This is a genomic window from Proteus vulgaris (genome assembly GCF_023100685.1).
In the GTDB taxonomy this organism is placed as follows: domain Bacteria; phylum Pseudomonadota; class Gammaproteobacteria; order Enterobacterales; family Enterobacteriaceae; genus Proteus.
Genome location: NZ_CP090064.1, coordinates 980,415 through 1,038,085, shown reverse-complemented (window position 1 = coordinate 1,038,085; position 57,671 = coordinate 980,415). Strand labels below are relative to the sequence as shown.

Sequence of the window (57,671 nt, the reverse complement as noted above, 5' to 3'; positions counted from 1 at the left end):
GTAATAAACGGTCAAGCATAGCAGCATTAATATTGGCTTCACGAGCCACTTGCATATCTTTTTCATTGGCTGCAAGAATTGAAGCTTCTTGTTGCTCTAATAAATCAGCCATAACCAGTAATGCCTGATTTTTTTGCTCTGTCGATAATTGAGCTAAATGCCAAGATGCTTCTCTTGCTGATTTACCCATTTGTTCTAACATCGAAGGCTCCTTAGCTAACAATCATATCGTCACGGTGCACAGCAACACTGCCATACTCGTAACCTAAAATTTGACTAATTTCTTGTGAATGGTGTCCTGCAATTAAACGCAGTGCATCACTATTATAATGGGCAACACCATGAGCGAGATCTTTACCCTGTAAACTTTGAATGCGAATAACACATCCACGAGAAAAATCGCCTTTTATCTCTTTAATGCCTTTAGGTAAGAGGGAGCTACCTTTTTCTTTAATTGCTTTTTCAGCCCCTTCATCAACAATAATCACACCCGCAATTGGTGCACCAAAAATCCATCTTTTACGTGCTTCAAGTGGGCTTTCTAATCCGTGGAATAACGTTCCTACAGGTTCATTATTGATAACTTTAGCAATAACTTCAGGTTGTACACCGGCGGCAATGACAACATCAATACCTGCGCGCCCAGCAACAGTAGCTGCTTGTAATTTTGTTGCCATGCCCCCCGTACCTAAGCCAGATACGCTATCGCCCGCCATTTCACGTAATTCATCATTGATATCAAAGACTTCCGGGATCAGTTTTGCTTCAGGATTACTACGAGGATCAGCCGTATACAGTCCTTCAATATCAGTCAATAATAACAGTTTGTCAGCACTTCCTAAAATAGCGGCTAATGCAGACAGGTTATCGTTATCGCCTACTTTAATTTCTGCGGTTGCAACAGCATCGTTTTCATTAATAACGGGAATAATGCGATTATCTAATAAAGCATGTAATGTATCGCGTGCATTCAGGAAGCGTTCTCTATCTTCAATATCCGCTCGAGTTAACAACATCTGACCAATATGAATACCATAGATGGCAAATAATTGTTTCCATACTTGAATTAATGCGCTTTGGCCTACCGCGGCAAGCAACTGCTTAGAAGCAATAGTTGCGGGTAAATCAGGATAATTCAAATATTCACGCCCTGCTGCAATTGCACCAGAAGTAACAATAATAATCCGGTGACCTTTTTCGTGTTGTTTAGCGCATTGGCGAACCAGCTCAACAATATGAGACTGATCCAGACGTCGTGAACCACCAGTAAGTACACTTGTCCCTAATTTAACAACCAGTGTTTGGCTGCTACTCATAACATTTACCATTCTTGTTGATTATTTAAAAAGATAATACACAGTTTTATCAGGAGAGAAGCGTTATGCCAACCGACATAACGCAAAATCTATGAAAAGTTGCCCTAACACAAAATTAGGGCTGAATGGGAAGCGGAAATTTGTTCATTTTTTCATCTGGCATAAGTGTCATATCTAATTCACTCGCTGCCGTTTTAAGAAATTGATGAAAACGGATCAGTGTTTCATTGATTGATTCAGTAACATCATTTTTACTTATATTCTGATGTATCCAATCACCATTTTTATCGAATAGCCCAATCTGATAATGATAAATGAGCTGTTCATTGTTGCGTTCTAATTCCATCCACCAGCCCCAAAACTCACGTTTTTCTGGTACGACTTTCTTATTTACACAAACAGCTAAACAGTCAAAAAAGAACTGGTTCTCTTGGCATTGTTGCTCTCGGATATAAGGGCCGATTTGAGCAAAACGCTTTAATAACTTACCTCGGGTAGGGTTCAAAGATGAAGTCATAAATTCAGTCTCCTTAGAAACTCTACTGTTATATAATCTAATGTAATTAGCAAGTTATTGTTCATGATTAATTATATTAATTTGTCATAGATCCAATCAGCACTTTTTTGTAACGCTAGCTCTAAGCCTTCATAAAGCGGTTTTTCATTGATTGCTAAGATATCGCCATCCATAGAAGAACGAGCAATTAACTGAGAATCCTCTTTAGGGCTCATTTCATCACCTTTCCAGTAAACCCCCATCATAGGAACTGGAATTCGTCGTCCAATCAGCCCCTGGTTTTTCAGTGAATAACTGCTTAATGATAATCGAAGATTATTTTCATCAATATTCCATAAACCTAAGCGACTCGCTAATACATCAAGATACATCACAGGAATTTTTTTCTGTAGCTCAGATTGCGTGAAGAATGTATGAATTAAAGGCCCTAAGGCAACAACACCTTTAATTAATTTAGGGTAAATATAAGCTAAACGTACAGCAATATTTCCCCCAAAACGAAAGCCCATTACGCCCACACGAGTATGATCAACCCAAGGCACTTCAGAAAGTTGCTTGAGGACTTCGCCTTGTAACTGGCAGGTATCTTCAGTCAATTTTTGTTTTACTGAATAACCGATTGAAGGCATATCTAGCGTTAACATTGCAATGCCTTTCGGTGATAAATAATCCCTGAAGAAGCTGACATAATCGCTTTGAAGCCCATCTAACCCACCGCAAAATAATACTGTGGGATATGGGCCTCTACAATCTTTAGGTAAATGCAGAAAACCAGTTGTAGTTCCCTTTCCTTCTAATTTAAATGTGAGTTTTTTCACCTCAAAAGAGGAAAATTTTGTCGCATTCTCAAATGCTTTCATCGACAAAGTAACGGCTTGATCTGCTAAAAAATCACCATTAATAAAAGGATAGGCAGCAATACTATATAGATGTGCAGCCCGCAGCCAACAATCAGCGGCCGCATCTCCTGACTCATTTCTCAATGCTTTTTGTTGCCAAATCATAGCTTGATGTGACCATTCATATGACCAGCCACCTTTACGGTAACCCACAACGGTATCAATAAATTTATCATCACTACGAGGGGCATCATGTACAGCAATTCGGCTCAAAACTTCTTCTATCTCGATAGGTGAAATACCACGCCAAATCCACAGTAAACGCTGAATAGTACGATACCAATTTTGCTGACTTGTACCATTAAGCACAGTATATGTATTAATATTCGATTTTGGATGAGTGTACTGAATTAGTGTTGAGGTTTCAGCGTGTTTTGCTCTAGGTTTAAATAGAGTTTCAGAAAGGTTTGTATTATTTGCCATATCACTCTTCAAATCAGTCGATATCGAATAAAAGGGGCTAAAAAGTCTGGCTTTATCATAGCATGAAATCAACATGAACGGTGTGTATCACCACAAGTGATAGCACGAAGGTATAACGCAAAGGAAGAATAAAAGCATAAAAACAAAAATCCCCGCCAAGGCGAGGATCTCAATTAAAACAGCCAAATAAATGCTATCAAATTATTTTTGATCGCAAACTGGCGGAATAAAGGCAACACCCATATCCCAAGGCTGTTCAATCCAAGTATTTTGTGGAATATCAACTACAAAATCATCCACTAATGGGCGCCCTTCTGGTTTTGCGAAAATAGTCACAAAGTGAGCTTTTGGATACATGTCACGGATAACTTTAGCAGTACCACCAGTATCAACTAAATCGTCAACAACGATAAAGCCTTCACCATCACCTTCTGCTTTTTTTAAGATTTTGAGGTCACGCTGATGATCATGGTCATAGCTAGAAATGCAGACTGTATCCACATGACGGATACCTAATTCACGAGCAAGTAATGCAGCGGGAACTAATCCCCCACGGCTGACAGCAATAATGCCTGTCCATTGTTCGACTGGTAGTAAACGTTGCGCCAATTGACGGGCATGTATTTGCAACATATCCCACGTTACAACATATTTTTCGCTCATAATATTGTGATCCTAGCTACTTGAATGCGAGAGAAGCTTTTTTGCGGAAAAAAAGGTTGCGCGAGATTATAGTGATTTGAGCACCTAAAAACCAGAGAAAACATGCAAAGAGATGAGATTATCCTCATTTTTTTCTGTATTTTCTTTTTATGATTAAAAAATGAACCATATAAAAAATGAATACAAATAGAGATCTACTTTCTTAGATAGAGATGTGAATAGAATGACGCATTCATCAGAAGAAAGTGATATTCTCAATTATATTGGCGTATAACGCTCAGAATAATAAAGCTAACCCTTAAAAAAGCGGTAGGCTATTAATAACACAGATGCTGTTAGAGGAGATCCATCGTGTCTGAACTATCTACTCTATCCCCACAACCACTATGGGATATTTTCGCAAAAATTTGTTCGATTCCACATCCATCACATCATGAAGAAGCCTTAGCTTCCCACATTCTTTCATGGGCAAGTGAAAAAGGTCTTTTCGCGCAACGCGATGCTGTCGGCAATATTTTAATTCGCAAGCCAGCAACTAAAGGCATGGAAGATCGTAAAACAGTTGTTTTACAAGCACACTTAGATATGGTGCCACAAAAAAATAACGACACGGTTCACGATTTCACTAAAGATCCTATCCAACCTTATGTTGACGGAGAATGGATCAAAGCAAAAGGCACAACATTAGGTGCTGATAACGGTGTTGGTATGGCGTCTGCATTAGCGGTTTTAGCTGATGACACCGTAAAACATGGCCCATTAGAAGTTCTATTAACCATGACTGAAGAAACAGGCATGGACGGTGCTTTTGGTTTACAACCAGGTTGGTTACAAGCTGATATTCTTATCAACACAGACTCTGAAGAAGAAGGTGAAATCTACATGGGTTGTGCGGGTGGTATTGATGTTAAAACCACAGTAAGCCTATCCTATGAAGCAATTCCTACAGGTCATGTTGTTAAGCAACTAGTACTAAAAGGATTAAATGGTGGTCACTCAGGTGGTGATATCCATTTAGGTTTAGGTAATGCAAATAAATTATTAGCACGTTTCTTAGCTGGTCATGCAAAAGAATTATCACTGAAATTAATTGATTTCCATGGTGGTACACTGCGTAATGCAATTCCTCGTGAAGCAAATATCGTATTTGCAATTCCAGCAGATAAAGTAAGCCAACTAGAAACAGTAAAAGCGAAATTTGAAGCATTATTAAAAAGCGAATTAGCCATTGCTGAAAAAAATCTGAAAATTGAGTTACTTGATACAACAACAGATAAGAAAGTATTTGAGGCAGACTGCCAAGAACGCTTAATAAACCTACTTAATGCAATGCCAAATGGCGTTATTCGTATGAGTGATGATGTTGAAGGTGTTGTTGAAACATCATTAAACGTTGGTGTTGTTAGCATTGTTGACGATAAAGTGGAAATACTTTGCCTAATCCGCTCTCTGATTGATAGCGGAAAAACTTATGTTGTCAGTATGCTGACTGCATTAGCAAAACTAGCTAAAGCTGATATCGAAACAAAAGGCGGTTACCCTGGTTGGAAACCTGATGCTGACTCACCTGTTATGCATTTAGTTCGTGATACCTATCAACAACTGTTTGATAAAGTGCCAAACATCATGGTAATCCACGCAGGTCTTGAATGTGGTCTGTTCAAAAAACCTTATCCAGATATGGATATGGTTTCTATTGGACCAACAATCCGTGGTGCTCACTCACCAGATGAACGTGTTCATATTAAAAGTGTTGGTCAATACTGGCAGTTATTAACAGCAATTTTAAAAGCTATCCCTGCTAAATAATCTTGCTTTAAACATCATAATGAAACCCGCTTAATTGGCGGGTTTTTTGTTACTAACGCTACCATAAAGAAATAATTTATCCCTCTATATACGCTCTATTTCTCTTAAGTATCATAATTTATTCCTTACAGAACAAATACCAACCCACCTTATTCCATTTTGGAATAAACAAATAATCTTAATAAAAATAATTTATAGAATGCTAATTATTATCATTAGCATTAATATTTATTGGGTGATATTTTCATGCTTTCCGCATTTAAAGTTAAAAAATAAAAATTCAAAGGGTCCTATTGTGTCTAACAAAAATTGCGTTGCTAGCGTCATTCTCGCCTTACCTTTAAGTTTACTCTCTATTCAAATTCATGCGGCAGTTAATCAAAATACATCTGAAAAGATAATTGTCACCGCGGCTCCATCACAAGATCCACAATCTCCTGTTTCAGGCTTTATTGCCACAAAAACACTATCAACAAATAAAACACCAACTGAAATTGAAAAAACACCACAATCTATTACGGTAATTACTCGTGATCAGATGGATGCTCAAGATGTCAGTTCCGTTTCTCAAGCGCTACGTTATACACCCGGCGTTTTCACCGAATATCGAGGAAGTTCTAATCGTAATGACGAGGTTTTTATTCGTGGATACAGTTATGCACCTCGTTTTTTAGATGGTTTAAGCTATGGTATGGGAGCTTCATCATCAACAGGGGCACTTGACCCATGGTTATTAGAGCGCGTTGAAGTTGTTAGAGGACCAGCATCTGTGCTTTATGGCCAAGTAAATCCAGGTGGCCTTGTTGCAATGACAAGTAAAAGACCCACTGCAACGCCTATTCGCCACATTCAAGTGCGAGCTGGTAATGATAAATTGGCAGAAACTGCATTCGACTTTTCAGGTGTATTAAGTGATGACAATCGTATTCTTTATCGCCTAAATGGTATTGCCAAAACACAACATACTCAAATAAAAAACTATAAAGAAGAGCGTTTTGCCCTCGCTCCCGCTATTACTTTTTTACCTAATGAACAAACACGTTTAACGTTATTAAGCTTTATTCAGCAAGAGCCTGAGGCTGGTTATCGTAACTTTTTACCCGCTTATGGTACGGTGAAAAAAACACCTGAAGGCACTATTCCTTTTGATTTTGACGTAAACAACCCTGATTATCACCAATCGTGGCGTCAACAATATGGCGTAGGCTATGAATTTGAACATGAATTTAGTGACTCACTCAAAATAGTACAAAATGCTCGTTATAGTCATATTAATCAAAAATATAAATACCTTGTTTTCGGCTCATTAAGAAAAGACAATCCTTATGTGCTTGAACGTAGAGCCCAGCAAGAACAACGTGAAACAGATACTTTAGGAATAGATACACGTTTACAAGCTGATTTTACTACTGCAAAACTTAATCATACAGTGATTGCAGGTATTGATTATCAGTGGAGCAAAGATCAAGACAATTTACGTCGGGCTACGGGCTCAGAGTACGATCTGGATTGGCGTGATCCTAATTATAATCATCCGATTAATATGAGCTTACAAAAACCTGCAACAGACCAGTTGCAAAAACGCGATCAAATCGGGTTGTATCTACAAGATCAGATCCAATGGAAAAATTGGATATTACTTGCAGGTTTACGCCAAGACTGGGCGCAAGTACGAACTCATGATTTCTTAGCAACCACATATGATCAGCAAGATGATAATAAACTAACGGGTCGTGCTGGTCTTTTATATGCTTTTGATAATGGTATTTCACCTTATATAAGTTACAGCACCTCTTTTGAGCCTAATTTACAAACCCGTAGAGCACCAGGTAGTGCGCCATTTGAGCCAAGCGAAGGACGTCAATTAGAAGCGGGTATTAAATACCTCACACCAAATCAGCAAACATTAGCAACGCTCTCTATTTATCAGTTACAACAACGTAATGTTACTAACTATAATGCCGAGAAAGCCTATTTTGAGCCTGTTGGTGAGATTAGAAGCCGTGGTATTGAAGCACAAATTAATAGCCAATTAACTGAAAATATTTCCTTCATTAGTAGCTATGCTTACACCGATACAGAGGTCAGAAAAACCATTATTGCAGGAACACAAGGAAAAGAGTTACCTAGAGTTCCTAAGCATATGGCATCATTTTGGGGTCAATATGATGAAACCTCAGGGCTATTTAATGGGGCTAAAGCGGGCTTTGGTGTGAGATATGTAGGTGTATCTCAAGGTGATACTAAAAATACAATCAGTGTTCCTGCGGTAACCTTATATGATGCAATGATTGGTTATTCATTAGGTGAGTTATCACCTTCTTTAAAAGGTGCTGAAATTCAGCTTAATATGAATAATATTGCGAACAAACATTATGTTGCATCTTGTGCTGGTGATACCGCATGCTTTTATGGGATAGGTAGAACAATGACAGCAACGATGAATTATCGCTGGTAAGATCATATAGAATAAATTAACTACATTGACCATAGCCAATCTATTGATCGGCTATGGTTTTTAATTCTTATAGCGCCAAAAGAAGTTGCCGTTCTATTTGTGGATCTTGCAAGGTGACATGAAATCCGATTAATCGGACACCTCGGCCATTTCGACGTTCATGCCATGCTTGATAAGCGATATTTATTAAATCAGCTTTTTCTAAAATAGGATGAGTATGCTCTTGCGTCGTTAACTGAAAATCATCAAATTTTAGCTTAACGCCTTGCCTTGCGATCCTTAGATCGGGTTTAACCTTTGCGAGTCGTTTTTCTAATTCGTTATACAATCCATCTAGTAATGCTAAGCAGTCATCCCATGAATTAATATCGTAGGCAAACGTCCGTTCAACACCTACCGATTTTCTAAGTCTATCAGGGTTAATTTCTCGCTCATCAATACCATGGCTACGCTCCCAAAGGTTTTGTCCAAATTTTCCTAATGCTTTTACTAAAGAAATAACATCTGTACGACGAATATCAGCACAAGTTTCTAGCCCCATTTCTTGCAAACGAGCAAATGTTACCTTACCTACTCCTGGTATTTTATTAAGCGGTAATTTCAGAATAAAATCATCAACTTGCTCAGGAGTAATAACAAATTGCCCGTTAGGCTTATTAATATCAGAAGCAATTTTTGCCAGAAATTTTATTGGTGCAATGCCTGCGGATGCAGTGAGATTTAATTCATCAAAAATTTGTTGGCGAATTTCTTGAGCCATCAGCGTTGCAGAGCCATGGCAATGCTTACTTTCAGAGACATCAAGATAAGCTTCATCAAGTGAAAGAGGTTCAATAAGGTGAGTATATCGAGAAAATATCTGCCTGATCTTCGCTGAAGTTTCTTTATACAGAGCCATTCTGCCAGGCAATACTTTTAAATGAGGACACAGCTTCAATGCTGTCGCGGTTGACATTGCACTACGGACACCAAAACGACGTGCAGGATAATTTGCAGTACAGACAACACCTCGGCTAGAGGCATTTCCACCAACCGCAATTGGGATCTCTTTTAGTGCTGGATTATCACGCATTTCAATCGCAGCATAAAAACAATCCATATCAACATGAATAATTTTACGCATACAATTTCCTCATTTACATTACTGTTTAAATATACAGTAAATAAATATTAACTACAATTTTTATTCACTCTTAGCTCCCTCTAACGAGGTGTATTTCTCATAAAAATCTGAATTAGTCTGTTTATTTATAGAATTGTCACAAAGTGATGTTAGATTATTTTTGCTTGTTGATTAATTACATTCACCTTAATAATTGTTTTGTAACTACATATAAAACAAGGAAATAATTTTTCATGATCAAATTATTCATTGCTATTTCTCTCTTTTTTTATTCTGTAATTCTTATGGCATCCCCTAAAATTATCGCACATCGTGGTGGCACAGCTGATGCCCCAGAAAATACTGAAATTGCTATAAAAACAGCACTCTCTAATCAAGCTGATGCAATTTGGATCACTATTCAATTATCAAAAGATAACATTCCTGTACTTTACCGCCCTAGTGACTTAAAAAACCTAACTAATGGGCAAGGCATGATTTCTGAGTTTACTGCACAGGAACTTAAACAATGGGATGCTGGCTATAAATTCGCAGAAGCACAGCAATACCCTTACCGAAATAAAGGGATCACTATTCCTACCTTAGATGAAATCTTAACTCAATTTCCCACTACTCAATTTTATCTTGATTTAAAATCACCTGATGCTGATCCCATTATTCAAGGTGAAGCATTAGCTACAGTTCTCAGTAAGCATAATGCACTTGATAGAACCCGTATTTATTCCACTAATACCGCCTTTCTTGATGCACTCCCGACTAATGTAGAGCGTTTTGAAAGTCGTGATATTACCCGCGATATCCTCGCCAATATTACTATGAGCCACGTTTGCTTATTGCCTGAAAACTTAGATATTACTCGTTGGTATGGGCTTGAATTACATCGAAAAGTAGAAGTTGTTGAAAAATATACTTTAGGTGAAGCGCGATCAGTTTCCGTTCTGAGTTGGGATAAGGATGCAATGTCCTGTTTTCGTGCTGGTGGCAATGCCCATATTGTTCTTTTTGGTATCAACACCGAAAAAGATTATATTCAAGCTACAGAATTAGGTGCTGATGCCGTCATGGTTGACTCTCCAGCCAAAATGAAAGTATTTAGGAAAGAGTAAATAATTCTATTTAGGTTTTCACTTTTATATTCACTTTATTCTCTTCTACACTTAATAGTGTTATCCGATAGAAATAAGTAAGGAGGAATAAAATGTTAAACAATAAAATTTCTGGTGATTGGAATTTATTCAAAGGAAAAGTAAAAGAAAAATGGGGAAAGATCACCCATGATGAACTTGATATTATCGAAGGTACACGAGAGCAACTCATTGGTAAACTTCAAGAACATTATGACTATTCCTATGAAGAAGCCAAAAAAGAAGTTTTAGAATGGGAGGGGCAAAACCCTTATCCATGGAAGTGAATTTTTAACACAAGGATTCGCTTTTTATTATCCTACTTCTATTCTATTAAAAACTTTTTTTAGAATGCTTATATTTTTAGAATGAATGAAATAAAAAAGAGTGATGGTAATTAAAGCCATCACTCTTTTTTTATCTAAATATCTTTTTTACTATTAAAGAATTCGATTCTTTTTCAGTAACTCTTCTCGTGCGGACTCTTTTGCCATACGTTTTTTACGTGCGTCACAAGGTTCAGGGCAATCACACTCTTTTTCTATCCCCATAGCCCCTAAACCACCGCAACTGCCTTGAAGGCTTTTACGTTTTACAATATATCCTAACGCCATTCCAAAGAAGGCAATCAAGAATAAGATGAAGGCAAAAAGAAATATTTTTAACATAACCTTCTCTCCTTAAATTCTATTTTTTCAAGAACGGGGCGAACGCTTTACTATAACGCTCTTCAAACCCATTTTCAGTTTTCACTATCATAAAGACAGGAATATTTAGTTTATTTGCTACTTCTAACCCCTTTTCAGGCCCTAAAACATTCAATCCAGTAGAAAGGCCATCAGCACTCATGCAAGTGGGGACAATCACAGTAATAGAAACGAGGTTATGTTTAATAGGATGACCTGTAGTTGGATCAATAGTATGGGAATAGCGGATACCGTCTTCTTCAAAGTAGTTACGGTAATCACCAGAGGTTGCAATTGAATTATCACCTGGTTCAATAATTAACTGAACGCTCTGTTTTGTACCATCATTAGCTGGTTTCTCAATTGCTATACGCCAAAGCTTGTCATTACCATTTACACCTTGTGTTCTTACTTCACCACCAATATCAACCATATAGTTAGTGATATTCTGTGATATTAAATACTCAGCAACAGCATCAACACCATAGCCTTTAGCAATAGAAGAGAGATCGACATAAAGCTCAGGGATCTTCTTGATCAGTGTATTCCCTTCAATAGCTAAGTAATCAATGCCAATCCACTGTTTACGTTTTGCTAATTCATCTTCAGAAGGCTGGTGAGTAAATCGACCTTCTGGACCAAATCCCCATAAATTTACTAAAGGTCCAACAGTCACATCTAAAGCACCATCCGTGATTTTATTAATACGAATGGCTTCACTCACTACTTTAGCGGTAGCAGGTGAAACAGGGAATGGTGTATTAATTTCACGACTTTGATTGAAACGACTCAATTCAGAATGAGGACGATATGTTGACATTTGATCGTTCACTTCTTCAAGAATACGATCGATCTCTGTTTGTAAGACGTTTTGTGGAGGTGAATTACTATCAGGAACATATTTAATCGAGTAATAAGTTCCCATTGTTTCGCCTTCTAATACCTGCTGTTTTTCACCACATGCAGACAATAGAACTAAAGCAGACAGCATCACTATCCAATTTATCATCTTTCTTTTTAACATAACTCTCTCTTCTGATCATGAGCGCCCACATAAGTGGGCGCTTGTCATTTCATTCATTTATGCTTAATGGGAGGTTAGGATCAACCGCCAAAGTCATCCAGCATAATGTTTTCATCTTCAACGCCTAAGTCTTTGAGCATTTTAATAACAGCTGCGTTCATTACTGGCGGTCCACACATATAGAATTCACAATCTTCTGGTGCTGGATGATTTTTGAGGTAATTCTCAAACAACACATTGTGAATAAATCCTGTATATCCTGTCCAGTTATCTTCAGGTAAGGCGTCTGAAAGTGCGACATTCCATGTGAAGTTTTCGTTTTCTTTTGCAAGCATATCGAAGTCTTCAGTGTAGAACATTTCACGTACAGAACGAGCACCATACCAGAAGCTGATTTTACGTTTAGAATGTAAGCGTTTTAACTGATCAAAAATATGTGAGCGCATTGGTGCCATACCTGCACCACCACCAATGAAGATCATCTCTGCATCAGTTTCTTTAGCGAAGAATTCACCAAATGGCCCTGAAATTGTCACTTTATCACCTGATTTTAATGACCAAATGTACGATGACATTATGCCTGGTGGCACATCAGGATTACGTGGTGGTGGTGTTGCAATACGCACGTTTAACATGATGATGCCATGCTCTTCAGGATAGTTTGCCATTGAGTAAGCACGTACTGTGGTTTCTTTTACATCAGAAACGTAGCGGAATAAGTTAAATTTATCCCAGTCTTCACGATACTCTTCAGGCACATCAAAATCTTCATAACGCACGGTATGAGGTGGGCATTCGATCTGAATAAATCCACCAGCACGGAAAGGTACAACTTCACCTTCAGGAATTTTTAATACTAATTCTTTAATGAAAGTTGCTTTGTTATCGTTTGAGATAACTTCACATTCCCATTTTTTAACACCAAAGATTTCTTCTGGTAATTCTAATTTCAGGTTGTTTTTTACGTTGACCTGACAGGCTAAACGACAACCCTCTTTAGCTTCACGCTTGTTAATATGCGAAAGTTCTGTTGGCAGAATATCACCGCCACCCTCTAGCACTTTAACGCGACACTGACCACAAGAGCCACCGCCACCACAAGCCGATGAAATAAAAATACCTTCGTTTGATAATACGTTTAGTAATTTATCACCTGCTGGTGCATTAAAGCTTTTGTCTGGGTCTCCATTGACCTCAACTGAAATATCCCCTGTATTGACCAGTTTTGATTTTGCGAACAAAATCAACGCTGTTAATACCAATACAATCAGGGTAAACATCACGACACCTAGAATAATTATATCCATGAGTTCTTCTCACCCTTTATAGCTGAACACCAGAGAAGGACATGAAACCTAATGCCATCAACCCTGTGGTGACAAAAGTAACGCCTAATCCTTTCATACCTGCCGGTACATCCGCGTACTTCATTTTCTCACGGATAGAAGCCAACAATACGATGGCTAACATCCAACCAATTCCAGAGCCGAAACCATAAACAATAGACTCACTAAAGTTATAGTCACGTTGTGCCATAAATGACACACCACCGAAAATGGCGCAGTTAACGGTAATAAGAGGCAAGAAGATCCCTAATGCGTTATACAGCGCAGGGAAATAACGGTCTAAAATCATCTCTAGGATTTGTACCAGTGCCGCTATCACGCCAATGAAAGTGATAAAGTTTAAGAAACTTAAATCGACACCTTCCATTAACGCATTATCACGTAACACATAGTTGTAAACCAAGTTATTCAATGGCACAGAAAGACCTAGAACAACGGTAACAGCGATACCTAATCCAAATGCCGTTTTTACGTTTTTAGATACAGCGAGGAATGTACACATCCCTAAGAAGAACGCGAGCGCCATATTCTCAATAAAAACAGCACGAACAAATAGGCTTATATAATGTTCCATGGCGATTAGTCCTCTTCAACCTGTGCAGGTTTTAATGTACGTAATCCCCAAATTAGCAAGCCAATGATAAAGAATGCACTTGGTGCTAACAGGAATAAACCGTTAGGCTGATACCAGCCACCATTCTGGATAGATTCCATCACGGTAATGCCAAATAATTTACCAGAACCGAAAAGTTCACGTAAAAATCCGACAAGGATCAAGATAGCGCCATACCCTAAGCCATTACCAATACCATCCATAAAACTTTCAATCGGTGGTGATTTCATTGCATAGGCTTCTGCTCGCCCCATAACAATACAGTTAGTAATGATAAGGCCAACGAAAACAGAAAGTTGCTTAGAGATTTCATACGCATAAGCTTGCAAAATTTGGTCAACAACGATAACTAATGAAGCAATAATCGCCATTTGAACAATAATACGAACGCTACTTGGTATGTAATTACGAATTAGTGAAATAAAGAAACTTGAGAATGCAGTAACCAGTGTTACAGCAATTGTCATCACGAATGCAGTTTCAAGTTTTGTTGTTACAGCCAGTGCAGAACACACACCCAATACCTGTAAAGCAATAGGGTTGTTATCTAACAATGGCCCAAGTAAAACGCGTTTAATTTCTTTTGTATCAGCCATTGATTTCTCCTTCACGTACTTTTTTCAGGAATGGGCCGAAACCTTTTTCACCTAACCAGAAGTCGAACATATGCTGGATGCCATTTGAGGTCAGTGTCGCACCAGAAAGTCCATCAATGCCATAAGGATTGCCAGAAGCAGCACCACTACGCACAATCTTGATAGCAGGTACGCCTTCTTCATTGATTAGACGCTTACCTTTCCATTGAGCTTTCCACTGAGGATTGTCAACCTCACCACCTAAGCCTGGTGTTTCACCATGAGCATAATAAGTAATACCTTTGGAGGTTACGCCATCAATATCAACCGCAATAAACGCATACATCACAGACCATAAGCCAGAACCATAAACAGGTAGAACGACTTCTGTAGTTTTGCCTTGTTCATCAAGCACAAAATACACTTCTGCAGTATTTGCACGTCGGCGAATTTTAGCTGCATCGTCTGCTGGTGATAATGCAATTGAAGTATCATCACTACGTAATGCAGCGTTTAAATCAAAATTGCCTTTGCTATCAGTCAGTTCACCTGTCTGGAAATTAACAATTTTTGCTTTAATACGAGTGTTGTATACTTTCAGTACATCTGTCGCACTCATTTTAGGTACGAGCAGACCCGCAACATCAAGAATATTACGTTGTTTATCAAGAAGCTTTTGTTCTTCTTGTTTAGACTTCAGTCCAACAGCCGCTCCAGCTACTACCACGGAACACACTAGACATAGAATAAATACAACGAGGAACGTTCTTGCGACGCTATCTTTGTTTTTCTCTTTAGCCACGAGCTATTCTCCGCTTAATATTCGCCTGAACAACCACGTAATCGAACAGTGGTGCAAATAAGTTTGCGAATAAGATTGCCAGCATCATACCTTCTGGGTAAGCCGGATTGACGACACGAATAAGCACAGCCATTACGCCAATCAAAATACCGTAAGCCCATTTACCTTTATCAGTAAACGATGCGGATACTGGATCTGTTGCCATAAACATCATACCGAAAGCAAAACCACCTAATACTAAGTGCCAGTGCCAAGGCATTGAGAAGAGAGGATTGGTGTCTGAACCGATAAAATTAAACAGGTATGACATTGCAATCATGCCCACCATTACCCCAGCAACAATACGCCATGAAGCAATGCGAGCAAAAAGAATGACAGCACCACCGATTAAAATCATCAGCGTTGAAACTTCACCGATAGACCCTGGAATATATCCAAGAAAAGCATCCATCCAAGAGATAGGTTGTTGAGTGGCGGTATTTAATAATGCACTTTCACCCGATACAGACCATTGTGACAATGGTGTTGCACCAGAAAAGCCGTCAGCCGCAGTCCAAACCAGATCACCTGAAATTTGAGCCGGATAAGCAAAAAACAGGAATGCACGACCTGCTAATGCTGGGTTTAAGAAGTTACGCCCTGTACCACCAAAGATTTCTTTTGCGATAACAACACCAAACGTAATACCTAATGCAGCCTGCCAAAGTGGTAATGTTGGCGGTACGATCAAGGCAAATAAGATTGATGTAACAAAGAAGCCTTCATTAATTTCATGGCCACGAATAAAGGCAAAAAGAACTTCCCAAAATCCACCAACCGCAAAAACTACAAGATAAATAGGTAAAAAGTAAGTTGCACCAAGTAGCATCTTACTTGCCCATCCAGCATCTGTAGTTAATGATGCGCCGAGGAATTCAGCAAGGCGATAATGCCAATCTGAAGCAATGATTTGCTGTAATTCAGCACCACTGTATAACTGATTAAGTGCAGGGATCGCTTGATGACCGACGTTATACATCCCCCAAAACATTGCTGGGAAAACGGCTAACCAAACTAAGATCATCATACGTTTTAGGTCAATAGTGTCACGAACATGACCACCATTACGCGTCACTGTGCCCGGTGTATAAAATACCGTGGTCACAGCTTCATAAAGTACGTACCATTTTGCTAGTTTGCCACCGGGCTCAAAATGGTGCTCTACTTTTTCAAATAAATTTTTCAAACCCATGAGTTACCCTTCCTGCTCAATTTTGGTCAATACTTGGCGCAGTGCTGGGCCATACTCATATTTGCTTGGACAAACATAAGTACATAATCCCAAATCTTCTTCATCCAATTCCAAACAACCTAATGCTTGTGAACTGTCTGTATCACCTACAACTAAATCACGTAATAAATGCGTTGCCATAATGTCTAACGGCATAACACGCTCATAGTTACCAATTGGTACCATTGAACGTTCGCCACCATTCATTGAGGTTGTAAAAGCAAAGCGTTTATTTTTTAGGAAGTGACCGATAGTTGTACGTGTGATAGAAAATTTATCGCTACCCGGCATACCCCAACCAAATAACTCTTTATCACGACCTTCTCGTAATACAGAAACTTGATTATGGAAACGACCTAAATAGTGATGAGCCTCATCAGATTTCCATCCCCATAGTACAGAGCCAGAAATAATGCGGTTTTCATCATCAACTAATTGATCTTTGGTTAACTCATAGAGATCAGCCCCTAAACAAGTACGCACTAAACGCGGTGCTTTTACTTGAGGGCCAGCTAATGCAACAACACGTTCAGTGTATAAAGAACCTGTTGTAAACAAGTAACCAATAGCAATCACATCTTGGTAATTTAAATGCCAAACCATTTTCTTAGCACTGACAGGTTCTAAGAAATGAATGTGAGTGCCTACCAACCCTGCTGGATGAGGTCCAGAAAATTGGTTATAACTAATTTGTCCGTCATTCAATTTTGCAGGCGATTTTTCGCCATGACAAACATAGACCTTTCCTTCAGTTAATCGGGTTAAAATAACAAGGCCATCATTAAATGCCTTCTCATTTTGCTCAATAATAACCATAGGATCGGCTGCAAGTGGATTGGTATCCATTGCAGAAACAAAAATGGCAACAGGTGTTGTACCTAAATGTGGAGTACAACTGTAAGGACGAGTCCTTAACGCAGTCCACATGCCCGATTTAACAAGGTTGCTTTCAACCTGTTCACGGGTTAAATCTGACAACGTAGCGCTATCATAGCGGTTGAAGGTGATTTCTTCGTTGCCATCAATTTCTATCACTATAGATTGGAACACACGGCGTTCACCGCGGTTAATTTCAACGACTTTACCACAAGCTGGGCTGGTGAAAACAACACCGGCATTCTTTTTATCTTCAAAAAGAATTTGCCCTTTTTTTACATGCTCACCTTCCGAAACCATCATAGAAGGACGCATACCGACATATTCTTCACCTAGCAGTGCTACGCGTCGAATCGCGGGTCCGTCTTCTATCACTTGGGCAGGCGCTCCTGCAATTGGGAGGTCGAGTCCTTTTTTAATTTTAATCATAAGATTTGCACAAGTTTATCAGTTAAACCCTAAGCTACAAATTCACCCCGAAAATGTAGCGACTCTGTAATAAAAACATCTTAAGGTGTTTTTGAACCTTAAGTTATTTATCTCCGATAATTGTTACTATTTTCTCTTATTCTGCCGACCTGAATTTTATCATCTCAGCCTAAACCTGTCTGACTATTCGAGTGATTTAGCTCAAGCAAATGGGAATATTATTTTGACTGAAACGTTAACAACTCGTATAAACCGAATTAAAATATCATCTTTCTCGACGATCGCTTAAATTTCACACAGAATATTTTGTAATAGAAAAGAAACCATCTCAGATTTTAATTTACAAATTTATTGCTTCATAGCAATCTACGATCTACTTTATCAACAAATTTTAAGCTATTTTTCTGATAAAACCATGACCAGTCACGCAAAACAACTAATCAGTTTTTTAACATTAATGTTAACTTCTTTATTAGTTAACGCTGAAAACAGTTCAAAATTTCTAATGGAACCTGTTAAAAAAAGCACAGGACGGCCTATCTATATTCAGATTTTCAAAGAAGAAAGCTTACTTGAACTTTATACAGAAAAATTAGATGGGCAATTAGAAAAAGTACGTACTTACCCTATTTGTAGCTATTCTGGTGGGTTAGGCCCTAAAAAATTTCAAGGTGATTTAAAAAGTCCAGAAGGCTTTTATCAGGTTAATTTTTCACAATTAAACCCGAATAGTCGATTTTACCGAGCTATCAATCTAGGATTTCCTAATCAATACGACAAATCAAAAGGATACACCGGGGATTTTTTAATGATCCATGGAGCGTGTAAATCGGTTGGTTGTTATGCAATGACAGATTCAGTTATGGATGAAATTTATCAGTATGCTGAACTAGCCCTGAAAAATGGACAATCAGTGATCAACATTCATATTTTCCCATTTAAAATGACTAACGAAAATATGAAGAAACATCACTATTCAACGGACATCGATTTCTGGCAACAACTTATGCCCGCCTATCAATATGTCGAAGAGCGCAAACAGATCCCTTCTGTTACTGTTAAGGATGGACGCTATCTGGTTAATAACACCTCAATTGTACCAAATCAACCCACCCTTAATTTATCACAAAATAGTGAAAGAAAATGGCTACAGGATACGCACACCACGATCAAATAACACAAACTCCCCCACAGGAATACGCTGCCAAGACTCATTTCCAGTAAGTGGTAATGTTGAAATAACAGAAACAACATCATCTGATTGTGTATGTTGCTGAAAATCAATTTCTACATCTTGATCAAGTAGTTTTGCTTTTCCAAAAGGCGCTTTTCGCGTGATCCAATGTAAATTTGTTGAACAATACGCCATAACAAATCGCCCATCAGATAACAGCATATTAAAAACCCCTTTTTGCCTTAATTGAGAGGCTAAAGTAGAAATAAAGCGAAACACAGCCAGCCAATTAGCAGGTGTTCGTTTATAACGCTCTTCAAGTTGATTTAAGATCCAGCAAAATGCTTTTTCACTGTCTGTTTGACCGATGGCTCTAAAGCGCCCTGTTTCAAGAGATTGATAGCCTTTTAATTGACCATTATGTGCATAAGTCCAATTTTTACCCCATAATTCACGGGTAAAAGGATGTGTGTTCTCTAAAGAGACATTTCCTCGATTCGCCTGACGAATATGAGCAATGACAGCCTCAGATTTAATCGGATACTCTTGAACAAAGCGAGCGACAGGTGAAATAGCACTGGCTTGAGGATCTTTAAATGTGCGACACCCTAGTCCTTCATAAAAGGTAATTCCCCAACCATCTTTATGAGGCCCTGTTTTGCCCCCTCTTGGAATTAACCCACTTAGACTAAAATTAATATCTGTCGGTACATTTGCACTCATGCCTAATAATTCACACATCGCTCACTCCTTCTTGTCGATGTTTATTGCTGATTTATAGCAATAATGACTTACTTTTCCATTTCTTTTTCAATTAATTGGATCAGAATATGGATAACTTTGATATGGATCTCTTGAATGCGATCAGCATAACCAAAATGAGGAACGCGAATTTCAATATCCGCTGTACCATCCATTTTGCCACCGTCTTTGCCTGTTAGCGTAATGACTTTCATGCCTTTTTCACGCGCAGCACTAATCGCTTTAATAATATTGCCTGAGTTACCTGAAGTTGAGATACCCAGCAGAACATCACCTTCTCTACCTACAGCTTCAACATAACGTGAAAATACATATTCATAGCCAAAATCATTACTCACACATGAAATATGGCTTACATCAGAAATCGCAATGGCAGGATAACCAGGACGATTTTCACGGTAACGCCCTGTCAGCTCTTCAGCAAAATGCATTGCGTCACAATGAGAACCACCATTACCACAAGATAATACTTTGCCACCAGCTTTAAAAGAATCTGCTAATAATACAGCTGCTTTTTGAATAGCTTCAATGTTTGCATCATCTTGAAGAAAGCGAGAAAGGGTATCTGCTGCTTCTGTTAACTCACCACGGATAAGATCTTGGTACATAGGATTTTTACTCCAGAAAGGGTAATCGAAATTTTCTGTTTCTCAGTGTAACGGATCCAATGTCATGAAAGAAGATACTCATTACCGACAAATGCTAACTTCTCTCATTTACGAATAATTTGTGAGCTATATTGTAATTAGAATGTAAATATATTGATAAAAGTTGGTGACTAGATTAGATCTAAATAACAAACAACAGGTCTGACCTCTGATCTCTTGCTAAATACAGGAGTTTATTATGACACTACTCAGTATTGCACTTTTCATTATTCTTATAGGCATACTTAGTTATCGCAAATTTGGTATTGCGGTAAGTAGCCTTGTTCTCATTGCTTACACTTTTGTAATGGGTCTAGCTAATATTTGGAGTTACTGGCTACTCCTCCCCGTTGCATTGGTTTTATTACCCTTTACACTTCCGTCTATTCGTAAAGCTTATATTTCAGCTCCTGCACTTAAAGCATTTCAAAAAGTCATGCCTTCTATGTCTAAAACAGAACAAGAAGCCATTGATGCAGGTACAACATGGTGGGAAGGTGAGCTTTTCCGTGGTGCTCCTGATTGGAAGCAATTGCATAATTATCCAAAACCACAACTCACCGCTGAAGAGCAAGCGTTCCTTGATGGCCCAGTAGAAGAAGTTTGTCGTATGACAAATGATTTTGAAATCACTCATGAGTTGGCTGACTTACCACCTGAAATCTGGCAGTACCTAAAAGATAATCGCTTCTTTGCGATGATCATTAAAAAGGAGTACGGCGGATTAGAGTTTTCTGCCTATGCACAATCCCGTGTATTGCAAAAACTGGCTGGGGTATCTGGTATTTTAGCCATCACTGTTGGCGTACCTAACTCTTTAGGCCCTGGTGAACTTCTTCAGCATTATGGTACCGATGAGCAGAAAAAACGCTATTTGCCTGGTTTAGCCAAGGGAGATGAAATCCCTTGCTTTGCTTTAACCAGTCCTGAAGCTGGCTCTGATGCAGGTGCGATCCCAGACAGTGGTGTCGTTTGCATGGGAGAATGGCAAGGAGAGCAAATATTAGGTATTCGCTTAAATTGGAATAAACGCTATATCACCCTTGCACCTATCGCAACCGTATTAGGACTAGCGTTTAAATTGCGTGATCCTGAACATCTTTTAAGTAACGATGAAAATCCTGGTATTACCTGTGCATTAATTCCCACCGATGTAAAAGGCGTTGAAATTGGCCATCGCCATTTCCCATTAAACGTTCCGTTTATGAATGGGCCTACTCGCGGTAAAGATGTTTTTGTTCCTATTGATTACATTATTGGTGGGCCAAAAATGGCAGGGCAAGGCTGGAGAATGCTGGTGGAGTGCCTTTCTGTTGGTCGTGGCATTACTCTACCTTCAAACTCTACCGGTGGATTAAAAAGTGTAGCGATGGCAACCGGCGCTTATTCTCGTGTACGCCGTCAGTTCAAAATTCCTATTGGTAAAATGGAAGGTATCGAAGAGCCATTAGCACGTCTGGCTGGTAATGCTTATCTTTTAGATGCTGCCGCAACCTTAATTACCACGGGTATTATGTTAGGGGAAAAACCTGCCGTTTTATCTGCTATCGTCAAATACCATTGTACTCATAGAGCACAACGTGGCGTTATTGATGCAATGGATATTGTTGGTGGTAAAGGGATCTGCCTTGGAACTTCAAACTTTGTTGCCCGTTCTTATCAAGGTTCGCCTATTGCGATCACAGTTGAAGGTGCCAATATTTTAACACGTAGTATGATCATTTATGGTCAAGGTGCTATTCGTTGCCATCCTTATGTGTTAGATGAAATTGCCGCAGCACGTGATAGCAATCTACATGATTTTGACCGAGCCTTATTTGGCCATATTGGGCATGTTGCAAGTAACACCTTACGAAGCATTTGGTTAGGTATCACTAATGGCCGTTTAAGTACATCACCAACCAATGATGAAACACGTCGTTACTATCAGCAAATTAACCGCCTTAGTGCCAATATGGCTTTATTATCTGATGTTTCAATGGGTGTTTTAGGTGGAAGTTTAAAACGTCGTGAACGTATTTCTGCTCGTTTGGGTGATATTTTAAGCCATATCTTCCTCGCTTCTGCGGCCTTAAAACGCTATGAAGATGAAGGGCGCCATACTGCCGATTTACCATTAGTACATTGGAGTGTGAAAGAGTGTCTATACCAAGCTGAAAATGCAATTGATGAACTGTTACGTAATTTCCCGAGCCGAATGATTGCAGGTACTATGCGCGCTATTATTTTCCCTCTTGGTAAAGCGCAAAAACTGCCATCCGATAAACTAGACAGTAAAGTGGCTCAAATTATTCAACAACCATCTGAAACTCGCGATCGTATTGGTAGAGGCCAATTCTTAACACCTTGTGAACACAATCCACATGGTTTAATGGAAGAAGCGTTGCTTGATATTTTGGCAGCAGAACCTATTTTCGACCGTATTTGTCGCCTCTACGAGAAAAAATTCAGTTTTACTCAATTAGATAAGTTAGCAGATAAAGCGTTAGCGGATAAACGAGTGACTCCAGAAGAGGCTGATATTTTACGTAAAGCTGAACAAAGTCGCTTACGGAGTATCAATGTTGATGAGTTTGACTTTGATGCACTGGCGGTCCCCGCAAAAAAGCCTAAAACGAGTAATACCAAAACAGACAAAGCAGCCTAGTTTATTTATATAAGGGCACATCATCCGCCCAATAAAACAAAACACCTCATAACTAATTAAGTCATGAGGTGTTTTTATTTCAATCAAAGTGGGCTAATAAAAACGATTAATTAGAGATCCAACTCCAACGCTAATAATTCTTCTATGGTTTGGCGGCGTCGAATTAATCGAGAAGCCCCTTTTGTTATTAATACTTCTGGAATAAGAGGACGACTATTATAATTAGATGACATTGAAGCGCCGTAAGCCCCTGTATCATGAATAATTATGTAATCACCCACTTGAGTTTGAGGTAATAAACGAGGGGTAACAGTGCCACCTTCCTGCTGAGTAAAAACATCTCCCGATTCACAAAGCGGGCCTGCAACAATAGTTTCTTGTAATTCTGTCATTGGCTTTATTTGCCCATGATTATCTAAAACTGAAATTTGATGGTAACTTCCATACATCGCAGGACGCATTAAATCACTAAATCCGGCATCCACCAGCACATAGTGACGACTTCCCATCGATTTAACCGCCCTCACTTGAGAAACTAATACACCAGACTCAGCCACTAAGAAACGCCCCGGCTCGATTTCAAGCTCAATATCATGACCAAGATGTTGTGCAATACGTTGACGTGCTTTATCCCATAACGAAAAGTAGTGGGTTAAATCGACTGTTACATCACCTTCTTGATATGGCGTTGATAATCCTCCACCTGCTGAAATAGCATTAATATCAACTTTAGAGGTAAGCACTTGCTCAACCATTGCATCACATACACTAGCGAGATGTTGATAATCAACACCAGAACCAATATGCATATGAAAACCAACTAGAGTTAAGTTGTATTGTTGGATCACAGATAATGCTTCAGGGACATCATCGAACCAAATACCATGTTTACTATTTTCCCCCCCTGTATTGGTTTTTTGGCTATGCCCATGACCAAATCCAGGGTTAACTCTTATCCAAACAGCATGCCCTTGATTGCGTTCACCTAATTGACGAAGCATATCAATAGAACCTGCATTAACAGGAATATCTAACTCAATAACACGCTCAATAGTTCTTTCATCCAGTAAATCAGCAGTAAAGACAATCTCGCTTTTTTCTCTACCACCTTGATAGCCTGCCACTAAAGCACGTTCGATTTCACCTAATGAAACCGAGTCTACTTTTACACCCTGCGCTTTCATTAAACGTAAGATATGAATGTTTGAGCAAGCCTTTTGAGCAAAGCGGACCACATCAAACGATTTTAGTTGAGCAATACGTTCAGAAATTGTATCGCCTTGATAAATCCATAATGGCGTTCCATACGTTTGTGCGAGTTGATATTGAGCCATAGTGATTGATGTTGTCATAATATTTACTCATAAAAGTCACCGGTGAATAAAATGATTATTAATTAACTTGAAAAGGAATAAAAATATCAAATAAGCTACACTCTATTCATTTTTGATATAGGAATAATAAATGAAAGCTCCTTTTAACTGGCGACATATTGAGATATTTCATGCTGTAATGACGACACAAAATCTCACTGAAGCGGCTGAATTACTGAAAACTTCGCAACCTACTGTAAGTCGAGAGTTATCACGTCTTGAACATCTATTATCATTTAAGTTATTTGATAGGATAAAAGGCCGACTTCAGCCCACGGCAGAAGGATTACGCTTTTTTGAAGAAGTACAACGCTCTTATTATGGTTTAGATAGGATCATTAATGTTGCTGAAAGTATTCGTCATTTTCGACAAGCTGAACTAAATATCACTTGTTTACCTGCATTCGCTCAATCATTGCTACCTTCCATTTGTCGTCAATTTATTGCTCAACATCCTGATGTCAATTTAACTATCGTTCCTCAAGAATCACCATTATTAGAAGAGTGGCTATCTGCTCAACATTATGATTTGGGCTTAACAGAACACACGCAAACACCAGCAGGAACTCAACAAGAAACACTGTTAACACTCAATGAAGTTGCCGTTTTACCTAAGTCACATCCATTGTGTCAAAAAGCATTGTTACACCCGTCTGATTTTCAGAACGAGCGCTTTATCAGCTTATCTGTTAATGATCCTTATCGACAGCTCATTGATGCCGTTTTTATTCAAGAAGGAATAACGCGACAATTAATCATGGAAACACAAAGTGCTGCATCTATTTGCGCCATGGTCAGTGAAAATATCGGTATTTCAATTGTTAATCCTATTACTGCTCTTGATTACCTCAATAAAACACTTTGTATTCGCCCTTTAAGCTTTACAATCCCCTTTACTATAAGTTTAATTTGCCCATCTCATCGCCCATCATCACAACTGGTTTCCTATTTTATTGATGTAATGAAAAGTACATTAGCGAATTACCCTGAACGCTTAAAGCTCGCTTTTACCCGATAAACCAAGCCAATGCGGAGAGGATGAAAACCATTCAACAAGAAAATCGAGCAATACACGTACTGCTGCTGGCATATTTTGCCGACTCGCTAAAACAGCATAAATCCCCATAGGTTGAGCTTGATAGTCAGCTAAAACGTGTTCTAACTCTCCACTTTCAAGATAAGGTTTTGCTGAATAATAAGGCTGTAATGATATCCCAGCTCCTTTTAACGTGGCTTGCAATAAAACAACGGATTCATTGGCACTCAAATTACCACCAACGGGAACAGAATAACGTTTATCCTCTAAATTGAATTCCCATAAACTACGCCCAAAAAAACGATAAGTTAAACACTGATGTTGAGCGAGATCATCCGGTGTTTTTGGTATTCCTTTTTTTACTAAATAATCTTTATGAGCACATACTACAGAAAGGCATGTTGCCAGCGGTCGTGCAATTAAATTAGGCTCAAGATGATTAGTAATACGCAAAGCAATATCAATGCGCTCTTCCACCAAATTCACCGTTTGATTAGTAATTTGTAAATCGACGGCAATTAAAGGGTAACGTTGCATAAACTCACAGATTGCAACAGATAAAATGCTATTTGCTAACGATTGTGAACTGGTTATACGAACAAGCCCACTAATTTGATGGCGCTCCTTAGGAATATTGGCGGGGATACGTTCTGCCATTTCTAATAATTGTAAGCTCTGTTCATAAACCATATCACCAACAGATGTTAAGCTCTGTTTACGTGTCGTTCTATGTAATAAACGAACACCCGCCCATTCCTCCATTTCATTTAAATAACGAGTTACCATAGCTCTAGACATACCTAGATAATCAGCAGCTTTTATCATGCTACCTTGCTTTACAATGGTCACAAAAACTTCTGATGCTTTTATTTTATCCATTTTATTTGCTCGATTTACGCAACAATTAATTGCCTGAAATGGGGTTTTTCTCTTGTTTTATGCAACATATTATAGTCAGCAACAACATTATGGAGAAAACAAAAGATGAAAAAATTACTTCCTTTAACACTTGCAACAACCGCCTTCTTCGCAACGTCAGCACTAGCCACTGAATTAACATTAGATATCTATAATCCTGGAGAGGCGAGTGTTTTCCCTGTTTCTTCTGAAATTATTTATGGTGATAAAGATGCTGTTTTAATTGATGCACAATTTCAAAAAAATGATGCACAAGCCTTAGTTGATAAGATCAAAGCTTCTGGAAAAAACCTGACTTATATCTATATCAGCCATTCAGATCCTGATTTTTATTTTGGATTAGATGTTATTACTGATGCGTTTCCAAATGCTAAAGTGATTGCAACTGCACCCACAATCAATGCTATCAACGAAACCCAAGCAGGAAAACTTGCCTACTGGGGGCCAGTACTTAAAGAAAATGCCCCTAAAAAAATCATCGTTCCTGAAGTGGTAACAGGCGATAGTTTTTCTATTGAAGGAGAGACTATTTCTATCAAAGGATTAGATAGTCAATCTCCAGATAGAACATATCTTTATGTTCCAAAACTGAATGCAGTGATGGGGGGTGTTTTAGTTTCTGAAAATATTCATGTCTGGTTAGCAGATACTCAAACTGTTGCCGAGCGCCAACATTGGGTTAAAGCATTGCAACAAATAAAATCACTCTCACCAAAAACCGTTATTCCAGGTCACTATTTACCTGAAGCAACATATAGTCTACAAGCAGTTGACTTCACGATGAATTACCTAATTGAGGCTGAGAAAAATCTTGAAAAGACAAAAAATTCAGATGAATTTATTGCAGTGATGGAAAAAACTCATCAGAATTTAGCAGATAAATCAAGCCTAGAGCTCAGTGCAAAAGTACTTAAAGGAGAGATGCAATGGCCTCAGTAACAAGCAGTACAGGTAATACTCAAAGTACTAAAATATTGCACTATGTTTATGATCCTCTTTGTGGTTGGTGTTATGGCATTGCTCCCTTAATTGAAGTAGTGAGCAATATATTTCCTGATGCTATCAGGTTACATGGTGGTGGTTTGTTTACACCAGCAAGAGCCGTAACCGGTGGTCAATCATGGAAAGAACACGTCACACCAATTGATGAACGTATTAGCCAGTTATCAGGTCAAGTTTTTAGTCATGCATACCGTGACGCTCTTGGTAACACAGAAATGGTACTAAACTCTTTGTTACCTATTTCAGCTATTCTTGTCGCTCAAATAATGGGAAAACGTGACGTTTATTTATTAAAAGCATTACAAGAAGCCTATTACCTTGACGGCCTAAATATCAGTGATAAAAACACACTGTTATTTATTGTAAAAAAGCTAGGCTTTGATGTTGAACAGTTTGCATTTTTACTGTCTGAAATTAATGAAGCACAAACTCAACAACATTTAAGTCAAACACAGCAATTAATGAGTCAAGTTAATGGTCGTGGTTTTCCGACGCTATTTATTGAAGATGCACAAGGTTATCACCTAATACCAGTTGAAAAATATTTAGGTGATACAAAACGTTGGCAACAATTTATAACAGAAAATCTATAATCGATTTTACAGTGTGCTGATTTACTTATGTATTTCCGCACACTACCTTCTTTATTATTCAAGACATTACCCATTTTAAATATTGTAAATATAAAATTATCAATAAACTAAAAATAGAAACTAAGCACCATTAGTGTCGAAAAAGATAAACAAGAGCCAAATGCGACTTTGTTTAAATATTCTTTTGTGGTTATTAATACTATGCAATACACACAAAGCCCTAACAAAGAAGCACCTAAAAGAATATAAGGTAATTTTTCAAACCCACACCATGCGCCGATTGCACCAAACAATTTCACATCACCAAAACCCAATACACATTTTTGATAAATAAAATATCCCCATAAATAAACACCATAAAAAAGCCCTGTTCCCATTAAAAAACCATAAAAAGCATGATGAAAAAGAGCCAGTCCATATGTAGTGTAATTTATTGATAATCCTAAAAATAACAACCAAAAAGTTAAATCATTAGGCAGCAAGAAATAGTCAGCATCAAAAACAGAAAGCGTTAATAAATAAAAAGTTAACATTGAAAATATTATCAATAAAGATAATGAATTAATTGCAGTCACCCAATAAAGAAAAATAACAAAATAACTAAAAATAAGCTGATAACGCCGAGATTTAGGTAACAAAGATAATAATGAATAAAATGTACAAATTTTAATTGCCATGAAAAAACAACTAAGAAAAGAGAGCAAGAAATCACGTTTAAAGAGAAAACCAATAAAGCTCATAAATATCAATCCTTTGTTTTTCAAAACTCCTATTAGCTAACTGTATAAGAGAATAAATCGAACACCGAGAATTTCTTTTATAATCACCCTAAAAACATGAAATTTTGAGACAAAACTCGCAAGAAAATTCACGCTATAATAACGACAAAAGTAAAGTGATAACTTGCATGCCATAATGTCATGCGTATGATGCATATCACATATTTTATTTATCACGGTTAACCATCTTTTACGTAAGGGTTTCACGTTATGCGTATTCCTCGCATTTATCATCCAGAACCACTCACAACAGGCACACAAACAACATTAGATGACGAAGCATCTAATCATGTTGGGCGTGTATTAAGAATGTCTACAGGACAAAAACTGGCATTGTTTGATGGTTCAAACCAAGTGTTTGATGCTGAAATCATTGAAAGCACAAAAAAATCAGTCACAGTGCAAGTAAATGAAGGCATTGTTGATGATAAAGAATCCCCTCTCGATCTCCATTTAGGGCAAGTATTGTCTAGAGGTGAGAAAATGGAGTTTACTATTCAAAAATCAGTAGAGCTAGGTGTAAATACAATTACACCACTGATCTCAGAACGCTGCGGTGTTAAACTAGATCCAAGCCGTTTAGAGAAAAAACATCAACAATGGCAAAAAATTATTATCTCGGCATGTGAACAGTGTGGTAGAAATACGCTTCCACAATTGATGCCAGTGATGTCATTAGAAGAATGGTGTGCTCAAAATGATGATAGTTTAAAACTCAATTTACACCCTAGAGCAAACCAAAGTATTAATACCTTACCCTTACCTGTTAAAAAAGTGCGCTTATTGATTGGCCCTGAAGGTGGGCTTTCCCCCGAAGAAATTGCCATGACAACAGAGCACCATTTTACTGATATTTTATTAGGTCCTCGTGTATTAAGAACTGAAACAACAGCGCTCACCGCAATCACCGCTTTGCAGGTTCGGTTCGGCGATCTGGGATAAAGGAGAAGTAATGATTAAATTAGGTATTGTGATGGATCCAATTTCATCCATCAAAATCAAAAAAGACACCAGCTTTGCCATGCTATTAGAAGCACAGCGCCGTGGTTGGGAAATTCATTATATGGAAATGAACGATCTTTACCTACACCAAGGTGAAGCACGCGCTCATACTCGTTTACTCAGCGTAGAAGAAAACCCAGAAAAATGGTTTGAATTTGGTCAAGAGCAGGATATTGCTTTAGGTGAACTTGATACTATTTTAATGCGTAAAGATCCGCCTTTTGATACCGAGTTCATCTACGCAACCTATATTTTAGAGCGCGCAGAAGATATGGGAACACTCATTGTTAATAAGCCACAAAGCTTGCGTGACTGTAACGAAAAACTCTTTACAGCATGGTTCCCAACTTTAACACCAGATACCTTAGTTACCCGTGAAGCTAAACATTTACGTGCCTTTCATGAAAAACATGGCGATGTGATCTTCAAACCATTAGACGGTATGGGTGGCGCATCTATTTTCCGCTTGAAAAAAGACGATCCTAACGTAGGTGTTATTATCGAAACACTCACAGACCATGGTCATCGTTTCTGTATGGCGCAAAACTTCTTACCTGAAATTGTTGATGGTGATAAGCGCATTCTTGTTGTAGACGGCGAACCTGTACCTTATTGCTTAGCACGTATTCCTGCAAAAGGGGAAACTCGTGGCAATTTAGCGGCTGGTGGTCGCGGTGAAGCTCGTCCATTAACAGAAAGTGATTGGGCAATTGCACGTCAAGTCGCACCTATCCTCAAGCAAAAAGGCCTTATTTTTGTAGGCTTAGATGTTATTGGCGATCGCTTGACTGAAATTAACGTCACAAGCCCAACTTGTGCGCGTGAAATTGAAGCAGCGTATCCTGATGTGTCTGTAACAGGCATGCTAATGGATGCAATTGAAGTACGCCTAAACAAGAAAAACTAACTTTTAATCACTCTCGCTAAAGGGTTTAAAAGTCTGAACCTAGCCCCTACATATAAATAAGTGGTGTACATTAAGAAATACAATGTATAAAAGGGCTAGGTTTTTTACTAAAAATGATCAGGGAACAGTATTACTATTATGAATTTACTTAACCATTTTCTTATTGCTATGCCTTCATTGAGCGATCCGTTATTTGAGCGTTCGGTCGTCTATGTTTGCGAACATAATGAAAACGGTGCGATGGGCTTAATTATTAATAAACCTATCGAAGATATCTCAGTGGAAGGCGTATTAGATCAACTGGAAATTTTTTCAACAGACAGAGATGAAGCGATTAGCTTACAAAAACCTGTGATGTCAGGAGGCCCAGTTGCAGAAGAGCATGGTTTTATCTTACATACTCCGATGTCAGGTTTTAGCTCTAGCATAAAAATCAGTGATAGCACCATGATCACAACATCTAAAGATGTATTAGAAACCTTAGGCACAGCAAGACAACCAGAAAAAACATTGGTCTCTTTAGGTTATTCCAGTTGGGAACAAGGCCAATTAGAAAAAGAGATTTTAGAAAATAGTTGGCTTACAGTTGAAGCATCGCCTCAAATTATTTTTGATACCCCCATTGCTGAACGTTGGCATAAAGCTGCTGAATTAATTGGGATTAATATCCATACTATTTCACCTATAGCGGGTCACGCATAATGTCAAACAGAACTGTAATGGGCTTTGATTTTGGCACTAAAAGTATTGGTGCAGCTATTGGTCAAGAAGTCACAGGAACTGCTAGACCTTTAGCTTCATTTAAAGCCAAAGACGGCATTCCTGATTGGTCTCAGATCGAAAAAATCATAAAAGAATGGCAACCTGATTTAGTCATTGTGGGTTTACCTCTTAATATGGATGGCACGGAACAATTAGTCACAACACAAGCTAAAAAGTTTGCAAATCGCCTCCATGGTCGATTTGGTGTACAAATTGCCTTACATGATGAACGCCTTAGTACCGTTGAGGCTCGTGCTCACCTTTTTGAGCGTGGTGGTTATCGTTCATTAGATAAAGGCAGTGTGGATGCAACATCTGCCGTTATTATTCTTGAAAGCTGGTTTGAACAGCAATGCTAACAAATACCAGTCATGTAAAACGACTATTCTTATTAATCTCGCTCTTAATCAATTAATCTCGTTGAATTAATCCTTCATGTTGACGTTGTTGGCGACTTAACATGAAGGTTTGCATGCCATATTCACTACCCGTTTGCATCAATGTTGTTACTTGGTGATATTTCCCTTCTCTAATAAGATGCGAAATGCCCTGCGTAACCTGCATTATTTCAAATAATGCCACCCGCCCACCGTCAGTTGAAGGTACCAACTCTTGTGAAATTATCGCCCTCAAACTGCATGCTAATTGTGATGAAATCCATTGACGCTCATTACCTGCAAATACGTTAGTAACACGCTCAAGTGTTTGTGTTGCACCTTGAGTATGCAAAGTAGCTAGAACTAAATGCCCTGTTTCGGCTGCGGTTAATGCTAACTTAATGCTTTGTGCATCTCTTAATTCCCCTAGCATAATAACGTCTGGATCTTGACGTAAAGCCCCCTTTATTGCACTTGCGCTATTTTGCACATCGCGCCCAACCTCTCGTTGCTGAACAACACTTTGTTTATTGCTATGTATAAATTCGATTGGATCTTCTAATGTCAAAATATGCTGACGTTGATATTGATTTAAATGATTGATCATCGCGGCTAATGTCGATGATTTGCCACTGCCTGTAGCCCCAGTAACTAAAATAAGCCCATGAGAATAGTTATCTAATAATGTTGAAACCGACTTGGGTACTCGAAGTTTATCTAAAGAAGGGATTTGTGTTTCAATTATTCTTAATACTGCTGAAACACCTTTTTGTTGGCGAAACAAATTAATACGAAGCCGTTGCCCACAAGGCAACGTAAGTGCTGCATCAATCTGCCCTTCATTCTCAAAAGTTTGCTTTTGGGTATCATTCAAAAAAGGCCTGAACCACGCAAGTAGACTATCGGATGTGATAGGTTTACATTGATTTTGTTGATAAAGTATTCCATTGATCCGTAATCGTGGTACATCGCCACAACAAAGATGCAGATCAGAGGCGTTATGCTTTACACTATACGCAATTAAATTTTCCATTTTCATCTTATTATCTCCTGAGTTGCCATGAATACTATTAAACAGAATCTCGTCAATGTCAGGTCTCACATTGACACAGCAGCGCAGAAATGCGGCCGTTCTTCAGAAGAAATAACACTACTTGCAGTAAGTAAAACAAAACCTGCGAGCGATATCGAAAAAGCAATCGCGTGTGGACAAACTGAATTTGGTGAAAACTATGTCCAAGAAGGTGTTGATAAAATCCATTATTTTGCTGATAACCACGCTTTAATTTGGCACTTTATCGGTCCTCTACAGTCAAATAAAACGCGCCTTGTTGCTGAAAATTTTGATTGGTGCCATACCATTGATAGATTAAAAATCGCTCAAAGATTAAGTGACCAACGTCCTGACTCATTGCCACCATTAAATGTCCTTATTCAAATCAATATTAGCGATGAAAACAGTAAGTCAGGTATTAATCTGACTGAACTTGATGGGCTAGCAGCACAAATTTCTATTCTTTCAGGCATTAAATTACGCGGATTAATGGCGATCCCTGCACCTGAAAGCAATTATGACAAACAAGTTGAAGTGTTAGAGAAAATGCATCTCGCATTTAAACAATTACAATCTCAATATCCCAACATAGATACATTATCTATGGGAATGACGAGTGATATGGAAGCGGCTATTGCTTGTGGCTCAACACTCGTTCGTATTGGTACAGCAATTTTTGGCGCAAGAGATTACGCGACTAAGTAAAAATAGAGGTTTATATGGAACATCGTAACATCGCATTTATTGGCGCTGGAAATATGGCTCAAGCTATCATTGCAGGATTGATTCAAGGTGGATATCCAGCAAATAAAATCACCGTCAGCTCACCTTCCGCCATTCGCAGAGAACCTTTAGAGAAAGAGTTTGGTATTCATAGCACTAATGACAATATTAACGCAGTGAAAAAAGCGGATGTCATTATACTGGCTGTAAAACCTCAAATGATGGAAGAAGTTTGTAAGCCCTTACAAAATATTGATATGAGTAAAAAGTTAGTCCTCACTATCGCAGCAGGCATTCCTGCTACACGATATAACGACTATTTCGCAACTCAATTACAACTCGTTCGTATTATGCCAAATACTCCTGCACTGGTAGGTAAAGGCTTAAGTGGTATGTTTGCGCACAATTCACTTTCATCTCAAGATAAACAGTTTGCCGATGAATTAATGAAAAGTGTCGGAACAACCGTTTGGGTAGAGCAAGAATCTGCCATCAATGATATTATCGCCGTTGCTGGTAGTGCACCTGCTTATTTCTTCTTGTTTATGGAATCAATGCAACAAGAAGCTGAACGTTTAGGTTTTTCACCTGATGTAGCAAGAGCCATAGTGCAACAAGCAGCAAGTGGTTCTACAGCCTTAGCTGAAAAACAACATATGCTACCTTTCTCAACTTTACGCGAGCAGGTAACATCAAAAGGTGGAACGACAGCGGCTGCACTTATGCAGTTTTATGAAGGTAAATTACCTGAAAACGTCGCTTCTGCCATGCAAGCTGCGATTAAACGCGCGCAAGAAATGGAAAAACTATTTTAATTTCATCAGGGCCAACTAATGAATTTTTTAAATTTCGTCATTCTGACTCTTCTTCAACTCTACACATCCGTACTTCTACTACGTGTCTGGATGCAATGTGTCAGAGCTGATTTTTATAATCCTTTCTCACAATTTATCGTCAAGATCACACAGCCAATTGTTCGCCCATTAAGAAGTGTTATCCCTTCTATTGGCCCTATTGATACCGCTTCAGTCTTATTAGCCTATATATTAATTCTGCTTGGTATTATTATTCCATCTTACTTATCAGGAACATCTATTCCTTTCTCTTTAATGTTCCCATTTGCCTTTATTGAACTGCTCACAGCGGCAGGTAAGATGATTTTCTGGTTGATCATTATCCGCGCAATCCTTAGTTGGGTAAGCCAAGGTCGCAATCCAATTGATCATCTTTTATTTCAATTAACAGAACCTTTAATGGCTCCTATTCGTCGTGTCATTCCGGCAATGGGTGGTTTAGATTTCTCTGCAATGATTGTTATTCTTGTGCTTTACGCCCTGAATTATCTGCGTGTAGATGTTTTACAATGGCTACTTAGCGTAACGCTTTACTAAGGATAACACTCATGCAAAAAGTAGTTCTCGCAACAGGAAATCCGGGAAAGGTCAAAGAGCTAGCCTCTTTGCTTTCTGATTTTGGTTTAGATATTGTTGCTCAAACAGAGCTTGGTGTTGATTCTGTTGAAGAAACGGGCCTAACTTTTGTTGAAAATGCACTGATTAAAGCGCGTCATGCAGCAAAAGTGACTGGTTTACCTGCAATTGCCGATGACTCAGGTATTTCGGTTGATGCTTTGGGAGGTGCTCCAGGGATTTACTCAGCGCGCTATGCGGGTGTGGATGCAAACGATCAGCAAAATCTGGATAAATTGCTTGATGCAATGAAAGAAATACCTACTGAAAAACGCCAAGCACAATTTAATTGTGTATTAGTTTATATGCGCCATGAGAACGATCCAACTCCTCTGATTTTCCACGGTATTTGGCATGGTGTATTAAGTAAAGAAATGCACGGTGAAGGTGGATTTGGCTATGATCCTATTTTCTTTGTTCCAGAGTTAAATTGCACTGCAGCGCAATTAACTAAAGAGCAAAAAAATCAGCATTCGCATCGTGGTAAAGCACTTAAATTAATGTTGGATGCCCTTAAGAATGCTTAAGTTGCCCCCATTAAGTCTATACATTCATATTCCTTGGTGCGTACAAAAATGCCCTTATTGTGATTTCAATTCACACACACTAAAAGGTGAAGTACCGCATCAAGAATATGTGCAACATTTACTCAATGATTTAGATGCTGATCTTATTCATATTGGTTCTCGTGAAGTTCAAACGATATTTATTGGTGGTGGAACACCGAGTTTATTAAGTGCTGAATCAATGGCTGATTTGCTTTATGGCGTTAAAGAACGCCTAGCTGTTAGCCCGAATGCAGAAATTACCATGGAAGCGAATCCGGGAACCGTAGAAGCTGAGCGCTTTGCCGGATTCCAACGTGCTGGCGTAAATCGTATTTCTATTGGCGTGCAAAGTTTTGGTAATGATAAACTTATTCGCTTAGGGCGCATTCATGATGCAGATGAAGCTAAAAATGCAGCTCGTTTAGCCAAAGAATTAGGCTTACGTAGCTTTAATTTAGATTTAATGCATGGATTACCAGACCAATCATTATCTCAAGCGCTTTCGGATTTACAGCAAGCAATAGAATTATCCCCACCACATTTGTCTTGGTATCAATTAACCATTGAACCCAATACACAATTTGGTTCCCGTCCGCCTAAATTACCTGACGACGATATGTTGTGGGATATTTTCTCAGAAGGCGATAAATTATTGACAGCCGCAGGCTATCAACAATATGAAACATCAGCATATTGCAAACCGGGCTTTCAATGCGAGCACAACTTAAACTATTGGCGTTTTGGCGATTATTTAGGTATTGGTTGTGGTGCTCATGGGAAAATAAGCTTTGAAGATGGTCGCATCATGCGAACAGTAAAAACCAAGCACCCTAAAGGTTTTATGGAAGGCCGTTATCTCGACCAGCAACATTTTGTTGATAATGATGATCGTCCATTTGAATTTTTTATGAACCGTTTTCGTCTATTAGAAGCATTTCCAAGACAAGATTTCAGCGATTATACGGGGCTTTCTGAAGAAGTTATTCGCCATCAAATAGACGAAGCTTTGGCTTTAGGTTATATCAGTGAAACAGACACTCACTGGCAAATTACACCTCATGGCAAACTGTTCCTCAACTCATTGCTTGAACTATTTCTTTAATATTGCTGATTTCACAAATAGCTAGCTTAAAAAAATGCCCATACTGTTATTCTCAGTTGGGCATTTCTCTTTAATAACAAACCTTAAAGATTAATCAATTAAAGCGCATTCTCTACTGCTTCAATTTGTTTAGTTAAGCTATCTAAACCACCACCAGAGAGATACCAAAGATCAGCCTGCAGATAAACAATACCGCCATTTTTATAGGCTGAAGTTGTTTTTATAGCGTCATCTTCAAATGCAGTTTGTTCTAATTTGCCCGCGCCAATCGCTTCGCTACGATCCACAATAAAAATAACATCTGGATTAGCTTTTGCGATCATTTCTGATGTAACTACGCGACGTTTACCTTTATCTTCCTCTGCAACAGGTGGTAATTCGGCCCTTTTTGCCTTAACAACATCATAAACAACACTTTGACTATTAGGCATCAAATTGCCGGCGTTATGCATCAACACTAATACTTTTTTATCAGATCCAGTGGCTTTTTTCTGAGCTTGCTCAATAACGGCATTTAATTTAGCAATTTGTTCTTGAGTCGCTTGCTGTTTATCAAATAGCTCACCTAATAATTTGATATTAGACTCAACTGAGTTGAGATAATTAGTGCTATTAGTCCCTAAATTAACAGTAGGTGCAATTTTCGCTAAGGCTTCATAAGATGCGCCTTGGCGCCCCGTAATAATGATTAAATCAGGTTTAATTTCAGCTAGTTTTTCTAAATCAGGCGCTTTCATGCCACCGACATTAGCAACGTTACTTGCAATACTACCTTTAATATAAGCAGGAGCATTACCTAACGGTAACCCAACCACTTTATCGGCTAAACCTAACTGAACTAAAGAATCATAGAGACCAAAATCAAAAAGAACCACTTTTGATGGATCCTTAGAGACGGTTGTTTCACCCAACAGATGTTTAATCACCATCTTGTCATTCTGCTGACTAATAACTTGGTTAGGTTGATATTCAGTTGGCGTTTTGCTTAACGCAGAGAAACTCGTTACAGAAAGGATAGATGCGATAACTAAAGGAAGGATCTTCTTCATTAACTTTGCCCTGTTTAAGTGGAATACTCAAACAGGGCATTGTAAACAGCTCATCTCACAAGTCAATTGAATAGGAATGATTTTCATTATTATTTTCAATTGTTGTGAGCTCACAATTTATAAAGCTTATTAACTACAAGGGATATAATGCTATTATTTATTAATGTTTGATGAATTATTTTTTAACGAATTAATAAGTTCGATATGTTGATTTTCCATTTGAGTTATTTTGCTACAAGCTTGCTGACCAAATTGAGTAAATGCAGCTTCTTGCTGTTTCCACTCCTGATCTATGATTTTTTGGAAACCATCTAAGCTTCCTAATAATCCACCTAAGGCTTTTTTACTGTCGCCACCAGCAGCCGCTAATAACTGTTTTTTCCCTAATTCATTAATACTGTCTTGCAGCATACCACCAAGGCTACTCTCTACGATTTCACGGCCTTTGGCTTCAACTTCTTTAATCGCTTGAGCATGAAAAGTGATGTTATTTGGTTCTATGCTAACCACTCTATCCATTTGTTGATTGAGATCTTTCTCTAATCTACTTAATCTATTGAGGATATTGCTTTCTTTACCAAAAGCTTCAATGACCACTTTATCGAGCACTTTGCGAGAATCTTGCAGTTTTATCCCTGTTTCAGTTCTTAGCCAAGGTACGTCTCGCCTAACTGTGGCTTGATACTTTCTTGCTAACTCTTGTTGTTGTGGCGTCAATGTGGCGCTTTTTTCATTTTGGAGTAATGTGCCATTGGGATAAATGACCATTAAACCCTGTGAACCAGCAACTTCAACAAATTCAGAGGTTATGCGTAAATCATCTTTTGGCATTACAGCACAATCAAAACTGGGGGATGCATTGGCAGAGCCTGCAACAAAAAACAGTGCTACAGCAACATTTCTTAAATTCATAACAACTCTCCTGAAAACATGGCTAAAAAATCGAGCGCCCTACTTTGTTTGCTAATAATTCAAGTGCTGCACAACCTGCTAATGAGTTACCTGATTTATCCAGCTCTGGTGACCAAACTGCAATGGTAAAAGCATCAGGAACAACAGCAATAATGCCACCTCCAACACCTGATTTTCCTGGGATCCCAATACGAAATGCAAATTCACCGGCACCATCATACATACCACAAGTTAACATTAACGCATTTATTTGTCGGGTTTGTCTTGGCGTAATAATCTGATTTTTATTCCCAACACTTACGCCCTGATTAGCTAAATAACTAAAACATCGAACTAATTCAGTACAACTCATTTCTATTGAACAATAGTGAAAATAAGTCTCCAGCACCGTGATAACATCATTCTCAAAATTATCAAAAGATTTCATCAGATAAGCAATTGATGCATTTCGACTAAGATGTTCCATCTCTGATTTTGCAACCACTGAGTTATAACAAATATCAGGAGCATCAGTTAAAAAGCGAATAACTTCTAACATTCTTTGCTTTGGTGCACTTAATCGAGACTGCAACATATCAGTGATAACAATAGCGCCCGCATTAATAAAAGGATTCCGAGGTATCCCTTTTTCCATCTCTAATTGTATTAAGGAATTAAAAGGCAGACCTGAAGGCTCTTTTCCTACTCGTTGCCAAATTTCATCTTCTTCATAACGAGTTAAAGCAAGTGTCAAACTAAGCACTTTAGAAATGGATTGAATAGAAAAGCGCTTGTCTGCCATACCGGATTGATAGAGTTCACCATCCACCGTATAAACAGCCATAGCAAGCTGTTCTGGCAATACTTGGGCTAACGCGGGGATATAATCCGCGACTTTTCCTTGCCCGATTAATGGGCGAATTTGTTGCAAAATATCTGACAGTAATGCGTTAGATAACGTTGTAGTCACAGTCCCTTCCCCAGACAGACAAGGGCATCCTTTTGGATGCCCTTGTAATTATTTGCTAAATGTATAACTTTCTATCAGTCCCACCAAACGTCAAATAGTTCAGAGGTCTGTACATCTTGCATTTTATTCTCTTTTAGGAAGTTTTCGACTAATTGGCGATGCTCTTCTGTACATTTACCAATTTGTTGTAAGCAGATTAAGCCTTCCCAGCTCAGGTAACCACTTGCATCAAATGCCAGCCCATTTGGCTCAATAACTTTGAGGATCAGTTCATCAACAAAGCGATCCACTTCCTCAATTGGGGTATTTTCTGGGAAAGTCCATTTAACTGAAAAACCTAATTCCTGAAATTCATCGATACGCATTTTTTTGCGTAAACGGCGACTACGTTGTTTAGCCATTATTTTACCCTCTTAAACATAAGATCCCATACACCATGCCCTAAACGATGACCACGTTTCTCAAACTTAGTCACTGGGCGTGTTTCTGGTCGTGGTACATAATCCTGAGTATCTGACAAATTCTGATAGCCTTCAACACTTGTCATCACTTCAAGCATATGTTCTGCATATGGTTCCCAATCTGTCGCCATATGAAAAACACCGTCTAACGTTAATTTTTTTAAAATTAATTCTGCAAAAGGCACTTGAACAATACGGCGCTTATTATGGCGCGCTTTGTGCCATGGATCAGGAAAGAATAACTGAACCATTTTTAAACTATTATCTGGGATCATGTGATTGAGTACTTCAATCGCATCATGGCACATGACTCGCAAATTAGTTAATTGTTCTTCTTCAGCACTTGCAAGACAGGCACCCACACCAGGTGCATGCACTTCAATACCGAAATAATTATTTTCTGGCGTATCTTTTGCCATAGTCACGAGCGATGCGCCCATGCCGAAGCCTATTTCCAAAATAACAGGTGCTTCGCGTCCAAAAACCTGACTGAAGTCGATGGGTTCCGATTGATATTCAATGCCAAAAATAGGCCACTGTATTTCTAATGCTTGCTCTTGACGAGGAGTTAAACGGCCTTGTCTACGAACAAAACTACGAACGCGCCGTAAAGCACGCCCTTCTTCATTGAATTCCGGAGAAATTACATTCTTGATCATGTCTAATACTGTCAGTCGTTAGGCCAATTATTTACTTAAAATCGTTATAATGTCGCTATGGTATAAACTTAACCGACATTATCCAAAGATCCCTAAGTTTAGCAAGAGTCACTTATAGAAGCATCACTCTATAAGATAAATATTAAGAGTGTTTACAGTTTATTCTCACTGTGGTGCAATCTTACCTTAATCAGAACATGAGTTAATAAAATAAAACATGATGGAAGCACTGCAATTTTCGCAAGTCGTACTCAATTGGTATCATAAATATGGGCGTAAAACGCTCCCTTGGCAGCAAGAAAAAACGCCTTATCACGTTTGGTTATCTGAGGTAATGTTGCAACAAACCCAAGTTGCAACGGTTATTCCTTATTTTGAGCGTTTTATTTCACGTTTTCCTGATGTCGCAGCGTTAGCTAAAGCACCATTAGATGAAGTACTTCATTTATGGACGGGCCTTGGTTATTACGCAAGAGCCAGAAACTTGCATAAAGCAGCACAACACATTGTAGATAAACATCAAGGGTACTTTCCTGATACCTTTGAGGACGTTTGTGCTTTACCGGGTGTTGGACGTTCAACCGCTGGTGCTATTTTATCGTTATCACTGAAAAAACCTTACCCAATCCTTGATGGTAATGTGAAACGTGTTTTAGCTCGTTGTTATGCCGTTGAAGGCTGGCCAGGTAAAAAAGAAGTTGAAAATAAGTTGTGGGAGATCAGCGAAAACGTCACCCCAACTGTAGGTGTCGAGTATTTTAATCAGGCAATGATGGATTTAGGTGCAATGGTTTGTACTAGAAGCAAACCTAAATGTGAACTATGTCCACTAAATACTGGCTGTATCGCTTATGCTCAAAACAATTGGGCGGATTATCCTGGGAAAAAACCGAAAAAAGTCATCCCAGAAAAAACAACTTATTTTCTTATTTTACAATATGATAATCTTGTTTGGTTGGATAAAAGACCACCAGCAGGAATATGGGGGGGGTTATTTGCCTTTCCTCAGTTTGAGACAAAAGCGCTTTTAGAACTGTGGCTAACTGAGCATGGACTTGAGAATAATGAATCAGAACAACTGATTTCATTTCGACATACTTTTAGTCACTTTCATTTAGATATTGTGCCAATTTGCGTAAAACTCTCAGCGTTTACCTCTATGATGGAGGAGCAAAAAGGACTTTGGTATAACTTACAGACACCTGCAACCGTTGGGTTAGCGGCGCCTGTAGAGAATTTACTTAGACAATTAGCCTAAGCTAATCCCTGCGATATTGAGGACGTATTATGAGCAGAACTATTTTTTGTACTTTCCTAAACAAAGAAGCTGATGGACTTGATTTTCAGTTGTACCCAGGAGAAATTGGAAAGCGCATTTTCAATGAGATCTCAAAAGAAGCATGGACTCAGTGGATGACAAAACAGACGATGTTGATCAATGAGAAAAAACTCAACACCATGAACCCAGAAGATCGCAAACTATTAGAACAAGAAATGGTACGGTTTTTATTTGAAGGTCATGATGTTCATATTGACGGCTACACCCCACCTGAAAAATAATATTCACTTTTCCAGAGCCTTTAAGGCTCTGGTATTTTATTCACCATAGCGATGCAATTGACCATGAAAAAAATCCTTCTCTTGCTAATTATCGCCCCACTACTCATTTCATGTAGTAGCCAACCCCCTAAAACATTTGAACCCGATTACGCAAAGAACACCAATGCGTTCGATATTCTTATGGGGCAATTTGCCAATAATATCGAAATGATTTGGGGGATGAAGGAAGTTTTAATAGCCGGTCCTAAAGACTACGTAAAATATACTGACGCTTATAAAACCCGTAGCCATATTAACTTTGAAGCGGGTACCATCACGATAGAAACATTAGGTGGTGACGCTCCTCAATTCCAATTACATAAGGCGATTGTCACTACATTATTAATGGGGGAAGATCCAGGCTCTATCGACCTCTATTCTGATGTCAATAACATCCCTCACAGTACAGAACCTTTTTTATCCGGGCAGGTTCTTGATAATACAGGGCAGCCTATACGCTGGGAATGGCGAGCCAATAAGTTTGCTGATTATCTGATTGCCAATAAATTACAAAAACGCCAATCTGGTATAAATACAATTTGGTATGTCACCATTAATTTAGTCCCTAATCACCTTGATAAACGTGCACATAAATATTTACCATTAGTCCAACAAGCAGCAGCTAAATATGGTGTTGAGCCATCGCTTATCCTAGCTATTATGCAAATTGAATCAAGTTTTAACCCTTATGCTGTCAGTAGTTCAGACGCATTAGGTTTAATGCAAATTATGCCAGCAACGGCAGGAAGAGATGTATTCCGCATGCAAGGTAAATCAGGACAACCAAGCCGTAGTTACTTGTTTGATCCTGCTAATAATATCGATGCAGGTGCTGCTTATATTTCAATACTGCAAAACAGCTACCTTGGTGATATTAAAGATCCTATTTCGCGCCGTTATGCCGTTATACAGGCTTACAATGGGGGTGCTGGCAGCGTCTTACGCATATTCCATAGTGATAAGAAACAAGCAGCGGCCATGATTAACAACTTAGAGCCTACGCAAGTGTATACCACGTTACGTAATAAGCACCCTGCCGACCAATCTCGTCGTTATCTTGAAAAAGTCAGTACAGCTCAACGCAACTATCGTTAATTATTATTAAGTCAAAAGAAACAAAGCTTACTCAATCAATTTGGGTAAGCTTTGTTTGTTATTACGATCCAATAAACCGTCTTATTGTATTTTTTGTTACCATAATTCTAGCTACGACAAACTATGCTTAACTTCGTTTTTGCTCTTTTTTCGCGATAAATAGTGTTTTATTAACCAATAAGTTTAAAAAAACAGCAATCAAACAGTTTTGTGATAAATAACGTTGACGAGCAAAGCGATATCGGGTTTAATACGCCCCGTTGCCCGAATAGCTCAGTCGGTAGAGCAGGGGATTGAAAATCCCCGTGTCCTTGGTTCGATTCCGAGTTCGGGCACCATCTTTCATTTGTTCGTCAGTTAGTTAACTAACTGAGAGGGCAATCAAGAGTTGAAAATATAATTTGACATTGTCACTTTATGTTGGAACTCTTAAATTAAACAGTCTTGTTCATACCAAGGCTGTTTTTTTTTATTTGTAACTTTTACTTTCTTTCCTAATCACTGTCAAATCTTGATACTCCTCCTGTTATTTTCATCACATCAATTCCGCTTCAAGTATATCTCGCAAATTATCAACACTTTCATCAATGTATTCTAATGTCGATGTAATGCTGGCATGTCCTAACAGCCTTTTCACAACATAAAGATTACGTTCTGGTGATTGCATCATATGCGTTGCGACGGTATGTCGAAAACGGTGAGGTGATACAATGAAATTACATTCCGCTGATAAGCGCTTGAAAAATGAACGTAACGGGTATTATCCCATCGTCTTGGGATGTTTCTTTCTTTTCATTAAATCAAACCATCCAACATTGAATACTTGATCTGTCAGTTCTACACCTACCTTTTGTGCTTCTTTCACTAAATTTTCTAGTGATGGGTATAATGCGGAAACAATCGGTACCCGATGTTCACGATGATTTTTAGCGCCCTCCTCACATAGATGGATCCACTTCTCTTCAAGATTAATATCTCCCAACCTAATATGCAGAAGTTGCCCTTGACGAATGGCGGTGTAACGAAACACATTCATTGCCGTCATCCAAAACCACGCTGGATATAATGCATTTTTTCGCCCATCACACACGTAGCCATAACCTTGCTTTTCTTCAAGTTCTAGATAGTGTGTCATTCGACGGTACATATCATCCATCTGTGATTTAGTCAGAACTTTTTTCTTTTTGCTCCTGCACGAACTACCGTACCATTAAAAGGATTCTTTTTATGGGGTAATAATTCTTGTTCTATTCCAAAATTAAACAATGCTCTCATATGAGTCACTTTATTGTTCCATGTTCTACTTGAGCGCTTATTGTCACCTAAAACAAGATGTCGCCATTGCAGAACAGTTAATTGATCAATCTGAGCAGGATTTAACGAGGTAAATTCTTCAAATGTACGAAGAACCTTACGATAACTTCTCATTGTCGTAGGACGTAATAATTTATAATAAAAATACTGCTCAATAAGAAACTCAAAAGTGATGTCATCCATAACATGCTCATTTACAACAATCAGTAAAACACGACAATAGGTGCTGTTATCGCTGATACAAAACGAACAAACCATCAAATAACAACCATAAGACTTTAAATGATGACTTTTTTGTTGCTCCTGTTTAAAAGTCATACCATTACCTTATCAAGAGGTTCCACCCCATTAAGAGTACGTAACCATCTAGGTGCTCGCATTTCAGCAACAAAGTAATTAATTAAATCATTCAATAACCAAATAAGACTTTTTCCTTTCTCATTTGAGAAACCTAACTCGGCAAGAAATTGAGTCAGCGTAATGCAATGCTGGCAAAGCTCAGTACATTCAAAATCAAAACGAGGAAGGCTTGGCGGTGTTTTATTAGTAATAAAACATTGCACCAAATGAGGAGGAATAGGCTCGTCTAACGTCGATTGCAAGAGTGTTAAACAGGCATTAAGACGGCAACATAACGCCATTTTAATGGAGAGTTCTTCACTATTAATCAATGCATCTACAAAAGTATCGCAATAATCAACGAGTGTTATGAAATCTGTTGTGGAATTGAACTGAATAGTAAGTAATGGATGAGTTGGGTTAGGGGTTGTAGTCATAAGACCGCCTCCAATAGATGATTATTAAATTCACCACTGAAGAGGCCAATCTTACTGGTGGTGAACTGAACGGAGTTGGCCTTACCAGCTCTATTGGACACTGGCGCATCTTGCGATGCCACCGTCCAGCTCACCATTGAGGTACAGCTGTGTGAACAACATAATAAAATACGAAACGTATTAATATGTCGCCAATAGATAATCAATGCAGGAGACCAATCCCGACACCTGATTTTGCAGGTGCGAGTGAAAGATACCGTGATTAATCAATGGGAGCAAGACTGTTTTAGTGGAATTACTATTATTATTTTCTATCGCTGATGGATATTTCGCCAAACAATTTAATAAGCAAATGTCACATTGCAAATTCATTGTAAAATCTTTATACAACAACCAGTAATAGATTTTCAGCAGGCTTATTATTGCTTGTGAATATTTTATTTGCTGGAATTAAATAACCACTTAATTTTTTAAATTGCCCTTCTAATAATTCATTTTGAAAGAGCCGACAAGTAAACATATTGCCTCGATCATGACGATGATATTTCAGTCTCTCAAAGGCTTTTTGAAGCTTACCTTTATCTTGTTTAGGCAATTTCATTTCAGCTAAAAACACATAAAAAATATTGGGAGTAACGATAAAAACATATCCTGCAATAATATGAATTTGTGCATTAGGTTGGTTTATAGAGAGATGACCATTTACACAACCCTCAATGAGCCACTGCCAAAAGGCATCACCCATATCGATGATTTGATTATCAGTAGGGGGTAATTGCATTTCTGGTATAACGGTTAGTTCTCTTTTTTCTAGAGATATACTTTCTGATTCTAGAAAAAAATAATTATAATAAGTTTATTTTAAAAAATTAATAATGAAAAAATAGATTCTTATATGAATACAATGATAATAATAGATTATTTATATAATAATAAATATCGGTTTTTATAACGAGAAAAACCACCCTAAGGTGGTTTTTCCAAAATACTTTTTTCGCGAGAGACCTCAAAGAGGCGACTCCGCCTTAATATGAAGATTAAGCCATACATACCTAACACCTGTCAATAAATTTTTGGAGTAAATCTGTGATATATTCTGATTACATATCTAAAAGTAGATTAGATATTTATGAGAAACATTTAAAAGTACAACCCTCTCAAGTTATTGCAGCCTATCATTGGAATAAAGCCTTATCAGGCGCTATGTTACCCGCTTTTCAATGTTTAGAAGTCACATTAAGAAATGCCATAAATTCAGCTATTTTATCTCATCCTCCAAAAGGTTCTAAAGGATTATGGACTCCTAATAATAACTGGATTACAGACCTACCTAGATATATAGGAAATAGTAAAATAAAACCGATTGAACGATATAAGCGAGCTACATTAACTAAACACAGGCAAGATATTCATGGCTATTTATTAGATCAATATGGAAATAGAATATTAGCTCGAAAAGTGAAAGAAGAAAATCTAGTCCAACAAGCTAAAGAGCTTATTAGTAAAGAGGGAAAAAAACCAACCCCTGATAGAATTATTTCAGGTTTAACTTTTGGATTTTGGGTTCATTTACTCACATCAATATACGAAGATACACATGGATATAGACTCCTTTGGCCAAATCTTACGCCTATAGTATTTCCAAATGCACCAATGGGTTACGAACGCTCAACAATTCATGAGGCATTTGTTAGAATTAAAACATTACGCAATCGATTATCCCATCATGAAGCAATTTGGAAATTTCATTATGATGATCCATATACAGGAAAACCCAATTATAAGACCCCTATTTATGGTGCTCATGCAAGCTGTAATCTTTTACGTAAACATTATGATGATATATTAGATATGATAGGTTGGATAAATTCGGATAGAAAAAATACTTTTTTAAAATACTCAACAAATCTTCGCTTCTATGCCCTTTGCTCTGTTAATGGTCTTAATAGCTATATAGATCCAGATAAAATAAGTACTAAAGTAAATATTTCACGGGGAGGAAGAGGAATTAGAAAACTATTAAAAGTACTGGGCCGAAATGACTTTATAAGATTAACTAAAAGTAATGAAACTATATTAACTATTGGGGCTGATAATTCAATGAAAATTAAAAATATTTAATTGTTCCATATGACTAAATTTATTTGAAGATCATGGTAAAAACCTAGATCTTCAAATTGAAATAACACATATATTTAATTACTCACTTCCAATTTATTATAAACACGCTCAACATAACGCCCTCGCCCATCACCATGACCTAAATCCATAGAGACCATTGCCTTATTTGGAGTCATGATGGTGTGCTACCCTTTAGTCAACTTTATAAATATATGGCACTCTACACAACAGGTTCATGGGGTTCACTATATAAACAATACAAAGGATATGTTCCTGTCTTTAATAGAGATTTTCGACGCTGGCAAGATGAAAATAATGAGGGAGGCGATTTTATCGTTTTCTCTGATGTTTATTGGATAGATGCTCCTAAACATTATCAGGTGATTTATGAAAATAATTAAATATACATTATTGACTCTTTTTTTATTATGGTGGTTTTTTTTATCTCATGTCACTTTTACTACAAGCTGGCTTTATTCTGCATCCTTCAAAAATGAACATTATCAAGCGGCTTATTATCATCCAGCCCCCATCAATTTTTTCGGTATTTACTTTTGGTTAGTTAATGAACAACCTGTTTTTGTCGTTCTCTATGATAAGGAAGGCAAATATATTGGGCAAAGTTCTCCATTTGTTATAGCTAGTAATATCCATCTTCTTGGTGGAGAAAATGTATTACCAAAAACATATGAATATGATAAGAAATACGGGGATTATGATAATTTTTATCTAAATGGGGGTTCTTTTACAGATGATTATTTAATATCAACAAAACATAAAAAATGGTGGAGTGCTATTTTACAATATTTTCATTAAAAATCTGGCACATCTATTATCAATAAAAATCTTATAATACATTTTAACCTTCACCTAATATCACTAGATTGATATTAATAATATCTCGTTAGATGATTTATGAAAAATACAAAAAAAATTATTATTTTATTAATTTTACTCTGGTATTTTCTTCTTGCTCATGTCACATTTTTCAATAAATATTTACTCTTTAAAAAAATAGAAAATAAAGTTTACCTGGCCTACGTATATAAAATAAACCCAATAAATCCAATAGGTATATATTTATATATTACCGAAACTGAACCTGTCTATGTCGTATTATATAAAGATGAACAATATTTAGGACAAAGTTCTCCTTTTACCATGATTTACTCATACTCACTTCTTCAATCAAACCCCACATTACCTATTGATAAATTGGAAAATAATAGTTCATTTTTAGATAATTCATTTTATATCATTATTGCAGATAAAAATATAGATAATGCTTATGAAATAGATAAGAAAAATAAAAAATGGTGGAGTTATATTTTGCAATATTTTCACTAAAATATATACCGACACAATGATATAAGTGAATTGCATTTATATTAACAGAATCGTTATTATTTTTTTAAATTACTTTTTTTTTGCCAAATGTTAGTGAGATACAAAGGTAAAGTGCAAAAAAAAGACAGCTATAGCGAATAATATCTTTATTACCAGACCTTATAAATAATTCGCCAATAAAAAATTTATCACCAATAATAATTCTTATTTTCATTTTTAAATTAAAAATATAATTTCAAATATGCTTAATATAAAAAGCGATCGCTTTTATAACATTTATAATACAATTTAAATTCATTTTAGAAATACTCCCGCTATATATCTCTTTTTAATTAATACCTATCTCACAGAATATGAAATTCACCTGAATTGTCATTGACGAAATATAGCTTCAGCAGTAAATATAATAAGCAATGATCATAAAAACAGTGACCATCTTTGAAGATGGCTTTTTTAATCCTTAAATTGTCTCATTTTTTAGACAAAGGGATATTACAGAAACCACGGGAGAATTATCTTATGACTCAACAAGATACAGCAACTCATTATTCAATTAATGATATGAAAGCGTTAATTGAAACAATGCAAATTTATAAAAAAGATAACAGTGTCAAAGGGATCACTCGTATTGCCTATGGCGAAGAAGATGAAGCCGCGCATCTGTATCTTGCGGGTTTAATGAAAGAAGCCGGTCTTGAAGTTTATCGTGATGGTATTGGTACACTTTACGCACGCTTACCAGGTAAAGATCGTTCACTACCTGCAGTAGGTACTGGATCTCACCTTGATACCGTACCTCAAGGTGGTGCTTATGACGGGGCCTTGGGTGTGATTGCTGGGTTTTATGCCTTAATGCAATACAAACCACAGCAACTTAAACGCGACCTTGAGCTTGTTGTTTTTCGTGCTGAAGAATCTAGCCGTTTTGGCTTTTCATGTATTGGCAGTAAGGTATTAACAGGAAAAATTGACAAAGCTCGCTGGGAGCAAAATAGAGATGATGATGGCAATAACTTCTTTGAAGTTTTGAAATCATTAGGTTATCAGCACGATAATTTGGATAGTTGTTTAGTCAAAGAAGATCGTTATAGTGCATTTGTTGAGCTTCATATTGAACAAGGTAAACGCCTTGAAAATGACAAGAAAACCATTGGTATTGTTAATGGTATTGCAGCACCGACACGCTTTTCAGTCACTGTTAATGGTCATGCAGATCACTCTGGTGCAACACCAATGTATCAACGTCAAGATGCATTAGTGGCAAGTGCGGGGATTATTACCGATATCAACCGTGCAGCCTGTACTGAAGCCGTTTATGGCACTGTAGGTACAGTGGGTAAACTCAACGTTATTCCGAACTCCATGAACGTCATTCCAGGACAAGTAAAATTCTCTGTTGATATTCGTGGTATTGATACTGAAAGTATTCAGCGTGTTGTACAACGTTTAAATAACAGTGTTGAAAAAGCAGAAAAAGATTTTGGTGTTGCTATTGATGTTCAACCAATTTCTGCTGAATCGCCAGTTAAATTAGATGATTCAATTTGCCAAGTTATTGAAAGCTTATGCCAAAAACACAATATCGACTATATGACCATGTTAAGTGGTGCAGGCCACGACTCAATGAATATGGCGTCGCTTTATCCAACTGCGATGATCTTTACACCTTCAGTTGCTGGTATTAGTCATCATCCTGATGAATTTACCGAGTTTAGTGATATTGCTGTCGCTGCAGATTTATTAGCAGAAACATTAGGTACATTAGCAAATCAATAATGACTGACTATTTGTTTTAAAAGGTTAATTGCATCATCCCCTTTGGTCGCTTTTAACCATAATTTATCAAAGAGAGATTGATATTGAAATATCGCCTCAGTTGAAGAAGTTACGGTGGCAATGCCCGTACTGACATTAGGAAATTCACCTAAACGGAACGGGCTAACGGCTAAAGAAAGAGGTACTTTATCTTGATAAAATAGTTGGAAAGTTAAAGACGGCATAGTATCTGAAATAATGGCAATATTAAGATAATTATTTTTTTGCTCTAGCTTTTCAATTAAATGAAGAATTTCGCTTTTTGCTCGCTGTTTTCTTTCTTGTTGCAATGTTTTCGTTAAATTAACTGAACCTAGCATACCAACATAAAGAAATTTCTCGATTTGTTGTTGGCTAATAAGGTTATAAATATGAGGTGAATGCAAGGATTGATGTTTTTTACGCTCTTTTAAAATAGATAAAACTTCTTGTTGTTTTTCAGATAAAAGATTTAAAGGTGATGCTTCTGTTAGCATTTCAACCAATGTTTTATCATAACAATCTGAAGTTAATAAATAAGAAAAGGGTTCGAAGTGAGTATAAATATGTGAAGATTGAGTCTCAAGTTGGCGCATTCGTTCGAAAAAACCATTCGCACTTGAGTAATATTCGGTATTAATACCTAATAAACTCGTTAATGAAGTATTTAATAATCTAGCAAGATTATCGAGAGTTTCAATCTTAACAATTTCACCTTTTTCTAATCGATATACGGCAGCACGAGAAATACCTAAGCTTTCTGCAACATCTTCAGCTTTTAATGAAGAGGCTATACGGTAAGCTCGTAGTCGATAGCCAATGGATTGATAATCTATTTTTTCTCTAGGTATGTAAGGCATATTTATAATTGGCTCCCAAATGCACAAAGTACCAGGGTAAAGTAACGTCACAACAATAGGATGTTAGTTGAGATAGTTTAAATTAAACCAAAAATAAAAAGAATCACCTTCCTCACAATGAGGTAAATAAAAGAAGTTTGCAGTAAAAAGTTAGTCTATATCAATAAACCTGTCTCCTAGCAGGTAACCTCACCAGGGTTAAGCAGTAAAAACAAACAACAATAAAAAACTAAAAGGCGTTGTAATTGATATTACAGCGCCTTTTTCATTTATTAATTGACTAAATGTTCCAATACCATTGCTCCTGCACCTTGAGACACGATTTCATAAGCGTGACTTGCGGGATAAACTTCTGTTTTTATATTTGGGATAAGTGCGAGTTTAGTTTCAATCGTCTTTTTCACGGTATCAAAAAATGTATATTTAGGAATTAACGTACCGCCACACACAACTATATCAGGTTGTAGCATTAAAATAGAGTTTGCAATAGCCAATCCATAGTAATAAGCAGCTTCTTCTAATGCATCAATACACAAAGGATCACGCATTTCAATTGCCTGAAAAATAGTGTGATAATTAATTTCATCATCAACACTAACAAGCGATGTTAATAAGGAGGTTTTTCCTCGTCTTATTTGATGAATAACGTTATTTTTTATAGCATCTAAAGAACAGAGTGTATTTAAACAACCATAAGAGCCACATTCACACAAAGTCCCTTTTACATCGATTGTCATATGGCCAAAACAATTCATCGTTACTGATGTATCAGTTAAAAACTGGTTAGCAATAATTGCACAACCTCTGACTTCGGTATCACAAGATGTAAATAAAAACCGTTGTGTTTTTTGGCGGTAATATAAACGAAACTCAGCTAATGCAGCAAAATGTACGCCACTCCCTACTGTTACGTAAGTAGGAATTTTTTTACGCAATAATATCTCTAACTCACGAAATTCTTCATCAAGAGATTCAGAAGCTAGTTGATGTTCAACAACATGCTCAATAGAGATCCCTAATCCCAGCACCTTTTCATAATTAATTTTATTTTTTAATAATAAAGCATCAATTTTAGGCAATAGTTTGTCTGTCATTTCAGAGGCAGACAAATAAGGTTCAGGTGAGATTTTAATTTTATCTAACATATTAAGCTTTAGGTCCATTAAGACAATTGTTGAATAGACCTTGCTTAGTTCAATACCGATTAAAAACACCCCTTCTGTATTTATATTATACAAAATAGGTTTTCGTCCACCGGTTGGCTCACCTAATTCTGCAGTTGTAATTAATTCAAGAGCATTTAATTCGTCAAGTAATCGGGCACAAGTCGCCGGTTTCATTTGTGCTAACTCAGTCAGCGTTTCTGTTTTTATCGGGCCATTTTCTGCGATTAATTTATAAAGGCTTTTCAGTTTTAATGCTTTTGATGTCTTAGAAGACTGAAGTTCTTTTAAATTTTTCAATAGCATAGCTATTTCCTTTATTAAATTATTTCGCTAGTTAAAAAGGAATATCGCTATCTTACTGTAAAAAAAGTAATAAACACCGGCTGAAATTCGCATGATAAGAACATTGGGTGCTGATGCCGTTGGCATGTCAACGGTACCAGAAGCACTTATTGCTCGCCATTCAGGCATAGACACCATAGGTATTTCATGCTTAACCAATATGGCTTGTGGGATTTTAGAACAGCCACTTAGCCATGATGAAGTGATTGAAACCGCAGAGCGCGTAAAATCTACCTTCTTAAAACTTATTAGTGAAGTGATCGCACGTTTATAACTTTTTATCAATTAAAGAAAAAGTGGAATATAGATAGCTGCCTATATTCCACTCTAATCCTATCCCCCAACAGTGGAGATTGTTATGGGAATAAAAATATAGCTCAAAGGCATGATGTTTATGCAATGTTTTATCTGGGGAAGTTGGTTAATCACCCTAGGTGCATACATGATGCAAACATTACATTTCACTGGGGTTGAAGTGGGGTTAGTTTATGGCTCAAAAGGTATTGCCGCCCTCATTATGCCTGGTTTACTCGGAATAATTGCAGATAAATTTATTCCCGCTAATCGTTTATATATTATCTGTCATATTATTTGTGCTATTGCTTTATTTTTTTCAGCATCAGTGACTGATCCTACCATCATGTTCTGGGTTATGTTCATTAATGCATTAGCTTTTATGCCAACAATTGCACTTTCAAACTCAATTGGCTATTTCTGTTTAAAGAAACACAAATTAGATTCTGTTGCTAATTTCCCCCCTATTCGTGTTTTTGGCACGATAGGTTTTATTATCGCCATGTGGTGTGTTAGCTTACTTAAATTAGAACTCAGCAACACTCAACTATATATTGCATCAGTCGCTTCGCTTTGTTTGGCACTCTATTCCTTTTGTTTTATTTAAAAAGCCTATAATGGCCGTCTTCTTTTTATTTGCCATGCTATTAGGTGCAGTACTTCAAATTACTAATACATTTGGTAGTCCTTTTATTCATGATTTTGCTAAAAACCCTGAATTTGCTGATAGTTTAATTGTTCAATATCCATCAATTTTATTATCAGTATCACAAATGGCTGAAGTGGCCTTTATCTTAGCAATTCCCTTCTTTCTCAAACGTTTTGGTATTAAAAAAAGTCATGTTAATTAGTATGATTGCATGGACTTTACGTTTTGGATTATTTGCTTATGGTGATCCCTCTCCTTGGGGTTTTGTGTTGCTAATGCTTTCAATGATTGTTTATGGTTGTGCATTTGATTTTTTCAATATCTCAGGCTCTATTTATATCGAAAATGAAGTAAAACCTGAAATAAGAGCCAGTGCTCAAGGGTTATTTATGACTATGGTCAATGGTGTTGGTGCATACGCGGGTTCCATTTTAAGTGGCATGGTCGTAGATCATTTTACAATCGATGGAATAAAAGACTGGCACTCTATTTGGTTAATATTTGCTTCATATACATTAATTCTAGCAATTATTTTTGTATTTGCTTTTAAAGAGAAAAGAAATTTAGTTCATAGTTAATTAATTCCACTTCTATTTTAGAAAATGGTAGTAAGATAATTTTAAACTTATTACCATTTTTATTTGGTCTTATTTTAAAAGATTAAAAATCATAGTAATATAAAATTTCTTTTACACTTCATGTAAAAGGAATTATATCCATGAGTTCATCTACTATAAAAAAAACAAAAGCATTTTACTCTATCATTGATGTAATGAAAGAAAATAGAATTGATATTGCTATATGGGAAAAATCACATCCTAGCCATAAATTTACAGAGATATCATTTAGTTTTCCAACATATACTGAATTAAGAACAGATAAATATAATACAATAACTACACTAAACAAACCTCAACAAGCTTTAGCAAAAGAGATATTACAGTTATGGGCTGATATCACTAATATTAAATTCATAGAAAAAGAAGCTGGACATGATACTGATATAAGAATTGGTCTTTATAATAATGTGTTTGAATATTATGAAAAACATTCTTTTAAAATAGGCGGTTTTTCAACATACCCTACAAAAGAAAAATACCCAGAAAAAGAAATCTCTAGCATTTCAGACTATAGCGAACCAGGGCAGGTTTGGTTAAATATTTCTGAAACAAAATATATAAAAACAGTTAATAAATCACATATTACACCAGTAAGAAAACCTAAAATAGATGCTTTCATGAAAAAATCCGATAATATAAATTATTATTATATTGAAAATGAAGATGATATTCATTTATTTAGAAATTTAAATGCTAATTCTCACTTAGAAAATAATTTAGAACCATCTAAAAAAGGAACATATAAATTTTATACTTATATACATGAAATAGGCCATGCTTTAGGATTACCACATACATTTAATGATAATAACAATCTCAATATTAAAGAAAATAGTTTCCAGTATTCAGTCATGGCATACAATATGCCACAAAAAGAATATGCTGATTTTCATGATAATTTCCCAATGAGCCCAATGCTTATTGATATTTATTTAATTCAACAACTTTATGGTAAAAATACCTCAACTCGAACAGGTGACACTGTATATGGGTTTAATTCTAACACTGAAAGAAAAGCCTATACTCTCAATGCAGATAGAGATGTAATAATCAGTTGTATTTGGGATGCAGGTGGTAACGATACACTAGATTTTTCTCAATATGATGTTGAACAAAAAATAGATCTTAATGAAGGTGCTTTTTCTAGTATAGGCGGATTAGAAAATAATATTTCAATTGCTTTCGGGACTGTTATTGAAAATGCATTAGGTGGATTAAAAGACAACTATATTTTAGGTAATCAAGTTGATAATTATCTTAAAGGAAATAAGGGAAATGATACCTTAAGCGGTAAAAAAGGTGATGATACTCTTTATGGTGAGCAAGGCGATGATATCCTTTATGGGGGAGATGGAGATGACACTCTTTATGGGGGCATTGATAATGATACCCTCTACGGTGACGATGGCGATGATCTTATTTTTGGTGAAAAAGGAGATGATACTCTTTTTAGTGGAAGAGGTCAGGACATTCTTTATGGTGGCTCAGGTAATGACGTATTAATAGCTATAGAAGGCGACAATATTCTTGATGGTGGATACCATGATGATACCTTTATTATCAAAGGGGGTAACAATAAATTGTTTGGTAGCCAAGGAAAGGATATTTTTATATTTAGCTTAGAGAATAATACTTATGGTCATAACATTATTTATGATTTTAACAAAAATGAAGACGCCATTTTATTTCAATTACCAAAAGATAAAGTATTAATAAAACCATCATTAACAAAAGAGTTTTCTGATGAAAATCATAAAATAAATATTTCTTATAATAATAAGAAAACCACATTAGAAATAACCAATAATGACAAACTAATAAATAATCAATTGACAATAGATATTATGGGTAATTTTAGTTATGAAGATCTTTTTCTAAACAATGTTTAATACATTTAAAAATAATATAAATACATTATAAGGTTTAAAAATTTTAAGCCTTATAATAACAAAATGGAATATATAATATGATAAAATCATGACGTAATCATATAATAACATTATAAAAAATACCTAAAGATAAAATAACCCATGATCTATTTACTTCATTAAATTATTCTGACTTAAAACACATCTCACTTCACAATTATTTAAAAACATATTTTCCCCCTCTAGATTAATATCAATAAATAGCTATCTTTATTATCGCTGGTACTCACCAGATAATTAAACTATTTTCAATATGAAAATAAACTTAACCTAAACTTGATATCCGGAGGATATTATGGGTTCTTCTTTATTAAAAAAAGCAGTAGGATTATCTAATGTTTCTGATTTATTAGATAAGAGTGGAATTTTTTATAATTTCTCAGCTAAGACTCTACCTTCTTTTGATTATGATACCGCAGGAAAACATATCGCACGCGAAAATTCCACATGGAATGGGAAATATGTTATTGGACAAGCGGCAGAAGTAACGTATTCGTTCCCAACTTGGGCCGGTAAAAAATTTAATGACTTTGGTGATAAAAATCCCTATGGATTTAATTCAACACAGAAAGAACATGCAAGACAATCTTTAGATGCATGGTCTGATATCGCAAATATTAAATTTACAGAAGTAAGCCCAAATGTAAAATCAGACATTACTTTTGGGAACATTACTGATCCATATGGCAAGTTCCAAGCTTATGCAACATTACCAAATACCTATGATTATTATGGGCGTGATGTTTCAGGCCAAGCTTGGTTTAGTGATTATTATTATGCGGGTAATACAACGCCTGAATTAGGCAATTATGGTCGCTTAACTATTATTCATGAAATTGGTCATGCACTTGGTTTAATGCATCCTGGAGACTATAACGCAGGAGAAAACGTACCGGGTTATTTAAAAT

Annotated in this window: 59 protein-coding genes, 1 tRNA gene and 2 pseudogenes (2 of these 62 cut by a window edge); 31 read left to right on the top strand and 31 right to left on the bottom strand. The window is 37.1% G+C overall.

Annotated features, from left to right (window positions below; all coding sequences use genetic code 11):
* The 5 genes from LW139_RS04930 to gpt form a co-directional block, all read right to left on the bottom strand.
* Positions 1 to 202: the 5' portion of a glutamate-5-semialdehyde dehydrogenase gene (locus LW139_RS04930; protein ID WP_227336536.1), read on the bottom strand. The gene continues 1,052 nt to the left of window position 1, outside the view; only the first 202 of its 1,254 coding nucleotides appear in the window; it begins with the start codon at positions 200 to 202; its stop codon lies beyond the left edge, outside the window.
* A gap of 10 nt (positions 203 to 212) precedes the next feature.
* Entirely contained in the window at positions 213 to 1,316 is a 1,104-nt protein-coding gene (gene proB, locus LW139_RS04925; protein WP_072070889.1) for a glutamate 5-kinase, read from the bottom strand.
* Positions 1,317 to 1,431: 115 nt separating this feature from the next.
* Positions 1,432 to 1,833 carry a sigma factor-binding protein Crl gene (gene crl, locus LW139_RS04920; protein WP_109409457.1) on the bottom strand — a complete coding sequence of 134 codons (402 nt, stop codon included), beginning with the start codon at positions 1,831 to 1,833 and terminating at the stop codon, positions 1,432 to 1,434.
* Positions 1,834 to 1,904: 71 nt separating this feature from the next.
* A complete protein-coding gene (frsA, locus tag LW139_RS04915) occupies positions 1,905 to 3,155 on the bottom strand; it encodes an esterase FrsA (protein WP_198621918.1) in 1,251 nt (416 codons plus the stop codon).
* Between the two features lie 201 nt (positions 3,156 to 3,356).
* Positions 3,357 to 3,818: a xanthine phosphoribosyltransferase gene (gene gpt / locus LW139_RS04910; RefSeq protein ID WP_023580994.1), complete on the bottom strand. Its 462-nt coding sequence runs from the start codon at positions 3,816 to 3,818 to the stop codon at positions 3,357 to 3,359.
* 351 nt (positions 3,819 to 4,169) lie between these two features.
* Between gpt and pepD the strand changes: the two genes are divergently transcribed.
* Together pepD and LW139_RS04900 are read left to right on the top strand one after the other, a co-directional pair.
* Complete coding sequence (pepD, locus tag LW139_RS04905) at positions 4,170 to 5,627, top strand: beta-Ala-His dipeptidase (protein WP_166540982.1); 1,458 nt, start codon at positions 4,170 to 4,172, stop codon at positions 5,625 to 5,627.
* Positions 5,628 to 5,922: 295 nt separating this feature from the next.
* On the top strand, positions 5,923 to 8,085 hold the full coding sequence (locus LW139_RS04900) for a TonB-dependent siderophore receptor (protein WP_166540983.1): 2,163 nt from the start codon (positions 5,923 to 5,925) through the stop codon (positions 8,083 to 8,085).
* A gap of 67 nt (positions 8,086 to 8,152) precedes the next feature.
* On the opposite strand, the gene dinB is transcribed toward LW139_RS04900, so the two are convergent.
* On the bottom strand, positions 8,153 to 9,208 hold the full coding sequence (gene dinB, locus LW139_RS04895) for a DNA polymerase IV (RefSeq protein WP_166540984.1): 1,056 nt from the start codon (positions 9,206 to 9,208) through the stop codon (positions 8,153 to 8,155).
* A gap of 233 nt (positions 9,209 to 9,441) precedes the next feature.
* On the opposite strand from dinB, the gene LW139_RS04890 reads away from it, so the two are divergent.
* Together LW139_RS04890 and LW139_RS04885 are read left to right on the top strand one after the other, a co-directional pair.
* The gene (locus LW139_RS04890; protein WP_166540985.1) at positions 9,442 to 10,314 is read left to right on the top strand and encodes a glycerophosphodiester phosphodiesterase family protein; all 873 of its coding nucleotides are present in this window, start codon (positions 9,442 to 9,444) and stop codon (positions 10,312 to 10,314) included.
* A 92-nt stretch (positions 10,315 to 10,406) separates the two neighbouring features.
* A complete protein-coding gene (locus tag LW139_RS04885) occupies positions 10,407 to 10,619 on the top strand; it encodes a CsbD family protein (RefSeq protein ID WP_072070896.1) in 213 nt (70 codons plus the stop codon).
* A gap of 153 nt (positions 10,620 to 10,772) precedes the next feature.
* Here the strand turns inward: LW139_RS04885 and nqrM are convergent, their stop codons facing one another.
* The 8 genes from nqrM to LW139_RS04845 all read right to left on the bottom strand — a co-directional run bounded on the left by nqrM (position 10,773) and on the right by LW139_RS04845 (position 17,953).
* On the bottom strand, positions 10,773 to 11,000 hold the full coding sequence (gene nqrM, locus LW139_RS04880) for a (Na+)-NQR maturation NqrM (RefSeq protein WP_036932601.1): 228 nt from the start codon (positions 10,998 to 11,000) through the stop codon (positions 10,773 to 10,775).
* Positions 11,001 to 11,019: 19 nt separating this feature from the next.
* Positions 11,020 to 12,042 carry an FAD:protein FMN transferase gene (locus LW139_RS04875; protein ID WP_166540986.1) on the bottom strand — a complete coding sequence of 341 codons (1,023 nt, stop codon included), beginning with the start codon at positions 12,040 to 12,042 and terminating at the stop codon, positions 11,020 to 11,022.
* A gap of 80 nt (positions 12,043 to 12,122) precedes the next feature.
* Positions 12,123 to 13,349 (bottom strand): NADH:ubiquinone reductase (Na(+)-transporting) subunit F, encoded by a 1,227-nt coding sequence (gene nqrF, locus LW139_RS04870; protein WP_166540987.1) that lies wholly within the window; start codon positions 13,347 to 13,349, stop codon positions 12,123 to 12,125.
* 16 nt (positions 13,350 to 13,365) lie between these two features.
* Positions 13,366 to 13,962: an NADH:ubiquinone reductase (Na(+)-transporting) subunit E gene (nqrE, locus tag LW139_RS04865; RefSeq protein WP_006534792.1), complete on the bottom strand. Its 597-nt coding sequence runs from the start codon at positions 13,960 to 13,962 to the stop codon at positions 13,366 to 13,368.
* 5 nt (positions 13,963 to 13,967) lie between these two features.
* Positions 13,968 to 14,597, bottom strand: a complete 630-nt coding sequence (locus LW139_RS04860) for an NADH:ubiquinone reductase (Na(+)-transporting) subunit D (protein WP_072070899.1) — start codon at positions 14,595 to 14,597, stop codon at positions 13,968 to 13,970.
* Positions 14,590 to 15,378: a Na(+)-translocating NADH-quinone reductase subunit C gene (locus LW139_RS04855; RefSeq protein WP_166540988.1), complete on the bottom strand. Its 789-nt coding sequence runs from the start codon at positions 15,376 to 15,378 to the stop codon at positions 14,590 to 14,592. The genes LW139_RS04860 and LW139_RS04855 overlap by 8 nt, the downstream gene beginning before the upstream one ends.
* On the bottom strand, positions 15,371 to 16,609 hold the full coding sequence (locus tag LW139_RS04850) for an NADH:ubiquinone reductase (Na(+)-transporting) subunit B (RefSeq protein ID WP_247850709.1): 1,239 nt from the start codon (positions 16,607 to 16,609) through the stop codon (positions 15,371 to 15,373). Before LW139_RS04850 ends, LW139_RS04855 begins: the two co-directional genes overlap by 8 nt.
* A gap of 3 nt (positions 16,610 to 16,612) precedes the next feature.
* Positions 16,613 to 17,953 carry a Na(+)-translocating NADH-quinone reductase subunit A gene (locus LW139_RS04845; RefSeq protein ID WP_247850708.1) on the bottom strand — a complete coding sequence of 447 codons (1,341 nt, stop codon included), beginning with the start codon at positions 17,951 to 17,953 and terminating at the stop codon, positions 16,613 to 16,615.
* 415 nt (positions 17,954 to 18,368) lie between these two features.
* On the opposite strand from LW139_RS04845, the gene LW139_RS04840 reads away from it, so the two are divergent.
* Positions 18,369 to 19,130: a L,D-transpeptidase family protein gene (locus tag LW139_RS04840; protein WP_247850707.1), complete on the top strand. Its 762-nt coding sequence runs from the start codon at positions 18,369 to 18,371 to the stop codon at positions 19,128 to 19,130.
* Here the strand turns inward: LW139_RS04840 and LW139_RS04835 are convergent.
* The gene (locus LW139_RS04835) at positions 19,101 to 19,868 is read right to left on the bottom strand and encodes a class II glutamine amidotransferase (RefSeq protein WP_166540990.1); all 768 of its coding nucleotides are present in this window, start codon (positions 19,866 to 19,868) and stop codon (positions 19,101 to 19,103) included. The genes LW139_RS04840 and LW139_RS04835 overlap by 30 nt on opposite strands.
* Before the next feature lie 50 nt (positions 19,869 to 19,918).
* Entirely contained in the window at positions 19,919 to 20,497 is a 579-nt protein-coding gene (gene lpcA, locus LW139_RS04830; RefSeq protein WP_072070905.1) for a D-sedoheptulose 7-phosphate isomerase, read from the bottom strand.
* 238 nt (positions 20,498 to 20,735) lie between these two features.
* Between lpcA and fadE the strand changes: the two genes are divergently transcribed.
* Positions 20,736 to 23,183: an acyl-CoA dehydrogenase FadE gene (gene fadE, locus LW139_RS04825; protein WP_166540991.1), complete on the top strand. Its 2,448-nt coding sequence runs from the start codon at positions 20,736 to 20,738 to the stop codon at positions 23,181 to 23,183.
* Between the two features lie 110 nt (positions 23,184 to 23,293).
* Here the strand turns inward: fadE and lysA are convergent, their stop codons facing one another.
* Positions 23,294 to 24,535: a diaminopimelate decarboxylase gene (gene lysA, locus LW139_RS04820; protein ID WP_247850706.1), complete on the bottom strand. Its 1,242-nt coding sequence runs from the start codon at positions 24,533 to 24,535 to the stop codon at positions 23,294 to 23,296.
* A 112-nt stretch (positions 24,536 to 24,647) separates the two neighbouring features.
* Here lysA and LW139_RS04815 point away from each other — a divergent pair, with 112 nt between their 5' ends.
* Positions 24,648 to 25,574 carry a LysR family transcriptional regulator gene (locus tag LW139_RS04815; RefSeq protein WP_247850705.1) on the top strand — a complete coding sequence of 309 codons (927 nt, stop codon included), beginning with the start codon at positions 24,648 to 24,650 and terminating at the stop codon, positions 25,572 to 25,574.
* On the opposite strand, the gene LW139_RS04810 is transcribed toward LW139_RS04815, so the two are convergent.
* Positions 25,551 to 26,471, bottom strand: coding sequence for a LysR family transcriptional regulator (locus LW139_RS04810; protein WP_247850704.1), 921 nt, complete (start codon positions 26,469 to 26,471; stop codon positions 25,551 to 25,553). The two genes, LW139_RS04815 and LW139_RS04810, sit on opposite strands and share 24 nt — an antisense overlap.
* A gap of 105 nt (positions 26,472 to 26,576) precedes the next feature.
* Between LW139_RS04810 and LW139_RS04805 the strand changes: the two genes are divergently transcribed.
* Together LW139_RS04805 and LW139_RS04800 are read left to right on the top strand one after the other, a co-directional pair.
* Positions 26,577 to 27,449: an MBL fold metallo-hydrolase gene (locus tag LW139_RS04805; protein WP_247850703.1), complete on the top strand. Its 873-nt coding sequence runs from the start codon at positions 26,577 to 26,579 to the stop codon at positions 27,447 to 27,449.
* Positions 27,437 to 28,105, top strand: a complete 669-nt coding sequence (locus LW139_RS04800; RefSeq protein ID WP_166540995.1) for a DsbA family protein — start codon at positions 27,437 to 27,439, stop codon at positions 28,103 to 28,105. The genes LW139_RS04805 and LW139_RS04800 overlap by 13 nt, the downstream gene beginning before the upstream one ends.
* Before the next feature lie 107 nt (positions 28,106 to 28,212).
* On the opposite strand, the gene LW139_RS04795 is transcribed toward LW139_RS04800, so the two are convergent.
* Positions 28,213 to 28,845 (bottom strand): prepilin peptidase, encoded by a 633-nt coding sequence (locus tag LW139_RS04795; RefSeq protein ID WP_227336531.1) that lies wholly within the window; start codon positions 28,843 to 28,845, stop codon positions 28,213 to 28,215.
* A 249-nt stretch (positions 28,846 to 29,094) separates the two neighbouring features.
* On the opposite strand from LW139_RS04795, the gene rsmE reads away from it, so the two are divergent.
* From rsmE to ruvX, 4 genes are all read left to right on the top strand, one after another.
* The gene (rsmE, locus tag LW139_RS04790) at positions 29,095 to 29,826 is read left to right on the top strand and encodes a 16S rRNA (uracil(1498)-N(3))-methyltransferase (RefSeq protein ID WP_247850702.1); all 732 of its coding nucleotides are present in this window, start codon (positions 29,095 to 29,097) and stop codon (positions 29,824 to 29,826) included.
* Positions 29,827 to 29,836: 10 nt separating this feature from the next.
* The gene (gene gshB, locus LW139_RS04785) at positions 29,837 to 30,793 is read left to right on the top strand and encodes a glutathione synthase (protein ID WP_072071100.1); all 957 of its coding nucleotides are present in this window, start codon (positions 29,837 to 29,839) and stop codon (positions 30,791 to 30,793) included.
* 138 nt (positions 30,794 to 30,931) lie between these two features.
* Complete coding sequence (locus LW139_RS04780; RefSeq protein ID WP_109409437.1) at positions 30,932 to 31,495, top strand: YqgE/AlgH family protein; 564 nt, start codon at positions 30,932 to 30,934, stop codon at positions 31,493 to 31,495.
* A complete protein-coding gene (gene ruvX / locus LW139_RS04775; RefSeq protein ID WP_109409436.1) occupies positions 31,495 to 31,914 on the top strand; it encodes a Holliday junction resolvase RuvX in 420 nt (139 codons plus the stop codon). The genes LW139_RS04780 and ruvX overlap by 1 nt, the downstream gene beginning before the upstream one ends.
* A 52-nt stretch (positions 31,915 to 31,966) precedes the next feature.
* Here the strand turns inward: ruvX and LW139_RS04770 are convergent, their stop codons facing one another.
* A complete protein-coding gene (locus LW139_RS04770; RefSeq protein ID WP_109409435.1) occupies positions 31,967 to 32,971 on the bottom strand; it encodes a type IV pilus twitching motility protein PilT in 1,005 nt (334 codons plus the stop codon).
* A 21-nt stretch (positions 32,972 to 32,992) separates the two neighbouring features.
* On the opposite strand from LW139_RS04770, the gene LW139_RS04765 reads away from it, so the two are divergent.
* The 5 genes from LW139_RS04765 to hemW are packed head-to-tail and all read left to right on the top strand — an operon-like array spanning position 32,993 to position 36,828.
* The gene (locus LW139_RS04765; RefSeq protein ID WP_166540999.1) at positions 32,993 to 33,691 is read left to right on the top strand and encodes a YggS family pyridoxal phosphate-dependent enzyme; all 699 of its coding nucleotides are present in this window, start codon (positions 32,993 to 32,995) and stop codon (positions 33,689 to 33,691) included.
* A gap of 14 nt (positions 33,692 to 33,705) precedes the next feature.
* Positions 33,706 to 34,524, top strand: coding sequence for a pyrroline-5-carboxylate reductase (proC, locus tag LW139_RS04760; RefSeq protein ID WP_166541000.1), 819 nt, complete (start codon positions 33,706 to 33,708; stop codon positions 34,522 to 34,524).
* Between the two features lie 18 nt (positions 34,525 to 34,542).
* Entirely contained in the window at positions 34,543 to 35,100 is a 558-nt protein-coding gene (locus LW139_RS04755) for a YggT family protein (RefSeq protein WP_023581020.1), read from the top strand.
* An 11-nt stretch (positions 35,101 to 35,111) separates the two neighbouring features.
* Positions 35,112 to 35,705, top strand: a complete 594-nt coding sequence (locus tag LW139_RS04750; RefSeq protein ID WP_247850701.1) for an XTP/dITP diphosphatase — start codon at positions 35,112 to 35,114, stop codon at positions 35,703 to 35,705.
* Positions 35,698 to 36,828 carry a radical SAM family heme chaperone HemW gene (gene hemW / locus LW139_RS04745; RefSeq protein ID WP_247850700.1) on the top strand — a complete coding sequence of 377 codons (1,131 nt, stop codon included), beginning with the start codon at positions 35,698 to 35,700 and terminating at the stop codon, positions 36,826 to 36,828. Before LW139_RS04750 ends, hemW begins: the two co-directional genes overlap by 8 nt.
* Positions 36,829 to 36,926: 98 nt before the next feature.
* Here hemW and LW139_RS04740 read toward each other — a convergent pair whose 3' ends face one another.
* From LW139_RS04740 to trmB, 5 genes are all read right to left on the bottom strand, one after another.
* Complete coding sequence (locus tag LW139_RS04740) at positions 36,927 to 37,877, bottom strand: siderophore ABC transporter substrate-binding protein (protein ID WP_247850699.1); 951 nt, start codon at positions 37,875 to 37,877, stop codon at positions 36,927 to 36,929.
* A 153-nt stretch (positions 37,878 to 38,030) separates the two neighbouring features.
* Entirely contained in the window at positions 38,031 to 38,789 is a 759-nt protein-coding gene (locus tag LW139_RS04735; protein WP_227336526.1) for a DUF2884 family protein, read from the bottom strand.
* A 22-nt stretch (positions 38,790 to 38,811) separates the two neighbouring features.
* Positions 38,812 to 39,738: a glutaminase B gene (glsB, locus tag LW139_RS04730; protein WP_166541004.1), complete on the bottom strand. Its 927-nt coding sequence runs from the start codon at positions 39,736 to 39,738 to the stop codon at positions 38,812 to 38,814.
* Between the two features lie 74 nt (positions 39,739 to 39,812).
* Complete coding sequence (locus LW139_RS04725; RefSeq protein WP_006534836.1) at positions 39,813 to 40,139, bottom strand: YggL family protein; 327 nt, start codon at positions 40,137 to 40,139, stop codon at positions 39,813 to 39,815.
* Positions 40,139 to 40,858, bottom strand: coding sequence for a tRNA (guanosine(46)-N7)-methyltransferase TrmB (gene trmB, locus LW139_RS04720; protein ID WP_166541005.1), 720 nt, complete (start codon positions 40,856 to 40,858; stop codon positions 40,139 to 40,141). Before trmB ends, LW139_RS04725 begins: the two co-directional genes overlap by 1 nt.
* Positions 40,859 to 41,075: 217 nt before the next feature.
* On the opposite strand from trmB, the gene mutY reads away from it, so the two are divergent.
* From mutY to LW139_RS04700, 4 genes are all read left to right on the top strand, one after another.
* The gene (mutY, locus tag LW139_RS04715; protein WP_166541006.1) at positions 41,076 to 42,116 is read left to right on the top strand and encodes an A/G-specific adenine glycosylase; all 1,041 of its coding nucleotides are present in this window, start codon (positions 41,076 to 41,078) and stop codon (positions 42,114 to 42,116) included.
* Positions 42,117 to 42,145: 29 nt separating this feature from the next.
* On the top strand, positions 42,146 to 42,418 hold the full coding sequence (locus tag LW139_RS04710; protein WP_072071114.1) for an oxidative damage protection protein: 273 nt from the start codon (positions 42,146 to 42,148) through the stop codon (positions 42,416 to 42,418).
* Positions 42,419 to 42,481: 63 nt separating this feature from the next.
* Positions 42,482 to 43,552, top strand: coding sequence for a membrane-bound lytic murein transglycosylase MltC (gene mltC, locus LW139_RS04705; RefSeq protein WP_247850698.1), 1,071 nt, complete (start codon positions 42,482 to 42,484; stop codon positions 43,550 to 43,552).
* A gap of 262 nt (positions 43,553 to 43,814) precedes the next feature.
* A tRNA-Phe gene (locus tag LW139_RS04700) sits at positions 43,815 to 43,890 on the top strand.
* Positions 43,891 to 44,087: 197 nt separating this feature from the next.
* Here the strand turns inward: LW139_RS04700 and LW139_RS04695 are convergent.
* The 4 genes and pseudogenes from LW139_RS04695 to LW139_RS04680 form a co-directional block, all read right to left on the bottom strand.
* Positions 44,088 to 45,049: pseudogene (locus LW139_RS04695) on the bottom strand (tyrosine-type recombinase/integrase).
* Positions 45,050 to 45,180: 131 nt separating this feature from the next.
* Positions 45,181 to 45,642 (bottom strand): hypothetical protein, encoded by a 462-nt coding sequence (locus LW139_RS04690; protein ID WP_247850697.1) that lies wholly within the window; start codon positions 45,640 to 45,642, stop codon positions 45,181 to 45,183.
* The gene (locus tag LW139_RS04685) at positions 45,639 to 45,779 is read right to left on the bottom strand and encodes an ash family protein (RefSeq protein ID WP_247603576.1); all 141 of its coding nucleotides are present in this window, start codon (positions 45,777 to 45,779) and stop codon (positions 45,639 to 45,641) included. Before LW139_RS04685 ends, LW139_RS04690 begins: the two co-directional genes overlap by 4 nt.
* Positions 45,780 to 46,024: 245 nt before the next feature.
* Entirely contained in the window at positions 46,025 to 46,423 is a 399-nt protein-coding gene (locus LW139_RS04680; RefSeq protein ID WP_247850696.1) for a conjugal transfer nickase/helicase domain-containing protein, read from the bottom strand.
* A gap of 305 nt (positions 46,424 to 46,728) precedes the next feature.
* Here LW139_RS04680 and LW139_RS04675 point away from each other — a divergent pair, with 305 nt between their 5' ends.
* From LW139_RS04675 to LW139_RS04655, 5 genes are all read left to right on the top strand, one after another.
* Positions 46,729 to 47,763 (top strand): Abi family protein, encoded by a 1,035-nt coding sequence (locus tag LW139_RS04675; protein ID WP_247850695.1) that lies wholly within the window; start codon positions 46,729 to 46,731, stop codon positions 47,761 to 47,763.
* 182 nt (positions 47,764 to 47,945) lie between these two features.
* Complete coding sequence (locus tag LW139_RS04670; protein WP_247850694.1) at positions 47,946 to 48,164, top strand: DUF6402 family protein; 219 nt, start codon at positions 47,946 to 47,948, stop codon at positions 48,162 to 48,164.
* A complete protein-coding gene (locus LW139_RS04665) occupies positions 48,151 to 48,579 on the top strand; it encodes a DUF6201 family protein (protein WP_247850693.1) in 429 nt (142 codons plus the stop codon). The genes LW139_RS04670 and LW139_RS04665 overlap by 14 nt, the downstream gene beginning before the upstream one ends.
* Positions 48,580 to 48,678: 99 nt before the next feature.
* Entirely contained in the window at positions 48,679 to 49,110 is a 432-nt protein-coding gene (locus LW139_RS04660; protein ID WP_247850692.1) for a DUF6201 family protein, read from the top strand.
* 519 nt (positions 49,111 to 49,629) lie between these two features.
* Positions 49,630 to 50,886 (top strand): Zn-dependent hydrolase, encoded by a 1,257-nt coding sequence (locus LW139_RS04655; RefSeq protein ID WP_227336512.1) that lies wholly within the window; start codon positions 49,630 to 49,632, stop codon positions 50,884 to 50,886.
* Here LW139_RS04655 and LW139_RS04650 read toward each other — a convergent pair.
* Positions 50,880 to 51,764 carry a helix-turn-helix domain-containing protein gene (locus LW139_RS04650; protein WP_072070687.1) on the bottom strand — a complete coding sequence of 295 codons (885 nt, stop codon included), beginning with the start codon at positions 51,762 to 51,764 and terminating at the stop codon, positions 50,880 to 50,882. The genes LW139_RS04655 and LW139_RS04650 overlap by 7 nt on opposite strands.
* Before the next feature lie 272 nt (positions 51,765 to 52,036).
* A complete protein-coding gene (locus LW139_RS04645; protein WP_247850690.1) occupies positions 52,037 to 53,233 on the bottom strand; it encodes an ROK family protein in 1,197 nt (398 codons plus the stop codon).
* A gap of 91 nt (positions 53,234 to 53,324) precedes the next feature.
* Here LW139_RS04645 and LW139_RS04640 point away from each other — a divergent pair, with 91 nt between their 5' ends.
* The 4 genes and pseudogenes from LW139_RS04640 to LW139_RS04625 form a co-directional block, all read left to right on the top strand.
* Positions 53,325 to 53,546: a hypothetical protein gene (locus tag LW139_RS04640; RefSeq protein ID WP_227336509.1), complete on the top strand. Its 222-nt coding sequence runs from the start codon at positions 53,325 to 53,327 to the stop codon at positions 53,544 to 53,546.
* Positions 53,547 to 53,657: 111 nt separating this feature from the next.
* A pseudogene (locus LW139_RS04635) lies at positions 53,658 to 54,793 on the top strand (nucleoside permease).
* A 140-nt stretch (positions 54,794 to 54,933) separates the two neighbouring features.
* Positions 54,934 to 56,724, top strand: coding sequence for a M10 family metallopeptidase C-terminal domain-containing protein (locus LW139_RS04630; protein ID WP_247850689.1), 1,791 nt, complete (start codon positions 54,934 to 54,936; stop codon positions 56,722 to 56,724).
* A gap of 334 nt (positions 56,725 to 57,058) precedes the next feature.
* Positions 57,059 to 57,671: the start of a serralysin family metalloprotease gene (locus LW139_RS04625; protein ID WP_166539055.1), read on the top strand. It continues 815 nt past the right edge of the window; the window shows 613 of its 1,428 coding nt (coding positions 1-613); its start codon is at positions 57,059 to 57,061; its stop codon lies off the right edge, out of view.

Excerpts from the sequence above, each read along its gene's own strand:
- proB (WP_072070889.1), bottom strand. The coding sequence starts at position 1,316 with ATGAGTAGCAGCCAAACACTGGTTGTTAAATTAGGGACAAGTGTACTT.
- crl (WP_109409457.1), bottom strand. The coding sequence starts at position 1,833 with ATGACTTCATCTTTGAACCCTACCCGAGGTAAGTTATTAAAGCGTTTT.
- frsA (WP_198621918.1), bottom strand. The coding sequence starts at position 3,155 with ATGGCAAATAATACAAACCTTTCTGAAACTCTATTTAAACCTAGAGCA.
- gpt (WP_023580994.1), bottom strand. The coding sequence starts at position 3,818 with ATGAGCGAAAAATATGTTGTAACGTGGGATATGTTGCAAATACATGCC.
- dinB (WP_166540984.1), bottom strand. The coding sequence starts at position 9,208 with ATGCGTAAAATTATTCATGTTGATATGGATTGTTTTTATGCTGCGATT.
- LW139_RS04890 (WP_166540985.1), top strand. The coding sequence starts at position 9,442 with ATGATCAAATTATTCATTGCTATTTCTCTCTTTTTTTATTCTGTAATT.
- LW139_RS04885 (WP_072070896.1), top strand. The coding sequence starts at position 10,407 with ATGTTAAACAATAAAATTTCTGGTGATTGGAATTTATTCAAAGGAAAA.
- nqrM (WP_036932601.1), bottom strand. The coding sequence starts at position 11,000 with ATGTTAAAAATATTTCTTTTTGCCTTCATCTTATTCTTGATTGCCTTC.
- LW139_RS04875 (WP_166540986.1), bottom strand. The coding sequence starts at position 12,042 with ATGTTAAAAAGAAAGATGATAAATTGGATAGTGATGCTGTCTGCTTTA.
- nqrF (WP_166540987.1), bottom strand. The coding sequence starts at position 13,349 with ATGGATATAATTATTCTAGGTGTCGTGATGTTTACCCTGATTGTATTG.
- nqrE (WP_006534792.1), bottom strand. The coding sequence starts at position 13,962 with ATGGAACATTATATAAGCCTATTTGTTCGTGCTGTTTTTATTGAGAAT.
- LW139_RS04860 (WP_072070899.1), bottom strand. The coding sequence starts at position 14,597 with ATGGCTGATACAAAAGAAATTAAACGCGTTTTACTTGGGCCATTGTTA.
- LW139_RS04850 (WP_247850709.1), bottom strand. The coding sequence starts at position 16,609 with ATGGGTTTGAAAAATTTATTTGAAAAAGTAGAGCACCATTTTGAGCCC.
- LW139_RS04845 (WP_247850708.1), bottom strand. The coding sequence starts at position 17,953 with ATGATTAAAATTAAAAAAGGACTCGACCTCCCAATTGCAGGAGCGCCT.
- LW139_RS04840 (WP_247850707.1), top strand. The coding sequence starts at position 18,369 with ATGACCAGTCACGCAAAACAACTAATCAGTTTTTTAACATTAATGTTA.
- LW139_RS04835 (WP_166540990.1), bottom strand. The coding sequence starts at position 19,868 with ATGTGTGAATTATTAGGCATGAGTGCAAATGTACCGACAGATATTAAT.
- lpcA (WP_072070905.1), bottom strand. The coding sequence starts at position 20,497 with ATGTACCAAGATCTTATCCGTGGTGAGTTAACAGAAGCAGCAGATACC.
- fadE (WP_166540991.1), top strand. The coding sequence starts at position 20,736 with ATGACACTACTCAGTATTGCACTTTTCATTATTCTTATAGGCATACTT.
- lysA (WP_247850706.1), bottom strand. The coding sequence starts at position 24,535 with ATGACAACATCAATCACTATGGCTCAATATCAACTCGCACAAACGTAT.
- LW139_RS04815 (WP_247850705.1), top strand. The coding sequence starts at position 24,648 with ATGAAAGCTCCTTTTAACTGGCGACATATTGAGATATTTCATGCTGTA.
- LW139_RS04810 (WP_247850704.1), bottom strand. The coding sequence starts at position 26,471 with ATGGATAAAATAAAAGCATCAGAAGTTTTTGTGACCATTGTAAAGCAA.
- LW139_RS04805 (WP_247850703.1), top strand. The coding sequence starts at position 26,577 with ATGAAAAAATTACTTCCTTTAACACTTGCAACAACCGCCTTCTTCGCA.
- LW139_RS04800 (WP_166540995.1), top strand. The coding sequence starts at position 27,437 with ATGGCCTCAGTAACAAGCAGTACAGGTAATACTCAAAGTACTAAAATA.
- LW139_RS04795 (WP_227336531.1), bottom strand. The coding sequence starts at position 28,845 with ATGAGCTTTATTGGTTTTCTCTTTAAACGTGATTTCTTGCTCTCTTTT.
- rsmE (WP_247850702.1), top strand. The coding sequence starts at position 29,095 with ATGCGTATTCCTCGCATTTATCATCCAGAACCACTCACAACAGGCACA.
- gshB (WP_072071100.1), top strand. The coding sequence starts at position 29,837 with ATGATTAAATTAGGTATTGTGATGGATCCAATTTCATCCATCAAAATC.
- LW139_RS04780 (WP_109409437.1), top strand. The coding sequence starts at position 30,932 with ATGAATTTACTTAACCATTTTCTTATTGCTATGCCTTCATTGAGCGAT.
- ruvX (WP_109409436.1), top strand. The coding sequence starts at position 31,495 with ATGTCAAACAGAACTGTAATGGGCTTTGATTTTGGCACTAAAAGTATT.
- LW139_RS04770 (WP_109409435.1), bottom strand. The coding sequence starts at position 32,971 with ATGAAAATGGAAAATTTAATTGCGTATAGTGTAAAGCATAACGCCTCT.
- LW139_RS04765 (WP_166540999.1), top strand. The coding sequence starts at position 32,993 with ATGAATACTATTAAACAGAATCTCGTCAATGTCAGGTCTCACATTGAC.
- proC (WP_166541000.1), top strand. The coding sequence starts at position 33,706 with ATGGAACATCGTAACATCGCATTTATTGGCGCTGGAAATATGGCTCAA.
- LW139_RS04755 (WP_023581020.1), top strand. The coding sequence starts at position 34,543 with ATGAATTTTTTAAATTTCGTCATTCTGACTCTTCTTCAACTCTACACA.
- LW139_RS04750 (WP_247850701.1), top strand. The coding sequence starts at position 35,112 with ATGCAAAAAGTAGTTCTCGCAACAGGAAATCCGGGAAAGGTCAAAGAG.
- hemW (WP_247850700.1), top strand. The coding sequence starts at position 35,698 with ATGCTTAAGTTGCCCCCATTAAGTCTATACATTCATATTCCTTGGTGC.
- LW139_RS04740 (WP_247850699.1), bottom strand. The coding sequence starts at position 37,877 with ATGAAGAAGATCCTTCCTTTAGTTATCGCATCTATCCTTTCTGTAACG.
- LW139_RS04735 (WP_227336526.1), bottom strand. The coding sequence starts at position 38,789 with ATGAATTTAAGAAATGTTGCTGTAGCACTGTTTTTTGTTGCAGGCTCT.
- LW139_RS04725 (WP_006534836.1), bottom strand. The coding sequence starts at position 40,139 with ATGGCTAAACAACGTAGTCGCCGTTTACGCAAAAAAATGCGTATCGAT.
- trmB (WP_166541005.1), bottom strand. The coding sequence starts at position 40,858 with ATGATCAAGAATGTAATTTCTCCGGAATTCAATGAAGAAGGGCGTGCT.
- mutY (WP_166541006.1), top strand. The coding sequence starts at position 41,076 with ATGATGGAAGCACTGCAATTTTCGCAAGTCGTACTCAATTGGTATCAT.
- LW139_RS04710 (WP_072071114.1), top strand. The coding sequence starts at position 42,146 with ATGAGCAGAACTATTTTTTGTACTTTCCTAAACAAAGAAGCTGATGGA.
- mltC (WP_247850698.1), top strand. The coding sequence starts at position 42,482 with ATGAAAAAAATCCTTCTCTTGCTAATTATCGCCCCACTACTCATTTCA.
- LW139_RS04690 (WP_247850697.1), bottom strand. The coding sequence starts at position 45,642 with ATGACTACAACCCCTAACCCAACTCATCCATTACTTACTATTCAGTTC.
- LW139_RS04685 (WP_247603576.1), bottom strand. The coding sequence starts at position 45,779 with ATGGTGAGCTGGACGGTGGCATCGCAAGATGCGCCAGTGTCCAATAGA.
- LW139_RS04680 (WP_247850696.1), bottom strand. The coding sequence starts at position 46,423 with ATGCAATTACCCCCTACTGATAATCAAATCATCGATATGGGTGATGCC.
- LW139_RS04665 (WP_247850693.1), top strand. The coding sequence starts at position 48,151 with ATGAAAATAATTAAATATACATTATTGACTCTTTTTTTATTATGGTGG.
- LW139_RS04660 (WP_247850692.1), top strand. The coding sequence starts at position 48,679 with ATGAAAAATACAAAAAAAATTATTATTTTATTAATTTTACTCTGGTAT.
- LW139_RS04655 (WP_227336512.1), top strand. The coding sequence starts at position 49,630 with ATGACTCAACAAGATACAGCAACTCATTATTCAATTAATGATATGAAA.
- LW139_RS04650 (WP_072070687.1), bottom strand. The coding sequence starts at position 51,764 with ATGCCTTACATACCTAGAGAAAAAATAGATTATCAATCCATTGGCTAT.
- LW139_RS04645 (WP_247850690.1), bottom strand. The coding sequence starts at position 53,233 with ATGCTATTGAAAAATTTAAAAGAACTTCAGTCTTCTAAGACATCAAAA.
- LW139_RS04640 (WP_227336509.1), top strand. The coding sequence starts at position 53,325 with ATGATAAGAACATTGGGTGCTGATGCCGTTGGCATGTCAACGGTACCA.
- LW139_RS04630 (WP_247850689.1), top strand. The coding sequence starts at position 54,934 with ATGAGTTCATCTACTATAAAAAAAACAAAAGCATTTTACTCTATCATT.